The sequence below is a fragment of the Catenulispora sp. GP43 genome, from assembly GCF_041260665.1.
Lineage (GTDB): Bacteria > Actinomycetota > Actinomycetes > Streptomycetales > Catenulisporaceae > Catenulispora.
In genome coordinates, this window is the sequence record NZ_JBGCCT010000041.1 from 1 (window position 1) to 56568 (window position 56568).

At 71.3% G+C, this 56568-nt stretch carries 52 protein-coding genes (1 of these 52 only partly in view); 25 read left to right on the forward strand and 27 right to left on the reverse strand.

Translation table 11 applies throughout. The features are described from left to right. Positions 1 to 653 precede the first annotated feature (653 nt). From ABH926_RS47530 to ABH926_RS47565, 8 genes are all read left to right on the forward strand, one after another. On the forward strand, positions 654 to 1811 hold the full coding sequence (locus tag ABH926_RS47530; RefSeq protein ID WP_370373970.1) for a BMP family protein: 1158 nt from the start codon (positions 654 to 656) through the stop codon (positions 1809 to 1811). A 27-nt stretch (positions 1812 to 1838) separates the two neighbouring features. Then, the gene (locus ABH926_RS47535) at positions 1839 to 3524 is read left to right on the forward strand and encodes an ABC transporter ATP-binding protein (RefSeq protein WP_370373972.1); all 1686 of its coding nucleotides are present in this window, start codon (positions 1839 to 1841) and stop codon (positions 3522 to 3524) included. Beyond that, positions 3517 to 4755: an ABC transporter permease gene (locus ABH926_RS47540; protein WP_370373974.1), complete on the forward strand. Its 1239-nt coding sequence runs from the start codon at positions 3517 to 3519 to the stop codon at positions 4753 to 4755. The genes ABH926_RS47535 and ABH926_RS47540 overlap by 8 nt, the downstream gene beginning before the upstream one ends. A gap of 66 nt (positions 4756 to 4821) precedes the next feature. After that, on the forward strand, positions 4822 to 6126 hold the full coding sequence (locus ABH926_RS47545) for an ABC transporter permease (protein ID WP_370373975.1): 1305 nt from the start codon (positions 4822 to 4824) through the stop codon (positions 6124 to 6126). A gap of 20 nt (positions 6127 to 6146) precedes the next feature. Beyond that, positions 6147 to 6551, forward strand: a complete 405-nt coding sequence (locus ABH926_RS47550) for a cytidine deaminase (RefSeq protein WP_370373977.1) — start codon at positions 6147 to 6149, stop codon at positions 6549 to 6551. A 10-nt stretch (positions 6552 to 6561) separates the two neighbouring features. Next, the gene (locus ABH926_RS47555; protein ID WP_370373979.1) at positions 6562 to 7851 is read left to right on the forward strand and encodes a thymidine phosphorylase; all 1290 of its coding nucleotides are present in this window, start codon (positions 6562 to 6564) and stop codon (positions 7849 to 7851) included. A gap of 9 nt (positions 7852 to 7860) precedes the next feature. Beyond that, positions 7861 to 8964 carry an adenosine deaminase gene (locus ABH926_RS47560; RefSeq protein WP_370373981.1) on the forward strand — a complete coding sequence of 368 codons (1104 nt, stop codon included), beginning with the start codon at positions 7861 to 7863 and terminating at the stop codon, positions 8962 to 8964. 171 nt (positions 8965 to 9135) lie between these two features. Next, complete coding sequence (locus ABH926_RS47565) at positions 9136 to 9777, forward strand: hypothetical protein (RefSeq protein ID WP_370373983.1); 642 nt, start codon at positions 9136 to 9138, stop codon at positions 9775 to 9777. 299 nt (positions 9778 to 10076) lie between these two features. On the opposite strand, the gene ABH926_RS47570 is transcribed toward ABH926_RS47565, so the two are convergent. Genes ABH926_RS47570 through ABH926_RS47585 form a run of 4 tightly spaced genes read right to left on the reverse strand, consistent with a single transcriptional unit; the run spans position 10077 to position 13054 of the window. Continuing rightward, entirely contained in the window at positions 10077 to 10685 is a 609-nt protein-coding gene (locus tag ABH926_RS47570) for a hypothetical protein (protein ID WP_370373984.1), read from the reverse strand. After that, on the reverse strand, positions 10682 to 12220 hold the full coding sequence (locus tag ABH926_RS47575; protein WP_370373986.1) for an ATP-binding protein: 1539 nt from the start codon (positions 12218 to 12220) through the stop codon (positions 10682 to 10684). Before ABH926_RS47575 ends, ABH926_RS47570 begins: the two co-directional genes overlap by 4 nt. Continuing rightward, complete coding sequence (locus ABH926_RS47580; protein ID WP_370373988.1) at positions 12213 to 12380, reverse strand: hypothetical protein; 168 nt, start codon at positions 12378 to 12380, stop codon at positions 12213 to 12215. Before ABH926_RS47580 ends, ABH926_RS47575 begins: the two co-directional genes overlap by 8 nt. After that, complete coding sequence (locus ABH926_RS47585) at positions 12377 to 13054, reverse strand: response regulator (protein WP_370373989.1); 678 nt, start codon at positions 13052 to 13054, stop codon at positions 12377 to 12379. The genes ABH926_RS47580 and ABH926_RS47585 overlap by 4 nt, the downstream gene beginning before the upstream one ends. A 116-nt stretch (positions 13055 to 13170) precedes the next feature. Here ABH926_RS47585 and ABH926_RS47590 point away from each other — a divergent pair, with 116 nt between their 5' ends. Then, on the forward strand, positions 13171 to 13710 hold the full coding sequence (locus ABH926_RS47590) for a SigE family RNA polymerase sigma factor (protein WP_370373991.1): 540 nt from the start codon (positions 13171 to 13173) through the stop codon (positions 13708 to 13710). A gap of 183 nt (positions 13711 to 13893) precedes the next feature. Continuing rightward, on the forward strand, positions 13894 to 14676 hold the full coding sequence (locus ABH926_RS47595) for a hypothetical protein (RefSeq protein WP_370373993.1): 783 nt from the start codon (positions 13894 to 13896) through the stop codon (positions 14674 to 14676). A 295-nt stretch (positions 14677 to 14971) separates the two neighbouring features. On the opposite strand, the gene ABH926_RS47600 is transcribed toward ABH926_RS47595, so the two are convergent. The 4 genes from ABH926_RS47600 to deoC form a co-directional block, all read right to left on the reverse strand. Continuing rightward, positions 14972 to 15301 (reverse strand): hypothetical protein, encoded by a 330-nt coding sequence (locus ABH926_RS47600; RefSeq protein WP_370373995.1) that lies wholly within the window; start codon positions 15299 to 15301, stop codon positions 14972 to 14974. 71 nt (positions 15302 to 15372) lie between these two features. After that, positions 15373 to 16434 carry an aldehyde dehydrogenase family protein gene (locus ABH926_RS47605; protein WP_370373997.1) on the reverse strand — a complete coding sequence of 354 codons (1062 nt, stop codon included), beginning with the start codon at positions 16432 to 16434 and terminating at the stop codon, positions 15373 to 15375. Continuing rightward, on the reverse strand, positions 16427 to 17854 hold the full coding sequence (locus ABH926_RS47610; protein ID WP_370374086.1) for an aldehyde dehydrogenase family protein: 1428 nt from the start codon (positions 17852 to 17854) through the stop codon (positions 16427 to 16429). The genes ABH926_RS47605 and ABH926_RS47610 overlap by 8 nt, the downstream gene beginning before the upstream one ends. A gap of 19 nt (positions 17855 to 17873) precedes the next feature. Then, a complete protein-coding gene (gene deoC, locus ABH926_RS47615) occupies positions 17874 to 18815 on the reverse strand; it encodes a deoxyribose-phosphate aldolase (RefSeq protein WP_370373999.1) in 942 nt (313 codons plus the stop codon). Positions 18816 to 18933: 118 nt separating this feature from the next. Between deoC and ABH926_RS47620 the strand changes: the two genes are divergently transcribed. Then, positions 18934 to 19656: a hypothetical protein gene (locus tag ABH926_RS47620; protein ID WP_370374001.1), complete on the forward strand. Its 723-nt coding sequence runs from the start codon at positions 18934 to 18936 to the stop codon at positions 19654 to 19656. Between the two features lie 13 nt (positions 19657 to 19669). Here ABH926_RS47620 and ABH926_RS47625 read toward each other — a convergent pair whose 3' ends face one another. After that, positions 19670 to 20353 (reverse strand): TetR/AcrR family transcriptional regulator, encoded by a 684-nt coding sequence (locus ABH926_RS47625; RefSeq protein WP_370374087.1) that lies wholly within the window; start codon positions 20351 to 20353, stop codon positions 19670 to 19672. Between the two features lie 80 nt (positions 20354 to 20433). Here ABH926_RS47625 and ABH926_RS47630 point away from each other — a divergent pair, with 80 nt between their 5' ends. Next, on the forward strand, positions 20434 to 21543 hold the full coding sequence (locus tag ABH926_RS47630; RefSeq protein WP_370374003.1) for an FAD-dependent oxidoreductase: 1110 nt from the start codon (positions 20434 to 20436) through the stop codon (positions 21541 to 21543). A 45-nt stretch (positions 21544 to 21588) separates the two neighbouring features. On the opposite strand, the gene ABH926_RS47635 is transcribed toward ABH926_RS47630, so the two are convergent. The 5 genes from ABH926_RS47635 to ABH926_RS47655 form a co-directional block, all read right to left on the reverse strand. Then, entirely contained in the window at positions 21589 to 22617 is a 1029-nt protein-coding gene (locus ABH926_RS47635; RefSeq protein WP_370374005.1) for a saccharopine dehydrogenase NADP-binding domain-containing protein, read from the reverse strand. A gap of 90 nt (positions 22618 to 22707) precedes the next feature. After that, positions 22708 to 23718 (reverse strand): AraC family transcriptional regulator ligand-binding domain-containing protein, encoded by a 1011-nt coding sequence (locus tag ABH926_RS47640; RefSeq protein ID WP_370374006.1) that lies wholly within the window; start codon positions 23716 to 23718, stop codon positions 22708 to 22710. A gap of 251 nt (positions 23719 to 23969) precedes the next feature. Further along, on the reverse strand, positions 23970 to 25685 hold the full coding sequence (locus ABH926_RS47645; protein ID WP_370374007.1) for a phospho-sugar mutase: 1716 nt from the start codon (positions 25683 to 25685) through the stop codon (positions 23970 to 23972). Between the two features lie 20 nt (positions 25686 to 25705). Further along, entirely contained in the window at positions 25706 to 26515 is an 810-nt protein-coding gene (locus ABH926_RS47650) for a purine-nucleoside phosphorylase (protein ID WP_370374009.1), read from the reverse strand. A gap of 154 nt (positions 26516 to 26669) precedes the next feature. After that, positions 26670 to 28049: an MFS transporter gene (locus tag ABH926_RS47655; protein ID WP_370374011.1), complete on the reverse strand. Its 1380-nt coding sequence runs from the start codon at positions 28047 to 28049 to the stop codon at positions 26670 to 26672. 79 nt (positions 28050 to 28128) lie between these two features. On the opposite strand from ABH926_RS47655, the gene ABH926_RS47660 reads away from it, so the two are divergent. Next, the gene (locus tag ABH926_RS47660; protein WP_370374012.1) at positions 28129 to 29544 is read left to right on the forward strand and encodes an NAD(P)H-quinone dehydrogenase; all 1416 of its coding nucleotides are present in this window, start codon (positions 28129 to 28131) and stop codon (positions 29542 to 29544) included. A 98-nt stretch (positions 29545 to 29642) separates the two neighbouring features. Next, complete coding sequence (locus ABH926_RS47665; RefSeq protein WP_370374014.1) at positions 29643 to 30212, forward strand: DUF6215 domain-containing protein; 570 nt, start codon at positions 29643 to 29645, stop codon at positions 30210 to 30212. 140 nt (positions 30213 to 30352) lie between these two features. Here the strand turns inward: ABH926_RS47665 and ABH926_RS47670 are convergent, their stop codons facing one another. Further along, positions 30353 to 31816, reverse strand: coding sequence for a hypothetical protein (locus ABH926_RS47670; RefSeq protein WP_370374015.1), 1464 nt, complete (start codon positions 31814 to 31816; stop codon positions 30353 to 30355). Positions 31817 to 31897: 81 nt separating this feature from the next. Next, positions 31898 to 33661, reverse strand: coding sequence for a biotin carboxylase N-terminal domain-containing protein (locus ABH926_RS47675; RefSeq protein ID WP_370374017.1), 1764 nt, complete (start codon positions 33659 to 33661; stop codon positions 31898 to 31900). Between the two features lie 239 nt (positions 33662 to 33900). Here ABH926_RS47675 and ABH926_RS47680 point away from each other — a divergent pair, with 239 nt between their 5' ends. Together ABH926_RS47680 and ABH926_RS47685 are read left to right on the forward strand one after the other, a co-directional pair. Continuing rightward, positions 33901 to 34671, forward strand: a complete 771-nt coding sequence (locus ABH926_RS47680) for a rhomboid family intramembrane serine protease (RefSeq protein ID WP_370374019.1) — start codon at positions 33901 to 33903, stop codon at positions 34669 to 34671. A 90-nt stretch (positions 34672 to 34761) separates the two neighbouring features. Continuing rightward, the gene (locus tag ABH926_RS47685; RefSeq protein ID WP_370374020.1) at positions 34762 to 36006 is read left to right on the forward strand and encodes a hypothetical protein; all 1245 of its coding nucleotides are present in this window, start codon (positions 34762 to 34764) and stop codon (positions 36004 to 36006) included. Between the two features lie 14 nt (positions 36007 to 36020). Here ABH926_RS47685 and ABH926_RS47690 read toward each other — a convergent pair whose 3' ends face one another. The 3 genes from ABH926_RS47690 to ABH926_RS47700 form a co-directional block, all read right to left on the reverse strand. Next, positions 36021 to 36578 carry an isochorismatase family protein gene (locus ABH926_RS47690; RefSeq protein ID WP_370374022.1) on the reverse strand — a complete coding sequence of 186 codons (558 nt, stop codon included), beginning with the start codon at positions 36576 to 36578 and terminating at the stop codon, positions 36021 to 36023. Positions 36579 to 36639: 61 nt separating this feature from the next. Further along, the gene (locus ABH926_RS47695) at positions 36640 to 37935 is read right to left on the reverse strand and encodes a cytochrome P450 (RefSeq protein WP_370374023.1); all 1296 of its coding nucleotides are present in this window, start codon (positions 37933 to 37935) and stop codon (positions 36640 to 36642) included. A gap of 95 nt (positions 37936 to 38030) precedes the next feature. Then, positions 38031 to 39134, reverse strand: coding sequence for a diguanylate cyclase domain-containing protein (locus ABH926_RS47700; RefSeq protein ID WP_370374025.1), 1104 nt, complete (start codon positions 39132 to 39134; stop codon positions 38031 to 38033). Between the two features lie 124 nt (positions 39135 to 39258). Here ABH926_RS47700 and ABH926_RS47705 point away from each other — a divergent pair, with 124 nt between their 5' ends. Continuing rightward, on the forward strand, positions 39259 to 39516 hold the full coding sequence (locus ABH926_RS47705; protein ID WP_370374027.1) for a hypothetical protein: 258 nt from the start codon (positions 39259 to 39261) through the stop codon (positions 39514 to 39516). A gap of 31 nt (positions 39517 to 39547) precedes the next feature. On the opposite strand, the gene ABH926_RS47710 is transcribed toward ABH926_RS47705, so the two are convergent. The 4 genes from ABH926_RS47710 to ABH926_RS47725 form a co-directional block, all read right to left on the reverse strand. Beyond that, a complete protein-coding gene (locus tag ABH926_RS47710; protein ID WP_370337084.1) occupies positions 39548 to 40462 on the reverse strand; it encodes a hydroxymethylglutaryl-CoA lyase in 915 nt (304 codons plus the stop codon). A gap of 52 nt (positions 40463 to 40514) precedes the next feature. Further along, the gene (locus ABH926_RS47715; RefSeq protein ID WP_370374029.1) at positions 40515 to 41789 is read right to left on the reverse strand and encodes an adenylate/guanylate cyclase domain-containing protein; all 1275 of its coding nucleotides are present in this window, start codon (positions 41787 to 41789) and stop codon (positions 40515 to 40517) included. A 49-nt stretch (positions 41790 to 41838) separates the two neighbouring features. Then, positions 41839 to 42378 (reverse strand): PH domain-containing protein, encoded by a 540-nt coding sequence (locus ABH926_RS47720; RefSeq protein ID WP_370374088.1) that lies wholly within the window; start codon positions 42376 to 42378, stop codon positions 41839 to 41841. 122 nt (positions 42379 to 42500) lie between these two features. Further along, positions 42501 to 43391 (reverse strand): biotin--[acetyl-CoA-carboxylase] ligase, encoded by an 891-nt coding sequence (locus ABH926_RS47725; RefSeq protein WP_370374031.1) that lies wholly within the window; start codon positions 43389 to 43391, stop codon positions 42501 to 42503. A gap of 41 nt (positions 43392 to 43432) precedes the next feature. Between ABH926_RS47725 and ABH926_RS47730 the strand changes: the two genes are divergently transcribed. The 3 genes from ABH926_RS47730 to ABH926_RS47740 all read left to right on the forward strand — a co-directional run bounded on the left by ABH926_RS47730 (position 43433) and on the right by ABH926_RS47740 (position 46604). Further along, positions 43433 to 45025 (forward strand): acyl-CoA carboxylase subunit beta, encoded by a 1593-nt coding sequence (locus ABH926_RS47730; protein ID WP_370374033.1) that lies wholly within the window; start codon positions 43433 to 43435, stop codon positions 45023 to 45025. Next, positions 45022 to 45315 (forward strand): acyl-CoA carboxylase subunit epsilon, encoded by a 294-nt coding sequence (locus ABH926_RS47735; protein ID WP_370374035.1) that lies wholly within the window; start codon positions 45022 to 45024, stop codon positions 45313 to 45315. Before ABH926_RS47730 ends, ABH926_RS47735 begins: the two co-directional genes overlap by 4 nt. Before the next feature lie 215 nt (positions 45316 to 45530). Next, positions 45531 to 46604, forward strand: coding sequence for a hypothetical protein (locus ABH926_RS47740; RefSeq protein ID WP_370374036.1), 1074 nt, complete (start codon positions 45531 to 45533; stop codon positions 46602 to 46604). A 134-nt stretch (positions 46605 to 46738) separates the two neighbouring features. On the opposite strand, the gene ABH926_RS47745 is transcribed toward ABH926_RS47740, so the two are convergent. Then, entirely contained in the window at positions 46739 to 47371 is a 633-nt protein-coding gene (locus ABH926_RS47745) for a nucleoside triphosphate pyrophosphatase (protein ID WP_370374038.1), read from the reverse strand. Positions 47372 to 47468: 97 nt separating this feature from the next. After that, positions 47469 to 47969: a hypothetical protein gene (locus ABH926_RS47750; RefSeq protein ID WP_370374039.1), complete on the reverse strand. Its 501-nt coding sequence runs from the start codon at positions 47967 to 47969 to the stop codon at positions 47469 to 47471. Between the two features lie 176 nt (positions 47970 to 48145). On the opposite strand from ABH926_RS47750, the gene ABH926_RS47755 reads away from it, so the two are divergent. Together ABH926_RS47755 and ABH926_RS47760 are read left to right on the forward strand one after the other, a co-directional pair. After that, a complete protein-coding gene (locus tag ABH926_RS47755; protein ID WP_370374040.1) occupies positions 48146 to 49006 on the forward strand; it encodes a polysaccharide deacetylase family protein in 861 nt (286 codons plus the stop codon). A 212-nt stretch (positions 49007 to 49218) separates the two neighbouring features. Continuing rightward, on the forward strand, positions 49219 to 50385 hold the full coding sequence (locus ABH926_RS47760; protein ID WP_370374089.1) for a YncE family protein: 1167 nt from the start codon (positions 49219 to 49221) through the stop codon (positions 50383 to 50385). 215 nt (positions 50386 to 50600) lie between these two features. Here ABH926_RS47760 and fdhD read toward each other — a convergent pair whose 3' ends face one another. Further along, positions 50601 to 51491, reverse strand: a complete 891-nt coding sequence (gene fdhD, locus ABH926_RS47765; protein WP_370374042.1) for a formate dehydrogenase accessory sulfurtransferase FdhD — start codon at positions 51489 to 51491, stop codon at positions 50601 to 50603. 121 nt (positions 51492 to 51612) lie between these two features. Here fdhD and ABH926_RS47770 point away from each other — a divergent pair, with 121 nt between their 5' ends. Both ABH926_RS47770 and ABH926_RS47775 read left to right on the forward strand, forming a co-directional pair. After that, complete coding sequence (locus ABH926_RS47770) at positions 51613 to 53478, forward strand: ABC transporter ATP-binding protein (RefSeq protein WP_370374044.1); 1866 nt, start codon at positions 51613 to 51615, stop codon at positions 53476 to 53478. Further along, entirely contained in the window at positions 53475 to 55394 is a 1920-nt protein-coding gene (locus ABH926_RS47775) for an ABC transporter ATP-binding protein (RefSeq protein WP_370374045.1), read from the forward strand. Before ABH926_RS47770 ends, ABH926_RS47775 begins: the two co-directional genes overlap by 4 nt. Before the next feature lie 632 nt (positions 55395 to 56026). On the opposite strand, the gene ABH926_RS47780 is transcribed toward ABH926_RS47775, so the two are convergent. Beyond that, on the reverse strand, positions 56027 to 56401 hold the full coding sequence (locus tag ABH926_RS47780) for a hypothetical protein (RefSeq protein WP_370374047.1): 375 nt from the start codon (positions 56399 to 56401) through the stop codon (positions 56027 to 56029). On the opposite strand from ABH926_RS47780, the gene ABH926_RS47785 reads away from it, so the two are divergent. Further along, positions 56400 to 56568: the 5' portion of a hypothetical protein gene (locus ABH926_RS47785; RefSeq protein WP_370337112.1), read on the forward strand. The gene runs 137 nt beyond the window's last position; the window shows 169 of its 306 coding nt (coding positions 1–169); the start codon lies at positions 56400 to 56402; its stop codon lies off the right edge, out of view. The two genes, ABH926_RS47780 and ABH926_RS47785, sit on opposite strands and share 2 nt — an antisense overlap.

Sequence of the window (56568 nt, forward strand, 5' to 3'; positions counted from 1 at the left end):
CCGGCACCCGCCACCACACCCCACCCACCATCCGGCACCACCCAGCCACAGCAACAAGATCAAACTAAGCTACGTGGCATTGCCGCCGGAGGCGCTCTTGACTGTCGCTCTTGCTTTTGACTGTCGCCGTAAACCCGACCGCCTGCCCACACCCCCGCCGCCCTGACACGACACGAGGGACCCCTGACCTGCGCCACCAACGGATCCCGTAAACCATGCGCGAAGCCGTAAAAAGCTCCTAAAACCCACCACCCAGCCGCAGACGCCACGCCACCCGCCGCCCACAGACAAGTCACGACCGCCCCGCCCGGAAGGACGCGGCGGCGAACACCAGACGGCGCCGGCTTAAAGGAACCTCAACGCGCGGGTGACGCGGCGCGAGCCCCTGAACAGCACATCGGCCAAGCATTGACGATGAATTGGTGCCTGATGTCCCTTTCACCCCTTTCGCCGCCGCTTGGTGCGTGCGCCCCGTAATCCCCCGGCGGCGTCGTGCGATCATGCCGAAAACGATCGCACGTTCCGGGATCACAGGTGTATTGCGATGTGGCTCCGCAAGCGCTGAACTGACTGACCAATAGGTACGGCCTGCTTACGCTGTCTACCGTCGTCCACATTGTGGCTGTCTTATCGAAAGATCTGGAGGGGGAGCCGTGCGCACCACCAACATGACCAGGATCGCCGCCACCGCGGCCGTGGTGGCCCTGGCCGCCGCGGGCTGCGGCTCGAAGTCGACCGCGAGTTCGAGCTCGTCGGGCTCGACCGGTTCGTCGACCTCCTCGTCGTCCTCGTCCTCGTCCACCTCGGGCGGCTCCGCCTCGAACGCCAACTTCCAGGCGTGCATGGTGACCGACACCGGCGGGATCGACGACCGCTCGTTCAACGCCTCGGCCTGGAAGGGCATGCAGGACGCGCAGAGCGACGGCAAGGCCAAGGTGAAGTACGTCCAGTCGGCGACCGAGAACGACTACGTCACCAACATCACCAGCCTGGAATCCCAGAACTGCAACCTGATCGTCACGGTCGGCGGCCTGATGGCCGACGCCACCGACAGCCAGGCGGCGGCCAAGCCCGGGCAGAACTTCGCGATCGTCGACAACAGCTCGGCGGACAGCAAGACCAACAAGCCGGTGCCGAACGTGCACGGCATGGAGTTCAACACCGCGCAGGGCGGCTTCCTGGCCGGCTACCTGGCGGCCGCGACCTCCAAGTCCGGCGTCGTGGCCACCTGGGGCGGCATGAACATCCCGCCGGTGACCATCTACATGGACGGCTTCTGGGAAGGCGTCCAGTACTACAACACCGCGAAGAGCAAGAGCGTCAAGGTCCTGGGCTGGGACGAGACCAACCCGAGCAGCGGCACCTTCTCGAACTCCTTCACGGACACCAACAAGGGCAAGTCCATCACCGACGGCTTCATCAACCAGGGCGCCGACGTCGTCTTCCCGGTCGCCGGCGGCGCCGGGCGCGGTGCGACCGCCTCGGCCAAGGCGAGCAGCGGCAAGGTCAAGGTGATCTGGGTCGACAGCGACGGCTGCGTCTCGGACAACGAGGACTGCTCGGTGTTCCTGGCCTCGGTGACCAAGGGCATCGAGACCGCGGTGAAGAAGACCGTCGAGGACGCCGCGGCCGGCAACTTCAAGGGCGGCACCCAGGACGTCCTGGACCTGTCCAACGGCGGCACCGACCTGGTGTACGGCCAGCAGCTGGGCTCCTCGATCCCCTCTGACCTGCAGACCGAGATCACGAATCTGAAGTCGCAGATCAGCAGCGGGGCCATCAAGATCAAGTCGTCGTCCCAGCCGAAGTAACACCCTTTCGAGAAGCGATCACGACCGATGCGACTGGAACTCCGTGGCATCACCAAGACGTTCGGGTCGGTGGCGGCGAACTCCGCCATCGACCTGACCGTCGAACCCGGTGAGATCCACTGCCTGTTGGGCGAGAACGGGGCCGGCAAGTCGACCCTGATGAACATCCTCTACGGTCTGCTGACTCCGGATTCCGGACAGATCGTGGTCGATGGACAGACGCGCGAGTTCAAGTCGCCGCGTGACGCGATCGCGGCCGGGATCGGCATGGTGCACCAGCACTTCATGCTGGTCCCGGTGTTCACCGTGGCCGAGAACCTGGTGCTGGGCAACGAGGAGGCGCGCGGCGGCCCGCTGGGCTGGCTGGACCGCCGCAAGGCCAAGGCCGACGTCAAGGAGGTCTCGGCCCGCTACGGCCTGCCGGTCGACCCCGACGCGCTGGTCGAGGACCTGCCGGTGGGCGTGCAGCAGCGCGTCGAGATCGTCAAGGCCCTGATGCGCGACGCCGAGGTGCTGATCCTCGACGAGCCCACCGCGGTGCTCACCCCGCAGGAGACCGAGGAGCTGTTCACGGTCATGCGGGGGCTGAAGGCGGCCGGCAAGTCGGTCGTGTTCATCACCCACAAGCTCAACGAGGTCCGGGCGATCGCCGACCGGATCACGGTCATCCGCCGCGGCGCCGTGGTCGGCAGCGCCGAGCCCACCGCCTCCGCGCGCGAGCTCGCCTCGCTCATGGTCGGCCGCGACGTGCGGCTGGTCGTGGAGAAGGAGCCGCGCGAGCCCGGCGAGGTCGCGCTGAGCGTGAAGAACCTGAAGGTGACCGACGACCGCGGCTTCCTGGCCGTCGACGAGGTCAGCTTCGAGCTGCACGCCGGCGAGGTCCTGGGTGTCGCGGGCGTGCAGGGCAACGGCCAGACCGAACTGGTCGAGGCGCTCACCGGGCTGCGCGCCGCGACCGGCTCCGCGGAGCTGTTCGGCAAGCAGCTGGTCGGCGCCACGCCGCGCGCGGTGCTGCGCCAGGGCCTCGGGCACGTCCCGGAGGACCGGCAGCACGACGGCCTGGTCCCGGACTTCTCCATCGCCGAGAACCTGGTGCTGGACCAGTACGACAACAAGCCCTTCGGCGGCCTGCTGACGCTGGACCTCGACGCGATCGCCAAGAACGGCGCCGACCGGCTGGCCGAGTTCGACATCCGCGCCGAGTCCGAGCGCACCCCGGCCGGCGCGCTGTCCGGCGGCAACCAGCAGAAGGTGGTCGTGGCGCGCGCGCTGCAGCGCGACCCCAGCCTGCTGATCGCCTCGCAGCCGACCCGCGGCGTCGACGTCGGCGCGATGGAGTTCATCCACAAGCGGATCATCGAGCAGCGCGACGCCGGCAAGCCGGTGCTGATCGTGTCCACCGAGCTGGACGAGATCACCGCGCTGTCGGACCGGATCGCGGTGATGTACCGGGGCAAGATCGTCGCGATCGTGCCGCCGGACACCACCAACGAGGAGCTGGGCCTGCTGATGGCCGGCAGCTCGGCGGAGGAGGCCGAGGCGGGCATCGGGAGCATTCCCGCTGCGCGCGAACCGGTCGACGCCGTGCCGGACGCGGTGCCGGACGCCGTGCCGGACGCCGTGCCGGACGCGGTGTCGGATGCCGTGCCCGACGAGGAACCGGCGGTCGAAGCGCCCGCCGCCGAGGAGAGCAGTGAGACCGCCGATGAGTAACCGGCTCAAGCGCATACTCGTCGGGATCAGCTCCGCCAACACCGTCACCGTCACGATCTTGGCGTTCGTGCTGTCGGTGGTGATCGGCGGCATCCTGATGATCCTGTCCGACCAGCACCTGCTGACCGAGTGGGGCTACGTCTTCAGCAAGAACTGGAGCGACGCGCCGACCGACTCCTGGGACAAGGTCTCCAACGGCTACATCGCGATGTTCCACGGCGCGATCTACGACCCGCACGCCAAGCAGGCGCTGCGCCCGATCGAGAACACCATCGTCGAGGCCACGCCGCTGGTCTTCGCCGGACTCGCGGTCGCGCTGCCGTTCCGCGCCGGGCTGTTCAACATCGGCGGCCAGAGCCAGCTGATCATCGGCGCGGTCTTCGCCACCTGGGTCGGCTTCTCGATCTCGGCGCCGATGCCGCTGCACGTGCTGCTGGTCATCATCGCCGGCATCATCGGCGGCGCGCTGGTGGGCGGTCTGACCGGGCTGCTCAAGGCCCGGTTCGGCGCGCACGAGGTGATCAGCTCGATCATGCTGAACAACATCGCGCTCGGCGTGCTGGCCTGGCTGATCAAGACCAAGGCCTTCCACGACCCGAACCGCCAGGACGCGATCAGCAAGCCGGTCAAGAGCACCGCGCTGCTGCCGGCGGTCTCCGGCAGCAGCCCCGAGGTGAACCTCTCGACGGTGCTGGCGATCCTGGCCGTGCTGCTCATCTGGTGGCTGATGACCCGCTCGACGCTCGGCTTCCGGCTGCGCGCCCTGGGCTCCAACCCGGACGCCGCGCGCACCGCCGGCATCTCGGTCTCGCGCAACCAGGTCTACGCGATGCTGCTGGCCGGCGGCCTGATGGGGCTGGTGGCCGTGACCCAGATCAGCGGCACGCTGTCGGCCTCGCACGCCATGACCGCCACCCTGGACAACGGCTTCGGCTTCACCGGCATCACGGTGGCGCTGCTGGGCCGCGGTAAGCCGGTCGGAGTGGCGCTGGCCGCCCTGCTGTTCGGCGCGCTGGACGCCGGCGGCGTGGTCATGGAGGCCGCGACCACGCCGACCGTGCCGCACGACGTGGTCACCGTGGTGCAGGCGGTCATCGTGGTCTTCGTCGCCGCGCCGAAGCTGGTGCAGGAGATCTTCCGGCTGCGGGACGTGCGGCGCGACGGCGCCGCGACCGCGCCGCCGTCGGTCGCCCCGGCCTCGGCCGTGGACTCCGCGGCGGAGGCGGTGTGATGCGCGCCCTGCCGACGTACGTTCCCGAACCGGCCCAGGCGGCCTCGAAGGCGGAGGACAACTGACATGGCCGTAGCGACGATCGCCCCGGCGCCGGCCGTGATAGCCGGCGGCACCGAGGCGGACACCCGGCGGTACACCGCCGGTGCCACGCAGATCATCATGGGCCTGGTGGCCCTGTTCGGCTTCGGCCTGGGCACCCGCACCGCGCACGGCGCCAGCACCACCTTCGGGATGACGCTGGTCTCCAAGCAGGGCACGCACGTCCCGGACTGGATCTTCCCCGCGCGTCCGGCGATCGTCGGGCTGGCGGTGGTCGTCATCGCGCTCGGCGCCGCCCGCATGGCGGTGCAGCTGCCCCGGCGCTGGCGGCTGATCGCGACCTCGGTGGTCCTGTTCTGCTTCACCTTCGCCTTCATGGCCTGGAGCGCCGCGGACCCCAAGGGCGGCGAGCGGCTGGTGCTGCCCTCGGTCCTGGACTCGATGGTGATCGCGGCGGTGCCGCTGGTGCTCGGCGCCCTCGGCGGGGTCGTCGGCGAGCGCTCCGGCGTGGTCAACGTGGCGATCGAGGGGCAGCTGCTGTTCGGCGGGTTCATGACCGCGCTGGTCGGCACGGCCACCGGCAGCCTGTGGATCGGCGTGATCGCCGGCGTCCTGGCCGGCGCGCTGATGGGCCTGCTGCTCGCGGTGCTGGCCATCCGCTACCTGATCGAGCAGGTCGTGCTCGGCGTGGTGCTGAACCTGCTGGCTCTGGGCGTCACCGGCTTCCTGTTCAAGTCGCTGATGCAGACCAACCAGAACTCGTACAACAACCTGACGCCGTTCAGCACGGTCCGGATCCCGGGTCTGGCCTCGCTGTGGGTGATCGGCCCGGTGGTGTTCGACCAGCCGCTCATCGTCTACATCACGGTGTTCCTGGTCGTGGCGGTGCACGTGGGCCTGTTCCACACGCGCTGGGGCCTGCGGACCCGGGCGGTCGGCGAGCACCCGGCCGCCGCCGACACGGTGGGCGTCAAGGTGCTGCGGCTGCGGTACCGCAACGTGATGATCGGCGGCGCCTTCGCGGGTCTGGGCGGCGCGTGGCTGGTCGGCAACGTCGGCAACTTCACGGAGAACATGACCAACGGCAAGGGCTTCATCGCCCTGGCCGCGGTGATCTTCGGCCGCTGGTCGCCGTTCGGCGCGCTGGCCGCGGCGGCGCTGTTCGGCTTCACCGACGCGCTGGCCAGCCAGACCTCGGCGCTGCAGCTGCCGATCCCCTCGGACCTGCTGAGCACGCTGCCCTACGTGGCGACGCTGTTCGCGGTGGCCGGCCTGATCGGCCGGGTGCGGGCGCCCGCCGCCGACGGCAAGCCGTATGTCAAGGGCTAGACGAGAGCTAACCTGATCCGATGAAGACCGAGATCGACTGGGCCGCCCTGCGCACCGCCGCGCGAGAGGCGATGGCGCACGCGTACGTGCCGTACTCGCAGTTCCCGGTGGGCGCGGCGGCCCTGGTCGACGACGGCCGGATCGTCAGCGGCTGCAACGTGGAGAACGCCTCGTACGGCCTGACGCTGTGCGCGGAGTGCGGGCTGGTGTCCGCGCTGCATGCCTCCGGCGGCGGCCGGCTGGTCGCCTTCGCGTGCGTCGACGGCGCCGGCGCGGTCCTGATGCCCTGCGGGCGCTGCCGCCAGCTGCTCTTCGAGTTCGGCGGGAACGAGCTGCTGGTGGATCTGGGCCCTGACACCTCTCCGACGACGATGTCGGAACTCCTGCCGCGGGCCTTCGGCCCCGACAACCTCAGCAACAGCTAGGGAACAGCACATGGACGCCATCACCGTCATCCGCGCCAAGCGCGACCGCGCGGAGCTCACCGACGAGCAGATCGACTGGATCATCGCCGCCTACACCGACGGCCGCGTGGCCGACGAGCAGATGTCCGCGCTGGCGATGGCGATCCTGCTGAACGGCATGAACCGGCGCGAGATCGCCCGCTGGACGCAGGCGATGATCTCCTCCGGCGAGCGCATGGACTTCTCCGCGCTCACCCGCCCGACCGTGGACAAGCACTCCACCGGCGGCGTCGGCGACAAGATCACGCTGCCGCTGGCCCCGCTGGTGGCGGCCTGCGGCGCGGCCGTCCCGCAGCTGTCCGGCCGGGGCCTGGGCCACACCGGCGGCACCCTGGACAAGCTGGAGTCGATCCCCGGCTGGCGCGCCCGGTTGTCGAACGAGGAGATGCTGGCGGTGCTGGCCGAGGCCGGCGCCGTGGTCTGCGCGGCCGGCGACGGCCTGGCCCCGGCCGACCGCAAGCTGTACGCGCTGCGCGACGTCACCGGCACCGTCGAGGCGATCCCGCTGATCGCCTCCTCGATCATGTCCAAGAAGATCGCCGAGGGCACCAGCGCCCTGGTGCTGGACGTGAAGTGCGGAAGCGGCGCGTTCATGAAGGACTTCGCCAACGCCCGCGAACTGGCCGAGACCATGGTCGCCCTGGGCACCGACCACGGCGTGGCCACCACCGCCCTGATCACCGCGATGGACAACCCCCTGGGCCGCACCGCGGGCAACGCGCTGGAAGTGCGCGAGTCGGTGGAGGTCCTTTCCGGCGGCGGCCCCGATGACATCAAGGAGCTAACCCTCGCCCTGGCCCGCGAAATGCTGGCCGCGGCGGGCCTGGACGCCGTAGACCCAGCGGACAAGCTGAAGGACGGCTCGGCCCTGGACGCCTGGAAGCGCATGATCACCGCCCAGGGCGGCGACCCCGACGCGACCCTCCCGACGGCGAAGGAGACCCACGTGGTCACCGCCGACCGGGACGGACTGCTGGTCGGCATGGACTCCTTCAAGGTCGGCGTGGCCGCCTGGCGCCTCGGCGCGGGCCGCGCCCGCAAGGAGGACGCGGTCCAGGCCGGCGCCGGCGTGGAGTGGCATGTGGTCCCCGGCGACGCCGTGACGGCCGGCCAGCCGCTGTTCACGCTGCACACCGACACCCCCGAGGCATTCGACTCGGCGCTGGAAAGCCTGGCGGGCGCTTGCGAATTCGCGGCCGCCGGGACCGAGTTCACTCGGTCGCCGCTTGTTTTGGACCGAGTCGCCGCTTCGAACCGGTAATGTCTGTCCATGGATGAAGAGCTGATTCGCAGGGCTCCGAAGGCCCTGCTGCACGACCACCTCGACGGTGGTCTGCGCCCCCAGACGGTCATCGAACTGGCCGACCAGTACGGCTACACCAACCTCCCCGAGTACGACGGCACCGCCGACGGCCTCGGCCGGTGGTTCGCCGAGGCCGCGGACTCCGGGTCGCTGCCGCGCTATCTGGAGACCTTCGAGCACACGGTCGGCGTGATGCAGCACGCCGACGCGCTGTTCCGGGTGGCCGCCGAGTGCGCCGAGGACCTGGCCGCCGACGGGGTGGTCTACGCCGAGTCGCGGTACGCGCCCGAGCAGCATCTGGAAGCCGGGCTGAGCCTGGACGAGGTCGTGGAGGCGGTGGACGCGGGCTTCCGCGAGGGGGAGCGGCGGGCCGCCGCCGCGGGGCACCGGATCCGGGTCGGGACGCTGCTGACCGCGATGCGGCACGCCGCGCGCTCCTCGGAGATCGCCGAACTCGCGGTGCGGCACCGGGACCGGGGCGTGTCAGGGTTCGACATCGCCGGGGCCGAGGCCGGCTATCCGCCCACCCGGCACCTGGACGCCTTCGAGTACCTGCGCCGGGAGAACTTCCACTTCACGATCCACGCCGGGGAGGCCTTCGGGCTGCCCTCGATCTGGGAGGCGCTGCAGTGGTGCGGCGCGGACCGGCTGGGCCACGGCAACGCCATCATGGACGACATCCTGGTGGACGCCGACGGCAAGGCGACGCTGGGCCGGCTGGCCGCGTACGTGCGGGACAAGCGCATCCCGATGGAGATGTGCCCCACCTCGAACCTGCAGACCGGGGCGGCGCGCTCCTACGAGTCCCACCCGATCGGGTTGTTGCGGGAACTGCACTTTCGGGTGACGGTGAACACCGACAACCGGCTGATGAGTTCGACCTCGATGACGCGTGAGTTCACCGAACTGCACAAGGCCCACGGGTACACGCTCGAGGACATGCAGTGGTTTACGATAAACGCTTTGAAGTCCGCGTTCCTGCCCTTTGACCAGCGGCTGGAGCTGATCAACGAGCACGTGAAGCCAGCCTATGAGCAGCTTCGCGCCGAGGCGTCGCCGCCCTCTGCTTAAGGGATTCGGCAGGGAGTGGAAGGGTTCCACGGCGTTCTGTTAGGAAGCCGGGGAACTCACCTCTTCGGCGGAGGACGTGTTGGGGTCCGCCCTCGGAAGTCGGTACCTTGCGTATTCGCCGCATCGCACACCGCGATCGCGGTCCCCTATGCAATCCGCGAGGTATCACCGATGTCGAAGGTCACTCCCAGCGCGCTCCGCGGTCTGAGCGTCGCCGCCGGCACCGTCGGTCTGGCCGCCGTCGGGGCGGCGGCCATGGCCGGCCAGGCCGACGCGGCCGTCGCAGGCCCGGCGGGCCTGGCCGGCGGCGGTCTACCGGTGTCGTCCAACGCCGTCCCCGCGGTCTTCGGCGCGGTCGCCCACAACAATGGGACGATCGCCGGCATCCCCCTGTCGCACTTCCCGGTGGTCAGCCAGCTGCCGGGGATGATGAGCGACGCCTCGCCGACCTCCGACTCGCTGCCGGGGCTGGGCTACGCGGACCTCGGCGAGGTGCCGCTGACCCGCAGCCGTCCGGTGCCGGGCGAGCAGGTCGCGCAGGGTGAGCGCACCACGCACATCGCGCGGCACGCCGCCCCCGCGCCGTCCTTCCCGCCGGCCGCGGCCCCGGTGCCGCAGGCGCCCGCCCCGATGGCGGCCCCGGCGGCCCCGGCGGCGCAGGCCCCGGCCGCCGCGGCCCCGAAGGCGCAGACCGGCCCGCTCGACAACGTGACCAACGCCTTGCACGGCCTGCCGGTCCTCGGCGGCCTCACCGGCGGCCTGCCGCTGGGCGGTCTGCCGGGCCTGGGCGGTCTGACGAACCTGGGCGGCTGAGACCGGCGCCACGGCTCCGTGGCGCTCGGAATCCCCTGCCCCACCAGGGCTTCTCAAGCCCGCACCACCGGAAGCGGCACAAGCCGCCCGGCACCAAGCTCTCCCACCACGAACCCTGGCCGGCGACAGTGAAGACCGTCGGCCCGGATGCCACCCGTGCGATCAGGGCACGGACCCAACCCGGCGCGAAGCCGGTTCACATAGCTGATCTTTCCGGCGGCCGCGCCGATCCCCGCACCGGGGGTCGCGCGGCCGTCGCGCTGTGTCAGGTGCGGGGAGGTATCAGTTACCGGGCTGTATCAATTTCCCGTCAGCGCCTTGGTCGTCTCCGGAGCGGAGGGCTTGACGGCCGCGACGCCGGCCTCCCCGCCGGCGTCGAGGACGACCCCCTCCGGGCAGTCCTGCCAGCCCGTGTCCTCCCCGGTGTCCGTGAAGATGAGCCGGGTGCTCGGGTTGCGGTTGTCGCGATGCTGGATCCACCACTGGTCGAAGGTGCAGTACAGCTGCTGTTGGGCGAGCGTGCCGAGCCTGGTCGGGCTGGACACGTAGAACTCGTGCGCCTGGCCGCCCGGCTTGATGGTGACACCCGGCGGCACATAGGTCGTGTACTGCTGTACCTGCTCGTCGGCGGACAGCTGGGCGAGCTGGTTCGGCAGGTCGGTCAGGCTCGGAGCGGTGGCGACCGGCCGGTTGATCATCGTGCCCGGTCCCTTGTTGATGCTCGAGATCAGGAACACCGAGACGGTGTACGGGTACTGCGACGGGGACACCGACTGCGGGCTGCTCGACGGGGACTCGCCGAAGGGCTCGTTCTGCGCGAAGTTCACCCCTGTGGGCTGCACGCCGCACCCGGTGGCGACCAGCGCGACGACGGCGGCGATCCCCGCGACGGCCTTGCCCCGGCTCATTCCGGCATCCCCTGCGCCGGGACAGTCGCCCGCAGCGGCAGCCGAAGGGTGAAGACGGCACCGCCCTCGGGGTGGTTGCCGCCGGTCAGCTCGCCGCCGTGGATGTGCGCGTTCTCGTAGGCGATCGACAGCCCCAGGCCGCTGCCCTCGGAGCGGACGCGGGCCTTGTCGGCCTTGTAGAAGCGCTCGAAGATGTGCTCCAGGGCGTCCGGGGGGATGCCCGGTCCGTGGTCGCGGACCTGCAGGACCAGGTTCGGTCCGAACGTGCCGATGGACAACTCCACTGGTCCTTCCCCGCCGTGCTTTATCGCGTTGCCGACCATGTTGGCCACGATCACGTCGATCCTGCGCTGGTCCACGGTGACGATCAGGCTCGGCGGGACGTTCATGGCGACGCGGCCGGTCCAGCCGCGGGTGTCCAGGCAGCCCGCCACCAGCGCCACCAGGTCGACGTCCTCGCGCCGGAGCTGCGCGGTGCCGGCGTCGAAGCGCGAGACCTCCATCAGGTCCTCGACCAGCCGGGCCAGCCGCCGGGTCTCGGCCACGATGAGCTGGGCCGCCGGCGCGCTCTCGTCGCCCACGTCGGTCGCCTCCTCGAGGAGGTCGGTGACGGCGGTCATCGCGGTCAGCGGGGTGCGCAGCTCGTGCGAGACGTCGGCGACGAAGCGCCGGGACGCCGCCTCCAGCGAGCGCAGTTCGGCGATGGAGCGTTCCAGGGCCTCGGCGGTCTCGTTGAAGGTGCGCGAGACGTCGGCGACCTCGTCGTTGCCCTTCACCTCGACGCGGGTGTCCAGCTTGCCGGCGCCGAGCCTGCGCGCCGCGATCCCCAGGCGCCGCAAGGGGAGCAGGACGCCGCGGGAGGCGAACAGGCCCAGCAGCAGCGATATGGCTATCGCCACGGCCGAGGCGATCGCGGAGTTCTGCGCGAGCCGCGTCAGGTCCTCCTGCTGCGGCTCCAGGCTGACGAAGTCGTAGACCTCGATCCCGTTGGGCTGCACCGAACTGCCGATGATCAGGTACGGCTGGTTGTTGATCGTCGCCCGCTGCCAGGCGATGTTGTTCTGGGCCGCGGTGCGCAGCGCGGCCGGAATCGAGTCGTAGCTCAGTGAGTTGTCGGTCGAGAAGTCCGGTATCCCCGTGCGGTGCAGGTACCAGGTCGTGCCGCTGGCCTGCTGGAGTTTGTAGGCGATGGTGGTCAGGCTGGTGGTCAGGCTGGCCGCCTGCGGCTGCGTCGAGGGGCGCGCGTTCTCGAGCGATTCCTGGTTGTTGCTGACGGCGGCCTTGAACTGGAGCACCGAGGTCTGGTTCATGCGGGTCATCAGCGACTGGCGGGTCAGGACGTAGGAGACCCCGGTCACCGCCACCGACGTCATCAGCGCCACCGCCGCGAACGCCGCCAGCAGCCGCATCCGCAGCCCGGTCAGCCGCAGCGGCCGCTTGTGCCGGCGGCGCTCCCGGTCCGCACGACGGGGCAGCTCCTGCACCTTCGCCGCCTTCGGCGCGGACTTGGCGCCCTTCGGCTTTTCCTTAAGCACGTTGCACACTCAAGCATTCGTCGCTGACAGCGAGCAAGCCAGTGCTCTGTGTGACTTCACTCGGAGCGTCGGTGCGGATACGGATGCCGATGCCGATGCCGATTTCGATGCCGATGCCGATGCCCATGTCGGCCGAGGCGGGACCGGTCACCGCGCTCATCGCGGCGGATCCAGGCGGTAGCCGACGCCGCGGACGGTCTTGATCAGCGTCGGTTCGGCCGGGACGTCCTCCACCTTCGCGCGCAGGCGCTGCACGCAGGCGTCGACCAGGCGGGAGTCGCCGAGGTAGTCGTGCTCCCAGACCAGACGCAGCAGCTGTTGCCGGGACAGGGCCTGGCCGGCGTGCCGGGAGAGTTCCATCACCAGCTTCAGCTCTGTCGGGGTCAGCGGGATCGGCACGCCGCGTTTGCTCACCGTCATCGCCGAGCGGTCCACGGTCAGGTCGCCGTAGACCGCGATGTCGCTGGTCTCGCGCTCGCCGCGGCGCAGGACCGCGCGGATGCGGGCGTCCAGGACGCGCGGCTGGACCGGCTTCACGACGTAGTCGTCGGCGCCGGATTCCAGGCCCACCACCACGTCGATGTCGTCGCTGCGGGCGGTGAGCAGGATGATCGGGAGCTGCTCGGTGCGGCGGATCTGGCGGCAGACCTCGAAGCCGTCCACGCCCGGCAGCATCACGTCCAGGACGATCAGGTCGGGGCGCACGGTCTTGTAGGAGGCCAGCGCCTCCTCGCCGCTGGCGGCCACGGCGACCTGGTGGCCCTGGCGGGTCAGCGCGAGCTGGAGCGCCGTGCGGATGGCGGCGTCGTCTTCGACCAGGAGCAGGGACGGCATGGCTCACATTCTGCCTTGAGCTGGGCGGCTCTCAGGAAGTCTTCAGGGAGGGGCTGTTGCACGCCTGTGACACGTCGGCGACGAAGCGCGGAAGGGCGGCAGCGAGCCTTCTAGACATGACGGACCATGCCCCCGACGTACGCGGCCCGCGAGACGACTTCACGGAGTACGTCGCCACGCGCCGCTCGACGCTGCTGCGCGCGGCCTGCCAGCTCACCGCCAACCCCGCCGACGCCGAGGACCTGCTGCAGGAAGGCCTGGTCAAGGTGTACGGGGCGTGGCACCGCATCGCCGACAAGCGAGTCGCGCACGCCTACGTGCGGCGCACCATGTCGAACCACCAGATATCGCAATGGCGGCGGCACCGCGTCGAGGAGTACCCGGCCTCCGACGAGCTGCCGGACTCGGCGGTGTGGGACCTGGACACGGAGCGTGTCGAGTTGCGCACGGTCCTGCATCACGCACTGGCCGCGCTCCCGCACCGCGACCGGCAGGTTCTGGCACTGCGCTACTACGGCTCGTACACGGACTCCGAGATCGCCGAGCGGCTGGGTATGTCGATCGGTACGGTGAAGTCCACGTTGTGGCGCGCGTTGAGGAAACTGCGCGAGAACGGCGCGGTGCGCACATTGCACGCCGACTTGGTCGCCGCCTGAGTGCGCCCGACCACACGTTTGGGACCCGTAGTACCGCAGGCCCTTGTATTTCTTTGGTAAAGCCAAACCGGCGTCAATCCATAGATAACGCGATGACCTGAACGTTTTGTGTTCACGCGCCCCTGGTTGTGTGGAAGGCTGTTCGGCGAAGACTGACCGACTCACAGTTAGGGGCTAGAGGTCATGCCTCCGATAGCTCAGCGCCTTCGCGAACCGGCGGCCTTTGTGCTGCTCGCTTTCGGCGCGCTAAGCACGCTGTTCAACACGATCACGTTCCTGTTCGGGCCGGGGGAGAGCAACAACGGGCTCGGTGGCGGACCGTCCTTCTCCGACCGCGCGGCGATGCAGGTGTCGAACCTGCTGAGCGTCGTGGTCGTGGCCGCCCTGGTCGGCGCGGTGTACCTGGCGCACTCGCCGGCGCACCTGAAGAACGCCAAGGTCCTGACACTGCTGTCGCTGGCGACCCTGGGCGTCGCGGACCTGTTCGGGGTGGTCGCGCTGTTCTCGGCCTTCGGCGCCAACGGCGCGACCGGCTGGGACAAGACCTCGACCTTCTTCATCTCCCTGGGCCAGCTCGGCGTCGCCGGCATCGGCAGCTGGCTGGTGCTGGGCTACTTCCAGCAGCACCAGCCCGCCGCCCCGGCCCCCGGCTTCCAGCCGCAGCAACAGCAGCAGTGGGGCCCCGCGCCGCAGCAGCAGCAGTGGCAGCAGCCGCCGGCGCCGCAGCAGCAGCCGCAGCCGCAGGGCCAGCAGCAGCCCTGGGGCCCGCCGCCCCAGCAGCAGGCCCCGCAGCAGCCGGGCCCGCAGCAGCCGCCGGCGCCGCAGTGGGGCCAGCCGCAGCCGCAGGGCGACGCCGACTCGATGATGACGCAGGCGATCCCGACGGTGCCGCCGGCGCCGCAGGGGCAGCAGCAGCCGCCGCAGCAGGACGGCGGACTGGGGATCGGGAACTGGACCGCGGAGTGACGCTGCGGTTTTAGCAGGAGACACGGGGAGGGCCGGCCAATGGCCGGCCCTCCTGCATGTTCGGGGGCGGGGCAGTACGCGCGGATCCGGTTTCGCGACAGGGTTCGCGGGGCGAGGGCGCGGGCGCGGCTCGGCTGCGGGGGGATGAGCGAGTTCGCAGCCGGATTGATGCGCTGGGCGATATCGCTGGACCCGGGAAGGGATTAGCCCGGCGGCCGAGCAGCCGCGCCCTGGTGGCCGATCGAGTCGCAGCCAGCCCCGAAATGCGGCTGCGATCGGCGGGCCCGGCAACCGATCAGCGCAGCAGCCGCCCCACCAACGGCACCTCCCGCAGCGGCAGCCCGTCGTGCAGCGGCGCGGTGACCGGCAGCGTCGACAGGTCCATGCCGGCCACCGGCACGTGCAGGTTGTTCGACAGCAGGTCCAGCGGGGTGTGCGCGAGCGGGTACAGCTGGGTGGCGGCGAGGGCGCCGGCGGCGTGGTGGAAGGTCGCCATGGCCGCGGCGGACCCGGCGTCGGCGGCGGGGTCGTCGCTCTGGGCGGCGTGGGCTGCCGGGGCGGCGGTGAGGGCCAGGCCGGAGAGGGCGGCGAGGCCGAGGGCTCGGCGGGTGGGGTATTTGGACATGTCCGCTCCAACGACCGCGGGTGCCCCGCCGTTACGACGGGGCACCCGGTGGTGGGTTGTGCGGGGTGTGCTCAGATGCCGATCGGGTGCCAGACCGTCTTCGTCTCCAGGAACGGCTTCATGCGGGACAGTCCCGGGTCCGTCGTCCAGTCTTGGCCGGCGGTGGGGCGCACGACGCGCTTCAGGTTCTCCGCGGCCGCGATCTCCAGGTCGCGGGCCAGGTCCGAGCCGGCCGGGACGCCTGCCAGGTCCAGGGCGTTCACGTCCAGGTGCGAGGCCAGCCACGGGGCCAGCTCCGCGGTGCCGCCGGTCAGGATGTTGACGACGCCGCCGGGCAGGTCGGAGGTCGCCATCACCTCGCCGAGGGTGACCGCCGGGAGCGCCGAGGCGTCCGGGGCCACGGCCACGACCGCGTTGCCGCCGACGATCGCCGGGGCGATCACCGACGTCAGTCCGAGCAGCGTCGGCGTGGCCGGGGCCAGGAGTGCCACCACGCCGGTGGGCTCCGGCGAGGAGATGTTCCAGTACGGCCCGGCGACCGGGTTGGCCGCGCTGAGCACCTGCGCCAGTTTGTCCGACCAGCCCGCGTACCAGACCCAGCGGTCGACGGTGGCGTCGACCTGCGCGTAGGCCGCGTCCGTCGTGATCCCCTCGACGCCGGCGATCTGCTGCGCGAACTGGTCGCGGCGCTCCTCCAGCATCTCCGCGATCCGGTACAGGATCTGGCCGCGGTTGTACGCCGTCGCCTTGGCCCAGCCCGGCTGGGCCGCGCGGGCGGCGCGCACCGCGTCGCGCGCGTCCTTGCGCGACGCCTGCGCCGCGTTGGCGATGAACTCACCAGTGCTCGCCGTCACGGCGTAGCTCCGTCCACTCTCCGAACGCGGGAAGGCGCCGCCGATGTAGAGCTTGTAGGTCTTGCGCACGGAGGAACGGGAGGAGGTGGAGGCGATCGGCGCGGCCGGGGCGGTCGCGGCGGCCTCGACCGCGGGAGCGGCCTCGGCGGCAACCGTCGCCGACACCGCCTTGGCGGCCTTGGCGCTCTCGGCGGTCTTGGCCGTCTTGGCGGCAGCCGTCGCCGGCGCGGCCTTGGCGGGCTTGACCGCCTTGGCGGCCTTCTTCTTCGTCTCAGACATCGAGGTAAGCCTCCAGACCGTGGCGCCCGCCCTCGCGGCCGTACCCGGACTCCTTGTACCCGCCGAACGGCGAGGTGGGGTCGAAGCGGTTGAACGTGTTCGCCCACACCACGCCGGCCCGCATCCGCTGGGCCAGCCACAGGATCCGCGAACCCTTGTCGGTCCACACGCCGGCGGACAGGCCGTAGGCGGTGTTGTTGGCCTTCTCCACGGCCTCGGCCGGGGTCCGGAACGTCAGGACCGACAGCACCGGCCCGAAGATCTCCTCGCGCGCGATCCGGTGCGCCTGCGACACCCCGGTGAAGATGGTCGGGGCGAAGAAGAACCCGCGCTCGGGCAGCTCGCACGGCGGCGACCAGCGCTTCGCGCCCTCGGCCTCGCCGGCCTCGGTCAGGGTCCGGATCCGGGCCAGCTGCTCGGCGGAGTTGATGGCGCCGATGTCGGTGTTCTTGTCCAGCGGGTCGCCCACGCGCAGCGTCTTCATCCGCTCGCGCAGCCGGTCCACGACCTCCTCGGCCACCGACTCCTGCACCAGCAGCCGGGACCCGGCGCAGCAGACGTGCCCCTGGTTGAAGAAGATCCCGTCGACGATGCCCTCGATCGCCTGCTCCAGCGGGGCGTCGTCGAAGACCAGGTTCGCCGCCTTGCCGCCGAGCTCCAGGGTCACCTTCTTGGAGGTGCCGGCGACCTGCTTGGCGATCATCCGGCCGACCTCGGTCGAGCCGGTGAAGGCGACCTTGTCCACGCCCGGGTGCGAGACCACGGCCGCGCCGGTGGCCCCGGCGCCGGTGACGATGTTCACCACGCCCGGCGGCAGATCGGCCTGCTGGCAGATCTCCGCGAACAGCAGCGCGGTCAGCGGGGTCGTCTCGGCGGGCTTGAGGACCACCGTGTTGCCGCACGCCAGCGCCGGCGCGACCTTCCACGCCAGCATCAGCAGCGGGAAGTTCCACGGGATCACCTGGCCGGCGACGCCCAGCGGCTGTGGGTTCGGCCCCAGGTTCGCGTAGCCGAGCTTGTCGGCCCAGCCGGCGTAATAGAAGAAGTGCGCGGCGGCCAGCGGGATGTCGACGTCGCGCGACTCCCGGATCGGCTTGCCGTTGTCCAGCGACTCCAGAACGGCCAGCTCCCGGGCCCGCTCCTGGATGATGCGCGCGATCCGGAAGATGTACTTGGCGCGCTCGGCACCGGGCATCTTCGACCAGACCTGGTCGTAGGCGCGGCGCGCGGCGGCCACGGCGCGGTCCACGTCGGCGGCGTCGGCCATCGCGACCTCGGCCAGCACCTCCTCGGTGGCCGGGTTGACCGACTTGAAGGCGCCGCCGGAGCCCTCGGTGAACTCGCCGTCGATGAACAGACCGTAGGACGGCTTCAGGTCGACGACCGAGCGGGACTCGGGCGCCGGGGCGTATTCGAACAAGCCTGTGTTCGCCATGAGATCAGTCCACCGTCACGTAATCGGGGCCGGAGTACACGCCGGTGGCGAGCTTGCGGCGCTGCAGCAGCAGGTCGTTGAGCAGGCTGGAGGCGCCGAAGCGGAACCAGTCCGGGTCCAGCCAGTCCGGGCCGGCGGTCTCGTTGACCGTCACCAGGTACTTGATCGCGTCCTTGGCGGTCCGGATGCCGCCGGCCGGCTTCACGCCGACCTGCCGGCCGGTCTGCGCGCGGAAGTCGCGGACCGCCTCCAGCATCAGCAGGGTCACCGGCAACGTGGCGGCCGGGCTGACCTTGCCGGTGGAGGTCTTGATGAAGTCGGCGCCGGACAGCATCGCCAGCCAGGAGGCGCGCATGACGTTGTCGTAGGTGGCCAGCTCGCCGGTCTCCAGGATCACCTTCAGGTGGGCGTCGTGCCCTCCCGTCTGGCAGGCCGCTTTCACGGCGGCGATCTCATCGGCGACGGCGGCGTACCGGCCGGCCAGGAAGGCGCCGCGGTCGATCACCATGTCGATCTCGTCGGCCCCGGCCTCGACCGCCGCGGCGGTGTCGGCCAGCTTCACGGCCAGCGGCGCCCGGCCGCTGGGGAACGCGGTGGCTACGGCGGCCACCTTGACCCCGGTGCCGGCCAGCGCCTCCTTGGCGGTGCCGACCATGTCGCCGTAGACGCAGATGGCCGCCACGCTCGGGCAGTCCGGCTGGTCCGGTTCGGGGTGGGCGCCCTTGGCGCACAGCGCCCGGACCTTGCCCGGGGTGTCGGCGCCCTCCAGCGTGGTCAGGTCGACCATGCGCACGGCCAGGTCCAGGGCCCGGGCCTTCGCGGTGGTCTTGATCGATCGGGTCCCCAGCTTGGCGGCACGGGCGTCGGCGCCCACCTGGTCCACCGGCGGCAAACCGTGGAGGAGGCGGCGCAGGCCCGCGTCGTCGAGGGCGAGTTGTGCGGTCACGGGACCACGGTAGACGGTGCCCTCCACGTGGAGAAATGGCAGGTCTTGACGATCACCGATCGGTCACAATCGGTTCTCGGTCTCGGAGGGTGGGACGGGGGGTGGCAGAATCGGGTGTATGCGACTGAAATCCCCGGCCTCGACAGACGGCGCGACGGCGTCGTCCGCCGAGAAGCCCACCGCTTACCGCACCATCGGCTCCCTTGGGACCGGTGCCCTGCTGGTGGTCTTCGGCGCGATCTTCCTGTTCGCGTTCGGCCTGAGTTCGGACAAGCACCCGGTCGGCTCCACGGTCGGGCTGCTGATGGTGGTCAGCGGCATAGTCGGCGGCCTCTACCCGGCCGCCTACAGCCACACCGACCGCCTGTCGATCCGCAACCCCTTCCGGCGCATCGACATCAGCTGGCCGCGCGTGGAGAACATCTCGGCGCGGCTGTCGATGGTGATCGAGACCGTCCCGGAGGAGGGCAAGGCGCGCAAGTTCACGGTCTGGGCCATCCCGGTCTCCATGCACGAGCGCCGCAAGAACGACCGCGTGGTCGCCAAGAAGGTCCGCACGGCCCGCGCCGAGTCGGCCAAGCAGGCCGCCAGCGGCGGCGACCTGGCCGGCAGCGCGCTCGGTGCCGCCGGCTACGGCCGGCCCAAGACCCTGCGCGAGGACCCGGTCGAGACCATGGCCTTCGCCGACCAGGCGGTCGTGGAGATGCGCGACCGCAGGCGGATGTGCACGACGGCGATGGAGAAGGCGGCGCCGACCACGGTGACGTGGACCTGGTACACGGTGGTGCCGTTCGGTGTGAGCGTCGCGCTGCTGGTCGCGGCCGTCGTGGGGGCCTTCTGATCCGAGGTGGGCCTCAGCCGGTGATCCGCGCCCCGATGCCGTCGAGCAGGAAGTCCAGCCCGATCCGGAAGGTCTCGTCGGCATCCAGGTGCGCGGCGTTCCGCACGACCGTGGCCAGCGCGGGGAACCGGCCCTCGGCGAAGGTGCGCGTCAGGTAGGGCCCGGTGGCGGCCTGCCACTGCTCCTGGTCCATCCCGGTGGCCCGTTCGGCGCGGCGCTCGGCGATCTCGCGGCGCACGGCGCCGATCACGTACGCCCGGACGGCGCTGATCACCGGCATGACGGCGTCCACCTCGACGGCGCCGCCGAGCCCGGAGACCACGGCCTCGCCGGTGGCCAGGGCGAGCGGGCCGAGCTGTGGCCGCCCGCCGATCAGGTCGGCCAGCCACTCGTGCCGGTGCACGGTGAGCCGTGTGCCCTCGGCGTACGAGCGCAGCACCTCCCGCCAGCCGTCGCCGTCCGGCCGGACCTCGGCGTGGACCGCGTCGACCATCAGGTCGAGCAGCTCGTCCTTGGTGTCGATGTAGCCGTAGAGCCGCATCGGCCCGACGTCCAGCACGCCGGCGACCTTGCGCAGCGACACCGCGGCCAGGCCGTCCGCGTCGGCCAGGCCGATCGCGGCCCGGACGATCCGCTCCCGGCTCAGCGGGGCCGGCGCCGGCCGGCTCGGCGGCTCCGGCCTCTCCCACACCACCATGGCGCCGACCTTACAGCGGGTGAGCACGCCCGCCGTCACGATACAGTGTATCGGCCAATACAGTGTATCGAGGAGGCGTCATGGGAATCGCCGTGGTCGGAGCCGGCTTGGGCGGACTGGTCCTGGCCCGAGTACTGCACCTGCACGGGATCGAGGCCGTCGTGTACGAACGCGAAGCGTCGCGCGACGCACGCGGCCAGGGCGGCATGCTCGACATCCACTCCGGGCAGCGCGCCCTGCGCGAGGCCGGCCTGATCGACGCGTTCTTCGCGATCGCCCGCGGCGAGGGCCAGGACATGCGCCTCCTCGAACCGGACGGCACCCTGCTGCTCCAGGAGGACACCCCCGACGACGCCCCGCTCCTGCGCCCCGAGGTCGATCGCGCCGATCTGCGCGCACTGCTGCTGGACTCCCTCCCCGAGGGCACGGTGCGCTGGGGCCGCGCGTTCCGCTCCGCCGACAATGGCCTGCTGCACTTCGCCGACGGCAGCGACGCGCCCTACGGCCTCCTGGTCGGCGCCGACGGCGCGCAGTCCCGGGTCCGAGCCCTGCTCACCGACGCCCGCCCGGCGCACATCGGCAAGAACGTCGTCGAGATCGGCATCCCCGACATCGACCGCAGGTATCCCGACCTCGCGGCGATGGTCGGACGGGGCACCTACTGGGCCCTCGGCGACGGGATATCCCTGGCGGCACAACGCAATGGGGACGGCCGCGTCCGCATCGGAGTGAGCTTCTACAACACCCCCGAGGACTGGTTCGCCACCAGCGGAATCCCCTTCGAGGATCCGGCGGCGGCGAAGGCCCGGCTGATCGAACTCCTCCCCGGCTGGGACTCCCGGTTCGCAGCCCTGATCCAGGCCTGCGACGACACGGTCATGCCGCGGTCGATCAGCACCCTGCCAGTGGGCCTGACCTGGTCGTCGAGGCCGGACGTCACGCTGGTCGGCGACGCCGCGCACCTGATGCCGCCGACCGGGCAGGGCGCCAACCTGGCGATGCTCGACGGCGCCGTGCTCGGCCAGGCGCTGGCCGCGCACCCGGACGACTTCGCTGCCGCTGTCGCGGAGTACGAACGCGAGATGTTCGAGCGCACCGGCGCCGCCGCGCGGAGGTCCGCGGAGATGCACGAGATGCTGTCGTCGCCCGACGCCGCCCGGAAGCTGCTGGCGTTCTTCCAGCCGGGGTGAGAGTTCTGCGCCCTCAGTCGCTCAGCTGCTCAGCTGCCCAGTTGCTCAGCTGCCCAGCTCCCACTCGACGTGCGGCGACAGCGCCCGGAGGAAGTCGGCGGCGTCGAACATCGCGCCGGCGGAGGCGATGCCGGTCGTCCTGGTCCGGCCGGTGAGGATCCGCTCGACCGCCTCCACCGCGAGCGGCGCGCTGACGGCGTAGATGTCCTGGCCGGCGGCCGTGGCGCGGCGTTCGACACCGTCGCGGCGCAGGACCACGTCGACCAGGAAGGTCTGCGCCGAGCGGCCGCGGTCGTCGACCGGCGCCGGTGCGGGCGTCTCCGGCGCCGCGAGTTCGGCGGCTGCCTTGGCGGTCAAGTAGGTGCGGACTTCCGGGATCGGCAGGTGGCTCGGGATGGTGACGGCGTCGGCGAGGGTGAACTCGGTGACCGGGCTGGAACCCAGCGGCTCCGGGAACGGCCAGGGCACAACCTGAGGCTGCTCGTCGTGGTAGGCGAGCTGTCCGCCGGTGAAGCGGACGCGGCGGCCTCCGCGCCGCTCGCGCGAGACCACGCCCGATCCCCGCGTTCCGGGAGTGGGGTGCCAGCTGCTCAGTCCGTAGGCGACGTGGGCTTCGTCGGCCTCCGTCCAGTCGCCCATCGCGACGGTCGCCAGCATGTCCGCCAGGCCGCCGTAGAACGCCATCGCCGGCACCACGGCGACGCCGGCCTCGCGCGCCTGCTCGGCGGACTCGGCGAAGGTGTCGGCGTTCGCTTCGATCTCGGCCGCCACGTCGACGTACGGGATGCCGGCCCGCAGTGCCGCGGCGAGCACCGGGGCGGCGGTCGCGGCGAACGGCCCGGCACAGTTGATCACCGCGTCCGCGTCCTTGAGCATGCGGTCCAGGGCGTCCGGGTCGTCGACGGAGGCCGGCCGGGTCTCGAGCCGGGGGTCATCGGCTGCGAGTTCGTGAAGCTTCGCCTCGTCGCGGCCTGCCGGGATCGGACGGTATCCGCGGTCGCGCAACTCCGAGAGCATGAACCGTCCGGTATGCCCGTAGGCCCCGTACACCACTACACCCTGCGTCGATCCCATGATCTCCCCTTCGATTCGGTTGATCCACGCTATAGCGGGCCGCAGGGCCGGCCAGAGGACCGAACACGCCAAAAAAGGGGACCGAAGACGTCAGCCTTCCCGCAGCAGCGACGGCACACTCCCGTGCCGCCGTTGCACGGCACGCCGATAGGCGCGCGCGTCGCTGTAGCCGAGGCGCACCGCGACCGAACTGACCGGCAGCGCGGTGTCCCGCAGCAGCGCCATTTCCCGCTGGCTTCGCAGCCGGTCGAGCTCGCGGCGCCAGCTGGTCGCGTTGTCTTCCAACCGCCGTTGCAGGGTGCGCGGACTGAGCGCCAGGCGGTGCGCCACTCCCGACAGCGACGCAGCGTCCTGCTCCGCTGCCGCTGCGAGTGCGATCCGGAAGGCGTCGATCCACTGCGCGACCGGCCTGGCGGCGGCGAGTGTGAGATCGGCGTGCCGGGTCAGGAGTGCCCCGAGTCCCGGCTGGGATTCCGGCAGCGGTGCGCGAAGGTCGTTGTCCCGAAAGGTGATCGCGGTGTCCGGCGCCCCGAAATCGATGTCCCTGGTGCCCAGTGCGGTGTAGAGGGCTCGCGGATCCTTCGGCGCCTGCTGCCGGAACGTCATGCGCAGCGGGAGGACCGGCCGGCGTGCGGCCTCGCGCATCCGGCGCAGATACAGCGCGACGGCGAAGACCTCGACGGCCTCGACCACCTCCGGCACCGCCGCACCGCTGGAGTGTCGCAGGATCCTGCGATCGCCGTCGGGCAGGAGCGCGGCCCGCTCCGCCGCCGGGTCGCCGACCGCGGGCAGGTAGGCGATCACGCGCTCGGTGGTCTCCAGGAGGTTCGCGCCTGCGGCGAACATGTAGTCCCACGCACCGAGGCTGCCCAACGCGCTGGACTCGACCACCAGCGCGCCGACCGCGCTGCCCCGGCCGGCCGAGATCAGCTGCTCCCACAAGGCGTTCATGGTCCCGGTGGAGACCCGGGCCAGGTCGTCGGCGAGCACCTCGGGGGCGAGATCGGGCCGGTCGGCGAACCGCGCCGGATCGGCTCCGCTGTCGTGGACCGCGGCCAGTACGAGCCGCGCGAGGTGGGCGGACACCGAGCCTTCGGACACGGCTGAACAGTAGCGGACCGCTGGGCCGCTGGTCAGGGGTGCGCGGCTGCGGGGATCAGGCCCGGCTCACGATGACGCGGCCGCTGGCCGTCGGCGGCCGTGACGGCCGGCCGGACGGACGGGCGGGCGGGCGGACGGGCGGGCGGGCGGACGGACGGACGGACGGCATCGGTGTGCTGATAAGCGCCGATGCCGCCCGACAGGTGTGACTGATTCAGGCGGGCTGCCCGAACCTAAGCGAACTACTGAACCTAAGCGAACTGCGCGAACCACTCGTCGAGGCCGGCCCGCACCGCCGCGATCCGCTCCACCACCGGCGAGCGGTCCGCGGCCGCGCGGTCGCCGAGCTCGATGTAGCACTTGAGCTTGGGCTCGGTGCCGCTCGGGCGGACCGCGATCCAGCCGTTCTCCAAGGCCAGCCGCAGGCCCTGCTCCGGCGGGAGCGCCGTGCCGTTCGCGGACAGGTCGCCGACCTCGGTCACCGCGACCCCGCCGAGTGCGGCCGGCGGGTTCCGGCGCATCGCGCGCATCATCGTCTGGATCTGCTCGGGGTCGTCGCTGCGGATCGACAGCTGCGTGGTGACCAGGTTGCCGGTGACGGTGTCGACCTCGGCGAGGTAGTCCAGCAGCGTCCGGCCGCCGGCCTTCAGGCTCGCGGCCATGAGCGCGGCGGTCAGCGCGGCGGTGATCCCGTCCTTGTCCTTCACGTGCGAGGGATCGACGCAGTAGCCGATCGCCTCCTCGTAGCCGTAGGCCAGGTCCGGCACCTTCGAGAGCCACTTGAAGCCGGTCAGGGTGCGCGCGTAGTCGACCTTCGCCTCGTCGGCGATGGCCGCCAGGCCTTCGGAGGAGACGATCGAGGTGGCGAACGTCCCGGAGGCGCCGGGCTTGTTCGCCAGGCTCATGCCCAACATCAGCCCGACGTCGTCCCCCGACAGCCGGCGCCATCCGCCCGGCGCGGCCTTGTCGGGCACGGCCAGGGCCATCCGGTCGGCGTCCGGGTCGTTGGCGATGATGAGGTCGGCGTCGTGCTCCGCGGCGAGGGCGAAGGCCAGGTCCAGCGCGCCGGGCTCCTCCGGGTTGGGGAACGAGACCGTCGGGAAGTCCGGGTCGGGCTTCTGCTGCTCCGGAACGCTGATCGGCTCGGCGAACCCGGCGTTCGTCAGGACCCTGCGGGCCAGTTCGTAGCCGACTCCGTGCATCGCCGTGTAGACGTACTTCAGCTCGAGGTCGGGGGCCGGCGGCAGCAGTTCCTTCGAGCGTGCCACGTAGGCGTCGACCACCGATTCCTCGATGACCTGCGCGTCGGCGACCGTCCCGCGCGGCACGTCCGCCAGCGCGCCGACCGCGTCGATCTTCGCGGCGATCAGCGTGTCGTTCGGCGTCGTGATCTGCGAGCCGTCGCCGAGGTAGACCTTGTAGCCGTTGTCCCGCGCCGGGTTGTGGCTCGCGGTGACCATCACGCCGGCCTTCGCGCCGAGCGCCAGCACGCTGTACGCCAGCATCGGCGTCGGCAGCTCGCGCGGCATCAGGTACGGCCGGTGCCCGGCGCCGAGCATCACCTCGGCGGTGTCCTCGGCGAAGCGCCGCGAGTTGTGCCGGGCGTCGTAGCCGATCGCCACGACCTGGCCGGTGCCGTGCTGCTCGGTCACGAACGCGGCCAGGCCCGCGGCGGCGCGCAGCACCGTCACGCGGTTCATCCGGTTCGGGCCCGCGCCGAGTTCGCCGCGCAGGCCGGCGGTGCCGAACTGCAGGCGGCCGTCGAAGCGGTCCTCCAGGTAGCCGTAGGCCACCGAGTCGCCGGACTCGGCCGCCTCCAGCAGGCCGGTCAGCTCGGTGCGGGTCGCCGGGTCCGGGTCCTCGGCCAGCCAGGCGCGGGCGGCGGCGAACAGCGCCTCGCTGATCGCGGTGCCGGTGCTGGTGCCGGTACCAGTGCTCGTGCTGGTGTGGTCGGTGCTCTGCGTCATCGCGTCCCCTTCCGGGCCGGTCAGATCTTTTCGACGATGCCCTGCAGCAACGTCCCCAGGGACGCCGCCGACGCCGCGCCGGTCTCCGTGACCTCGGCGTGCGACAGCGGCTGGCCGGTCATGCCGGCGGCGAGGTTGGTCACCAGGGAGATACCCATGACCTCGGCCCCCGCCTCGCGGGCCGCGATCGCCTCCAGTGCCGTGGACATGCCGACCAGGTCGGCGCCCCAGCCGCGGAACATGCGGATCTCGGCGGGCGTCTCGTAGTGCGGGCCGCGCAGCGCCAGGTAGACGCCCTCGGCCAGGGACGGGTCGACGGTGCGGGCCAGCGTGCGCAGCCGCTCGGAGTACAGGTCGGTGAGGTCCACGAACCGCGCCCCGACGATCGGCGACTCGCTCTGCAGGTTCAGGTGGTCGCTGATCAGGACCGGCTGCCCGGCGCGCATGTCCGAGCGCAGGCCGCCGCAGCCGTTGGTGAGCACGACGGTCTTCACGCCGTTGGCCACCGCGGTGCGCACGCCGTGCGCCACCGAGGCCACGCCGCGGCCCTCGTACAAGTGGGTGCGGCCCAGGAACACCAGCACCTTGTTGCCACCGACGGTCACCGAGCGCACCTTGCCCGCGTGCCCGACGACCCCGGACGCGGCGAAGCCGGGCAGGTCGCCGACCGGCGCCTCCCAGTCGGGGGTGCCGAGCCCGTCGGCGGCCTCGGCCCACCCGGAGCCCATGACCACGGCGACGTCGTGCCGCCCGGCCAGCTCGGTGAGGCGGGCGGCGGCCGTCTCGGCCAGCCGGTAGGGGTCCTGGGGGGCGTCAGCGCTGTTCGTCACCTGGTGAGCGTACAGCGCCGGATCATCGGAGGGCGGGCGGCGGTGCCCCGGTGCCGGCAGATCGCCGCCCTCGGAGCGCCGCCGTCAGACAACTACCGTCAGACAACTACCGTCAGACGACTACCGTCAGACAGCTGCCGCCGGACCGCCGCCGTCAGACCGCCACGAATCCCGGCGCCGGCTCCTCGCTGAGCGGGACCGGCAGGGCCGAGACCACCGGCGCGTCCGCGCGCAGGTGGCGCACCTGCGAGGACATGAACGTCAGCCCGGTCGCCCCGACGATCACCCCGGCCGCGCCGAGCTGCACCGCCTTGGTCCCGAAGGCGTTCGCCGCGGGGCCGGCGACCAGGTCGCCGAGCGGCGAGGCGCTCAGCGAGCCCAGCGCGTCGTAGGAGTAGACCCGGGCGAGCTTGTCCTGCGGGATGTGCCGGGTCAGCGCCACGGTCCACAGGATCATGAAGTACTCGCCGGCGAACCCGGCCAGCACCGAGACCGCCGAGATCGCCCACAGCGGCCCGCCCAGGCCCATCACCAGCGGCGGCAGCGCGAAGGCGAAGGTGAGGATGGTGCCGATGAACATCGGCCGCCGCACCTGGTACACCAGCCCGGCGATGCCGCCGAGCAGGACGCCCAGGCCGTCGCAGCTGACGATGGTCGCCCAGGCCGCGGCGCCGCCGAGGCGGGCCTTGGCCACCTCCGGGCCCAGCACCAGGAACCCGCCGAACCAGCCGGCCAGGACCGCCGCGTAGCAGGCGATGACCGCCCACAGCCAGGTGCGCGAGCGCACCTCGGCCCAGCCCTCGCGCAGCTCGTGCACCATGCCGGGGGCCTTCTGCCCGACCCGCTCCAGCGCGGTGACGGTGATCCGGATCAGCGGCGCCGAGCCGAGCAGCAGCAGCACGCCGTCCAGGCCCATGGCCCAACCCGGGCCGAGCACCGAGACCAGCACGCCGCCGACCGCCGAGCCGATCATCAGCATCGACGACTGCGCCAGCCGGGACAGTGAGGACGCGGCCTGCATCCGCTCCTCGGGAACCAGCCGCGGGATCAGCGACTGCGACGAGGGATAGAACAGTGCGCCGCCGGTACCCATGAGCAGCGCGGCGACCAGCAGGTTCCAGGTGTTCGCGGCGTGTGTGAACATCATCACCGCGGCCAGGCCCTCGCCGGCGGCCGCGGACAGGTTGGCGGCCAGCATCACCCGCTGCGGCCGGAACCGGTCCGCGAGCACGCCGCCGACCAGCGTGAACACCAGCATCGGGGCCAGCTGCGCGGCCAGCACCACGGACACCGCGGCGGCGTCGCCGTCCGGGTGCGCGTCCGACCTGGTCACCGCGAGCACGGCGAAGGACAGCGCCACGGACGAGATGCCGGTCGCTGACGTGGACAACAGGCGTTCCAGCAGTACCAGCCGGAACTGCCTGATCCGCAAAACGGTGAGGGACTCGCGGAAGGTCTCCTTCAGAGACGTCGATTCCGCTACCTGGCTGAATGAGGGCGCGTCCGCCGCGAAGTCCTGGGCGGGGTTGCTCACGGTTATCTACCTGGTTTCTGAACTGGTCGCTAGCCGATCCAGGCTATCTGGTGCCATCAACCTTTTTTCGTGAGGGAGAATGGACCACGTGACTCGGATCGTGATCATCGGCGGCGGACCCGGCGGCTACGAGGCAGCTCTGGTGGCCTCCCGACTCGACGCGGAGGTCGTGCTGGTCGAGCGCGACGGCGTGGGCGGAGCTTCGGTGCTCACCGACTGCGTGCCGTCCAAGACGCTGATCGCCACCGCCGACGTGATGTCGTCGTTCGAGTCGGCCGAGGAGCTCGGGATCCGCATCGGCGGGATGTCCGTCGGCGGCAGCTGCGTGAGCGGCGTGAACCTGGACAAGGTCAACCGCCGCGTGAAGAACCTGGCCTCGGCGCAGTCCGTGGACATCGCCGAGTCGCTGAGCAAGGCCGGCGTGCAGATCGTCAAGGGCCGCGGCCGCCTGACCCCGGACCGCCAGGTCGAGGTGGACCTGGCTGACGGCACCGTCGCGATCTACCACGCCGACGTGATCCTGCTGGCCACCGGCGTGCGCCCGCGCGAGGTGCCCGAGGCGATGCCCGACGGCGAGCGCATCCTGAACTGGAAGCAGGTCTACAACCTCAAGGAGCTCCCGCCGGAGCTGATCGTGGTCGGCTCGGGCGTCACCGGCGCCGAGTTCGCCGGGGCCTACCAGGCCCTGGGCTCGGCCGTGACCCTGGTCTCCTCCCGCGACCGGGTCCTGCCCGGCGAGGACGCCGACGCCGCCGAGGTGCTGGAGAGCGTCTTCCGCCGCCGCGGCATGCGCGTGCTGTCCCGCTCCCGCATGGCCTCCGCGGTCCGGGACGGCGACCGCGTGATCGTGACGCTGGAGGACGGCCGCACGGTCGAGGGCTCGCACGTCCTGGTGGCCGTCGGCTCCCTGCCCAACACCGAGGATCTGGGCCTGCAGGAGGCCGGCGTCGAGCTGACCAAGAGCGGCCACATCGAGGTGGACCGGGTCTCGCGCACCTCGGCGCCCGGCGTCTACGCGGCCGGCGACGTCACCGGCGTCCTGCTGCTGGCCTCGGTGGCCGCGATGCAGGGCCGCATCGCGATGTACCACGCCCTGGGCGAGGCGGTGTGGCCGATAAACCTCAAGCGGGTCTCCTCCAACATCTTCACCAGCCCCGAGGTCGCCACGGTCGGCCAGACCAACGTCAACGCGCACCACGACTCGCCCGGCTTCAACGAGTACAAGCTGCCGCTGGACTCCAACCCGCGCGCGAAGATGCTGGGCTTCAAGGACGGCTTCGTGAAGCTGTTCTCCCGCAAGGGCTCGGACACGATAGTCGGCGGCGTGATCGTCGCCCCGCGTGCCAGCGAGCTGATCCACCCCATCACCATGGCGGTGGACCTGCACCTGACCGTGGACCAGGTGGCGTCGGTGTTCACGGTGTACCCGTCGCTGTCCGGCTCGGTCGCCGAGGCCGCCCGCCGCCTGCACGCCGACGTGAAGGACGAGGACTGAGGCCGGCCCCCCGCGCAGGGCTTGTCCGAGCTCTGATACAGCTGCCAGGATGGTCGGTCCATAGGGTTACCGACCGGTAGCGGCAGTTGGGGGCACGCGTGAAGGTCTCGCACCAGGGCACCCGGTTCCAGCTGATCGCCGCGCTGGTGGTCGGCGGCCTGGTGGTGGCCGCGGCGGTGGTCTGGAACGCCGGCGGGGCCGGCGGCGACACCGACCCCTGCCAGCCGGCGTCGCAGAGTGCTGCGGACAAGACCGGATCGCAGCTGTGCACCGCGCTGAAGAAGGCGGGACTGCCGGCGCTGCTGGGCGTCCCGGGCGCGAAACCGGTGTACGCCGGCCAGATGACGGTGCCCGGCAGCCAGCCGGAGGTCCACGTGGAGTGGAACGTGGGGCAGTACTCGGTGATCCTGTCGACCGGCCAGGCCGCCATCGCCACGCCGACGGAGCAGGTCGCCGGCCACCCCGCGACGCTGCTGTCCGGGACGTCGGGCGGGAAGCAGGTCAACCGGCTGGAGGTGGCCTGGAGTGCCGTCGGCGGCACCGGGGTCTACGCGGTGGACGTGATGATGGTGGACGGTTCGGCGATGGCGCAGAGCGATGCCGGGCGTTTGGAGCGTGTGGTGGCGGCGAAGGCTTTGCCGGGGCTGCCGGAATGGCGCGCCGGCTGAAACGAGTATTCGAGCGGCCGCTGTGGAAATGGCGCAGGCGGCCGCGAAGAATGCCGGCCGCCTAACGGCCGCCTACGCCACAATGTTCGATTCGTTTGATGCGGCTGATTCGGTTCGAGATGGCGAATCAGAGTTCGCTATTACCAATCAGAGCCGCCGCCCCAATCCGAACCGCCGCCTCCGCCTCCGCTATCGCTTCCGCCGCCGCCCCAGTCGCTGCCGCCCCAGTCGGTCGAGCCGCCGAAGTCGCCCCAACCGCCGCCGGCGTCACCGCCGCCCCCGCCCCCGCCCCCTCCGTCGCTTCCGCCGCCGAAGCCGCCGTCGCCCCAGCCGCCGCCGTTGTCGTAGTAGTTGTTCTCGACGTAGCCGTCCCCGCCGAACATCGAGCCCATCGCCGTCCCGATCAGCAGCGCCGGCAGGATCGACCCGCCGTAGTACCCGCCGGCCCACGGCGCGTACACCGGCCCGGCGTTGTAGTACGGCTGCGGTCCGTACGCCGTCTCGACCTCGCGCACCTGCGGGTACTGGCCCGTGTCCACCCGCGTCATGTCGGCGGCACATGCCGGCACCGGACGCGGCGCGCCGCCCGGCGGAGCCCATGTCACCTCGCCCACGGACGGTCCGTGGCGCGGGTCGAAGAAGCACGGTGGCCGCCGCTCCGGCAGCGGGGTCCCCTTCCGGCGCGCGTCCAGCGTCGCGAGCGCGAAGCGCCCTTCGTCCAGCGCCTCGGTGACCTTCTTCATGTCCTCTGGACGCGCTGCCGCCGCTGCCGCCGCCTTGGCCGCCTCGTACTGGTCCAGCGCGGTGCTGTAGTCGGCGCGCATCTCGTCGGTCGCGGCCGGGTCGCCGGGGGAGAAGTCCAGCCGGTCCAGGACCTCGCCGTAGGCGGTGATGTCCTCGTCCACGGCCTGCTTCAGCCCCGCCAACTCCGCGGCCCGCCGCTGGTTCGTCCGCCGCTTCTTCCGGCTGTTCACGGCCAGCCAGGCACCCCCGCCGGCCACCGCCAGCACCGCCAGCAGTACCAGCGCGCCCGAGCCGGACTTCGAGGACGAGGATGACGACGGGGACGGGGACGCGTTCGGGTTCCCGCGGCCGTCGGCGGTCACCGCGGCGTCGGTGGAGGAGACGAACGAGGTCAGGACCGTCTCCAGATTCCCGCCGCTGCCCTGCGCGGCGGCGCGGGCCAGCCCGTCGGCCTGCCCGGTCCGCAGCATGCCGGAGAAGTCCAGGGCCTGGAAGTTGCGGCCGACGCTCGCGGCGTAGACGCCCGGCTGCCCGACCTTGTTCCGGAACTGCTGCAGCAGCGTGGACTGGTGGAACGTCGGATTGTCCGGCAGCACCGCGATGAACACCTGCGTGCCCGAGCGCATCCCGTGGATCTGCGCCACCACCGTGTCGATCTGCGCCGACGTCAGCTGCACCGGCGCGGCGGGGTCGATGTAGACGGGCTTGTCCTTGAGCGCCGCCGCGACCGAGTCGACCGACGAGGGCGAGTCCGCGCGAGCGGCGCCACCGCCTATGAAGAACAGAGAAAGCAGAAGAGCGAAGCCCGCAAGGAGGACGGCGAACGTCCTCCTTCCCCGGCGGGCGAGAACGTGGTCCATTCCCCGAGGCTAGCCGACCGCGTACACGAAGGCCCGCCGTACGCGATCGCGTACGGCGGGCCCGACCGGCCGCGCCGGGGTTCAGTCCTTGATCTCGCAGAGCACGGTGCCCGCCGTGACCGTGGTCCCGACCTCGGCCGCGATCGACGTCACCGTCCCGGCCTTGTGCGCGTTGATGGGCTGCTCCATCTTCATCGCCTCGAGCACCACGATGAGGTCCCCGGCGGCGACCTCCTGGCCCTCCTCGACGCCGACCTTGACGATCGTGCCCTGCATCGGCGCGGTCAGCGAGTCGCCGGAGACCGCGGCGCCGCCGGCGGCCTTGCCGGACCGCTTCGGCGCGGCCTTGCCGCCCGCGCGGCCCGCGCCGCCGGAGGCCGACACCCCGAGCTCGGCCGGCAGCGTCACCTCCAGGCGCTTGCCGCCGACCTCGACCACGACCTTGGTGCGCTCGCCGGCGTCCGCGGCCTCGCCGGGGGTGCCGGCGTACGGCGGGATGGTGTTGTCGAACTCGGTCTCGATCCAGCGCGTGTGCACGTGGAACGGGCCCTCTTCGGGCGTGAAGGCCGGGTCGTCCATCACCGCGACGTGGAACGTCAGCGCGGTGGGCATGCCGTCGATCTCGAACTCGGCCAGCGCGCGGCGGGCCCGCTCCACGGCCTGCTTGCGGTCCCGGCCGGAGACGATCAGCTTGGCCAGCAGCGAGTCGAAGTTCTGGCCGATCTCGGCGCCCTGCTCGATGCCGGAGTCCAGGCGCACGCCCGGGCCCGACGGCGGGCGCCAGGTGGTGACCACGCCGGGGGCCGGCAGGAAGCCGCGGCCCGGGTCCTCGCCGTTGATCCGGAACTCGAACGAGTGGCCGCGGACCTCCGGGTCGCCGTAGCCCAGTTCCTCGCCGTCGGCGATCCGGAACATCTCGCGGACCAGGTCCAGGCCGGTGACCTCCTCGGTGACCGGGTGCTCGACCTGCAGGCGGGTGTTCACCTCCAGGAAGGAGATGGTGCCGTCCTGGCCGACCAGGAACTCGCACGTCCCGGCGCCGTAGTAGCCGGCCTCCTTCAGGATCGCCTTCGAGGCCCGGTACAGCTCGGCGGTCTGCGCCTCGGTCAGGTACGGCGCCGGGGCCTCCTCGACCAGCTTCTGGTGCCGGCGCTGCAGCGAGCAGTCGCGGGTGGAGACCACGACCACGTTGCCGTGCTTGTCGGCCAGGCACTGCGTCTCCACGTGCCGCGGCCGGTCCAGGTAGCGCTCGACGAAGCACTCGCCGCGGCCGAAGGCGGCGACCGCCTCGCGCACCGCCGAGTCGTACAGCTCGGGGATCTCATCCAGCGTCCGCGCCACCTTCAGGCCGCGTCCGCCGCCGCCGAACGCGGCCTTGATGGCCACCGGCAGGCCGTGCTCGCGGGCGAAGGCCACGACCTCCTCGGCGCCGGACACCGGGTCCGGGGTGCCGGCCACCAGCGGGGCGCCGGCGCGCTGCGCGATGTGCCGGGCCGACACCTTGTCGCCGAGCGAGCTGATCGCCGCCGGCGGCGGGCCGATCCAGGTCAGGCCGGCGTCCATGACCGCCTGCGCGAACTCGGCGTTCTCGGACAGGAAGCCGTAGCCGGGGTGCACCGCGTCGGCGCCGGAGTCCGCGGCCGCCTTCAGCAGCTTGTCGATGACCAGGTAGGAGTCGCCGGGGGTGGACCCGCCGAGGGCGTAGGCCTCGTCGGCGACCCGGACATGCAGCGCGTCCCGGTCCGGGTCGGCGTAGACCGCGACGGAGCCGAGTCCGGCGTCCCGGCACGCCCGGGCGACTCGGACCGCGATCTCGCCACGATTGGCGATCAGAACCTTGCGCACGGCGGCAATCCCTTCCCAGTGGGTGGTCGATTCGCAGTTTAGGGCCGTATGCGTGAACCGGCTCCACGATACGGACGTGGTTCGCGCCACTTCGGGGGACCCGCCACGGCCCCCGGGGCACCCGTATGCGCCTTTCGACGTCTCTTTTCTCCCTCTCAAGGTGGATGCGTCCTCGAACAGCGACCGCTACGCTCTTCCTGGAGTAACGCGATACAACGCGAACACACTTGGGGGACCGGATGAACGGGCCAGGCTCCTGGGACGGCCGTAGCGCCGAGGAGGTCTTGTACGAGGCGCGTAAAGCGCTGTACGTCATGGTCGGCTTCATCGCCGTCATCTGGGCGCTGCAGGTGGTGAACTGGGCGACCGACTACCGGCTGTCGACCCACTTCGGCATCGTGCCGCGCAACGTCGGCCACCTCGGTGACATCGTCTCCTCTCCCTTCCTGCACTACAGCTGGCAGCACATCGAGAGCAACAGCGGCCCGCTGTTCGTCTTCGGGTTCCTGGCCGCCTACCGGGGCGTCCGCAAGTTCCTGATGGTGACCCTGATCATCACCTTCAGCAGCGGTCTGATGGTCTGGTTCGCGCAGGGCAACTCCAACACCGTCGGCGCCTCCGGGCTGGTCTACGGCTACTTCGCCTACGTCATCGTGAAGGGCCTGTTCGACCGGCACATGGTGGACGTGCTGATCGGCCTCGTCATGGCGCTGTCCTACGCCTACCTGCTCACCGCCGCGCTGCCCGGCGTGCCGCACGTGTCCTGGCTGGGCCACCTCGGCGGGGCGATCGGCGGCGTGCTGGCCGGCTGGCTGCTGCGCGAGCGCGGCGCCGCCGCGGCGGTGGAGGGCGGCGGGGGCCGCGAGCCGCTCGGCGACGGCGGCCTGTCGGACACCAAGATCCTGTCCGCGCCCGCCAAGGACGGTGGCCGGAAGTCGGCCAAGGGCGGTAGTCTCCCGGGCAGCCCGCGGTCCGACCTTCTGAAGGAGCTCGACGATCTCGGGTTGTGATTCCCGAGAGGCGTGGGTGGGGTGCGAAGACTTCGCAGAGCACGGTCTGTCGTCGGCGGTATAGCCGGGGCCTGCCTGATCACGGCGGCGATGGGGGTCCTCGCCGCGACCCCGGCGCAGGCCCGCGGATCGGCGTCGCTGACCCTGGGACCGAACAGCGGCGCCCCGAACACGCCCTTCACGGCCAGCTTCCACGTGAACGCCTCCGGGGGACCGGGGGCGTGCCTGGGAGGCTCGGTCACCTTCACCTTCGACGCCACCCCGGTGGGCTCGGCCGGTCTGGACCAGACCTGCACCGCGACCGCCACGCTGGCGGTGCCGGCGGCGGCCGGCCCCGGCGCGCACAAGATCCACGCGACCGCGAGCGGCGCGCCGCAGAACGCCTCGGCCAGCGCGACCTTCACGGTCACCGCCGGCGCGCCCACCAGCACGGCGACCACGCCCGGCGTCCCGACGACGCCGACGGACAACGGCTCGCCGTCGTGGTCGAACTCGACGACGCCGTACCCGGGCTGGACGGCGCCGCCGTTCGCCAGCCAGGTGATCCCGACCTCGACCGGGCCCTGTGACACCTCCGGCGCCCACGCGGCCGCGCCGGACAAGGCCTTCCTGCAGATACCGGCCTACTCGGTCGGGGCGCACGCGCCGAACAACGGCTCCAAGGCCGTCACCGAGCCGGCCACCGGCGCCCTGCCGATCCTGTCGGTGGGACCGGCGGGGATGATCCCGCCGCAGCTCGGGGACGGCCGGCATCCGTACCAGTACCTGGAGCTGATGGAGGGGATCGACCCGAACGTGTCGCCGAAGCTGCGGCTGGCCGCCGCCGCCGGGGAGCCGTTCGGGTGCCTGCACGTGGAGTCGTTCGGCGGGCCGGGGAGCGGCTACGGCTACCTGTCCTACGCGCTGAAGGACGCGACCGTGATCAGCGTCCAGGACGCGAACCCCGACGGCTCGCCGTTCCAGACCGCCGAGCCCACGGTTGCCGCGCCGAGCACCCCGGCGCCGGCGAGCACCGCCAAGGGCAAGGCACCGGCCCCCGGTTCCGCCGTCCCCACGACGCCGGCGCCCACGGCGAAGTTCGAGAAGGTCGTGCTCGGCTATTCGTCGCTGACCTGGGAGTACCAGGAGGCGGCCGGCGGGGCTCAGGCGCCGATCCACCGCGGGGCCGGGACCATCGTCCCCCCGCCACCGCCCGCGCCGCTGTCGTACTCGAACCTGGTGTTCGCCTTCGGCGGCCTGGTCGCGGCGGCGGTCGCGTTGATGTTCGCCTACCACTCGCGGCGCCGGGACCTGGCGCGCCGCCAGCGGCGGCGGCGCGCCACGCACGCCTCGTAGCGGTCCGGCAGGCCTCAGCCCTGGTCGAAGCTCAGCTCGGCGGCGGTCACCGTCCCGGCGGTGCGGCCCGGCGCCTCGTGGTACTGCCAGTACAGGTTGGTGTGCGTGATGACCGCGCCCGGCGCCGGGGCGCCGTAGGAGCTCATGTCCTCGGTGGTGTGCGCGTCGCTGACCAGGAGGGCGTCGTAGCCGCGGGCGACGGCGCCGTGCAGGGTCGAGCGGATGCAGGCGTCGGTCTGCGCGCCGGTCACCACCAGGCTGCCCACCTTCAGGCCGGCCAGAAGCGATTCCAGGTCGGTCTCCTCGAACGAGTCGCCCCACTGCTTCTGCACGTTCGGCTCGTCCTCGCGCGGGTCCAGTTCCGGCACGATCTTCCACGGCTCCGAGCCGGCCGTCCGGTTCTCCCCGGCGTCCTGGATCCACACCACCGGAACGCCCGCCGCCCGCGCCTTGCCGACGACCGTGTTGATGTTGGCCACGACCGCGTCCCGCTCGTGGTTGCCGGCGACCACGCCGTTCTGGACGTCGATGACCAGGACGGCCTTGTTCGGGCGATTATCGAGAGTGCTCATCTCCTCAAGCTAACCGGGGCCGGTGACAACCGCCCACTGGTTTAGATCTTGCCGATCGGGCTCACACCGCATAGCCCAGACGCTTGATCCCGTTGATGAAACTGGACGTCAGCCGGTCGGGCTCGCCGACGCTGCGGATGCCCGGCGCCCGCACGAACAGCTCCCGCAGCAGCGCGGTCATCTCGGTCCGGGCCAGGTGCGCGCCGAGACAGAAGTGCGGACCGGGGCCGCCGAAGCTCAGATGCGGGTTGGGGGAGCGGGTGATGTCGAACCGGTCGGGATCGGCGAAGACCTCGGGGTCGCGGTTGGCGGCGTTGTAGAAGAGCAGGACCTTGTCGCCCTTCTTCAACGGTGTGCCGTTCAGGTCGTAGTCCTGGGTCAGGGTGCGGCGGAACTGCGTCACCGGGGTCGCGTAGCGCAGGATCTCGTCGAGGGCGCCGACGATGTGCTTGTCGAAGTCGCCCTGCAGCAGCTCCATCTGGTCCGGGTGGTCGGTGAGGAGCTTGAGGCCGTGGGACAGCGCGGTGCGCGTGGTCTCGTTCCCGGCGACCACCAGCAGGATGAAGAAGGAGCCGAACTCCTGGTCGGTGAGGGCTTCGCCGTCGACGTCGGCGTTGACCAGCTTCGAGGTCAGGTCGCCGGTGGGCCGGCGGCGGCGCTCCCGGCCCAGCGCGGCGGCGAGGTGGTGCAGCTGGCGTCCGGCGCGGACCAGGCGGTACAGCGCGACCGGCCCGACCAGCTTGGTGCGCAGCGGGCCCGCGTCGTCGGGGACGCCGGTGTACTCCGGGTCGCTGCCGGCCACGATGCGGTTGGTGTGCGCGTGGACCATGGCGTGCCGGTCCTCGGGGATGCCCATCATGGTGCAGATGACCTGGATCGGCAGGCGGGCCGCGGCCTCGGCGACGAAGTCGCCGGTCCGGTGCGCGAGCAGGTCGCCGACGATCTGCGCGCAGGCCGCGTCGATGTCCGCGGTCAGAGTGCTGACCAGCTTCGGGGTGAAGGCGCGCGAGACGATGCGGCGCAGCCGGGCGTGCCGGGGGTCGTCCATGTTGATCATCGAGCCGAAGTAGGCGGCCAGGTAGCGCGGCATGTCCGGGATGCTGTTGGAGGTCGGTTCGCTGCTGAAGACCTCCGGGTGCCGGCTGGCCTGCACGACGTCGGCGTGGCGCGTGAGCGCGTAATAGCCGGCGCCCGGCTTGATGAGGGGGAAGCGGGGCTCGGCGAACAGCGGGGCCACGGGGCGCGCGCGGAGCTCGGCGAAGGCGGCCATGCGCTGGTCGTAGGGGAGGGACCAGAAGCGGTTGTCGGACAGGTCGATGCCCGAGGGGTCGGTGTCGGTACCGGTGTCGGTGGCCATGGGATTCAGCTTGACACCGAGGGCTGATACGTCAAGCTTTTCCGGTTATGGCATGGTCGGTATGGGAAAGCGGCCGGTTCGCAGGGTCCTGAGGGCTACCGGCCGCGGCGTATTCGGCGGCGGTCGCGGGAGGCCGCGGGGCCGTCGGCCGCCTGCTCCCGGACTTGCACGAGATGGCGCGCGGCGGCGGCGACGGGACGCTGGAAGCCTTCGCGCTTGGCCTCGTACTGCGCCGCGTCGGCGAGGCGGAAGAGGGTGTCGCGGTTGGCGACCGGGCCGGCCGGGCCGTCGGTCGCGGCGTACCCGACCGAGGCGCCGGCGATGCCCTCCAGCTTCGCCGCCCGGGCCGCCAGGTCCTCGGCGAGCTGGGTGACGGTGGACCAGGGCTGGCCGACGACCAGGACGGAGAACTCGTCGCCGCCTATCCGGGCCGCCAGGGCGCCGTTGACGGTGCCCGCGACCGCCGACAGGTGCCCGGCCAGCTGCTCCAGGACGGCGTCGCCGGAGTCGTGGCCGGAGGTGTCGTTGACCTGCTTGAGGCCGTTCACGTCGCAGATGATCAGCGCCACCGGCAGGCTGGTGAGCCGGTGCAGCTCCATGGCCTCGTCCAGCCCCACCTCGATGGCGCGGCGGTTGGCCAGGCCCGTCAGCTCGTCGGTGTAGGCCAGCCGCTCCAGGTACTCCTGCCGGTCGGCCTGCGCCAATCCGGCGCTGACCAGGGCCGCGAGCGTGGCGGCGAAGTCCACGTCGGCGTCGGTGTACGGCTCCTGGTCGGCGGTGCGGGCGGCGTACAGCTCGCCCCAGACCTGCCCGGCGAAGAAGATCGGCGCGATCAGCGCGCTGTGCCGCCGCCGCAGCCGCAGCGAGGCGACGCGCCGCGGGTCGGCGTCGGTGTCGTCGCTGCGCAGCGTCCAGGGCCGCGGGTACTCCTCGCTGACCACGCGCGGGAAGTCCGACAGCGCGTACCACTCCTCTTCCGGGCACCGCTCCTCGAACGGCATCAGGTCCCCGTGGTTGAGCAGCACGCGCAGTTGCCCGGTGGCGCGCACGTACTCCGACAGCGAGACCATCCGCGCGTCCAGCGCCTTGCGAGCCTCTTCGGCGGCGACCGTGATGACCTCGCTGAACCCGTGGACGCGCGCCAGAGCCCGGGCCAGGTCGGTGAGCGCACGCAGACGGACCGAGGCTTGGTCAGCCATCGTCGCGGGGCCCGCCGTTCGGAGTCACGGGACCACGCTAGGTGATCTCCCCGGGCTGTGCCACTTCACCCGTCCGGGCGACGGACCGCGAGATCCACGCCCGGTGTCGGTACCGTGGCCCGACGTGACCGGAGTCAAGCCCTCCACGCCCGCGCCCGAAGACGGCCTGACCGCCGCCCGCGCCCGGGCCGCCGAGCTGGGGGTGTCGGTGTCCGAATACGTGCGCGACCAGCTGTGGCGGACGCGCGGCGAGGAGGCTTGGGAGCGGGCTTTGGCGGAGGCCGCGGCGGGGGAGGCTGCGGCGGGGGAGGTGCTGCCGCCGGCCCAGCCTGGGCCTGCTCAGCCCCGGTCCGCGCCAGACCAGCCCGGCTTTCCGGGCTAGCCCGGCTTCCTCAGCTCCTCAGCTCCTCAGTTCAGCTCTGCGCCAGCCGCGTCCGCGGTCCCGCCCGCAGCACCTGCGAAGGCAGCGTCCGCCCGACCGCACGCTCGGCGTAGGCCGCCGTGTCCAGCAGCGCCTCCAGGTCCACGCCGGTGTCGATCCCCATGTCCTCGACCATGTGCACCAGCTCCTCGGTGGCGATGTTGCCGGAGGCGCCGGGCGCGTAGGGGCAGCCGCCGAGGCCGCCGACCGAGGCGTCGAAGTCCGTCACCCCCAGCTGCAGCGCCGCCAGGACGTTCGCCAGGCCGGTGCCGCGCGTGTTGTGGAAGTGCAGGTTCAGCGGCTTGTCCGCGTGCGCCGAGCGGGTCTCGCCGATCAGCCGGGTCACCCGGGTCGGGGTGGCCATGCCGGTGGTGTCGCCGAAGGACAGAGAGTCGGCGCCGTGCGCGGCGGCCGTGTTCACCACCCACATCACGCGCTCGGTGGGGACCTCGCCCTCGTACGGGCAGCCCCACGCCGTGGACACGATCACCTGGACCGTGGCACCGCGGCCGTGGGCCAGGTCGATGATGGCGGCGATGTCGTCCAGGGACTCGGCGGTGCTGCGGTTGAGGTTCTTCTTGTTGTGCGTGTCCGAGGCGGAGACGACCACCTCGATCTCGTTGAACCCGGCGTCCAGGGCCCGCTCGGCGCCCTTCAGGTTCGGCACCAGCGCCGAGTAGCGCACGCCGGAGGCCCGGGTCATCTGCGCGGCGACCTCGGCGGCGTCGGCCATCTGCGGGATCGCGCGAGGGTGGACGAACGACACCGCCTCGATGCGCGACACGCCGGTCCCGGACAGCCGGTCGATCAGTTCGATCTTGGTCTGGGTGGAGACCGGGTCCTCGTTCTGCAGGCCGTCGCGCGGCCCCACTTCCCGGAGCGACAACGCTGTCGGCATATCGGTCATGCCTACGACGCTAGCAGCGGTGTCTCACACTGCGGAATGTGAACGCGCTCACTCAGCCCGCGGTCAGGGCCGACGGCTCGATCTCCCCGAGCCCGCGCACCATCCGCGTCCCGATCGGCTCCAGCGCGAACGTGGAGTCCGAGGCCAGGGCCTCCGCCAGCTCCGGGTCCACCACGATCTGGTCCGGCTCGGCCAGCGACGTCAGCCGCGCCGCCAGGTTGACCGTGGTGCCGTAGATGTCGCCGTTGCGCTGCACCACGTGCCCGTACGCCACACCGATCCGCAGCTCGGGCACCGCCTCCGTGCGCCGCATCGCGCCCAGCAGGTCCAGCGCGATCCGCGCGGCCCGGGCCGGGGAGTCGGCGGCGAACATGATCTCGTCGCCCAGGGTCTTGATCAGCCGGCCGCCGCCGTAGGCGACGGTGTCGGCGGCGTTGGCCTCGAACACCGACACCAGCCGGGCCAGCTCCTCCTCGGAGAGCTGGCGCGAGAGCCGGGTGAAGGACACCAGGTCGGCGAACCCGACGGCCTGCAGGCCCTCGGCGTGCTCCTGCATCTGCTGCCGGACCCGCCCGGCGGCCGCGGCGAGCTGCCGGCGCCAGACGTAGACCAGCAGCTCCTCCAGCTCCGGCAGCACCCGGCGGCCGATCCGGTAGCCGAACTCGGCCATCTGCTCCGAGCCCACGCCGGCCGTGTCGAAGGCGTCGAACAGCACGTCGACCTGCCATTCGGCGAGCCGGGCCGTGGTCTGGCCCATGGAGCGGGCGACCTGGACCGCGAAGTCCTCGGTGAACAGCCCGCTGCGCGGCATGCCGCCGAGCCGGAGCAGGGCGTCCACGTCGGCGTCGGTGAAGGCCCGGGCCTGGCCGACGTCGGCGAAGCCCATGGCCCGCCAGTAGCGGCGGGCCTCGTCGTACGGGATGCCCGCGGCCTTGCAGACCTCGTAGGCGGTGTGCCGGGGGACGCCGCCGAGCAGCAGCGCCTCCAGCTCGTCGCCGTTGTCCTTGCGCTTGGCACGGGCCCGGGACGGGGGCCGGGGCTGCTGGGCCGGGGACTGGGGCTGGGACCGCAGGTCGGGCAGGTTGGCCGCGCCGGACGTGCCGGGTCCGGCGGGCCCGCCGGAGGCGCCGTCGGACGAGGTGCCGTTGGCTCCGGTGCCGTTCGCCCCGGCGCCGTTCGTTCCGGCGGCCCCGGCACCGGCGGCGGAAGCCCCAGCCCGCGCCGCCCGGCCGGCCGGACCGCCGTTCCGGGCCGTGTCGCCCGTCCCGGAGGCCGCGCCGTCCCGGGCCGCATCGCGGCCGCCGTCCCCCGGCACCCTGCGCGCCATCGTCTTCCGCAGCTCCTGCCCTGGTCGCCGTCGTATCGCCTGCGTACTGCTACTTCTTGCCGTGGTGCTCCTCGGGCTCGGCCAGCTCGGCCGTGCCGTTGGCGCCGACGTTGCTGATCAGGTTGGTCAGCTCACGCTGGGTGGACTCCACGTGCGGGATGTCCTCCAGCTGCTCCTGACCGTGCTCGCCGGCCGACTCCACCACCAGCGTGCCACAGCCCAGGATCCGGTCGAGCAGGCCGTTGTGCCTGAACGACACGTCGTTGATCTTCACCAGGGGCATGTCGCGGCCCTCGCGGTGGATGAAGCCCTCGCGGATGATGAGCCGCTTGTTCGTGACGATGTAGTTCTTGTTCAGCCAGATGACCCAGGGCCGCACCGTGAAGACGATGATGTCGATCAGGGCCAGCGCGCCGACGCCGATCGCGGCGACCTTCTGCGTGCTGCCGCTGGTGAGCCCGGCCGCGGCGCCGAACACGGCGACCGCGACGATCAGGTTCAGCACCGGGAGGATCAGCGCCTTCCAGTGTGGACGCATCGCGAGGTCGATCTGTTCGCCCGGCGCCAGAAGGTGCTTGGGGTAACCCATTGCCGTCACCACTCCCTCAACTCCGCGCCTCCCCCCTGTGAGGAAGCGAAGGTGTCTTGTCGCCACGCATACTGGCAGACAATAGGACCGCTTGGCAGGTACTTGCAGGTGACAGGGTCTTGTCATCTGAGATGAACGACATCACCCGCTCCGAACGCCCGCTCCCCGTCCGCGTTCCGCACCAGCAGACGGCCGTCCCCGTCCAGCCCGACGGCCTCGCCCTCCACCGGCGCCCCGCCCGGCAGCTCCACCCGCACCCGCCGCCCGAACGTGGCGCACGAAGCGGCATACGCCGAGCTCAGCCCCGAGGCCATAGGGTCCCCGCCGGTGACGCTCCAGTCCGTGTACCAGCGTTCGAGCTCGCGCAGCACGGCCCGCAGCACGGTGTCCCGGTCCGCGGCCTTCGCGTCCTCGAGCACGAGCGAGGTCGCGTGCGCGGCAGGCAGCTCATCGCGCCGCAACGAGACGTTGAGCCCCAGCCCCACGACGGCGGCCGGCCCGCTCGGCGTCTCGACCCGCTCGACGAGGATCCCCCCGAGCTTGCGCGCGGCGCCGTAGGCAGTGTCCTTATTACTACTGTCGGTTTCATCGGCGGGCCCGGACTCGTCCACCACGATCAGATCGTTCGGCCACTTCAACCGCACCGGCACCCCGCTCACGGCATCCACCGCCGTCCGCACCGCGGTCCCCGCCAACAGCGGCAGCCACCCCCACCGCGCCGGCGGCACATCGCCGGGCCGCAGCAGCACCGACAGGAACAACCCCGAACGCGGCGGCGCCGTCCACGTCCGCCCCAACCGCCCCCGCCCCGCACTCTGCGCCTCGGCGACCAGGACGTACCCCTCGTCCTTCCCGGCCCGCGCCGCCTCGGCGACGTCCGCGTTCGTGGACCCGGTCTCGGGCACCACGTCGATGCGGCGCCAGAGCCCGCCGGGGCGGACTACGGCCTTGTTGATCGCCAGCTCGCGCAGGGGCGGGCGGTCCAGGTCACTGTAAGGCGAGTCACTGCTCATCCCACGAGGCTATTGCCTGGATAAGCACTACAGTGACCACCGTGACCGACGCCGAAGCCCCCTCAACCCACGCACCCCACACCACGGCGGGCAAGCTCACGGAGCTCCGCTCCCGCCTCGACACCGCGATCCACGCCGGCAACGAGCGAGCGGTGGAGAAGCAGCACGCCAAGGGGAAGATGACGGCCCGCGAGCGGATCGAGTATCTGCTCGACGACGGCTCCTTCATGGAGCTGGACGAGCTGGCCGTGCACCGTTCCGCGCGCTTCGGCATGGAGCGGAACCGGCCCTATACCGACGGTGTGGTCACCGGCTTCGGGACCGTGGACGGCCGCCAGGTGTGCGTGTTCTCGCAGGACGTCACCATCTTCGGCGGGGCGCTCGGCGAGGTGTACGGCGAGAAGATCGTCAAGGTGCTGGACCTGGCGCTGAAGCTGGGGTGCCCGATCGTGGGCATCAACGAGGGCGGCGGGGCGCGGATCCAGGAGGGCGTCGTCTCCCTGGGCCTGTACGGCGAGATCTTCCGGCGCAACGTGCTGGCCTCCGGGGTCGTCCCGCAGATCTCGCTGATCATGGGCGCGGCGGCCGGCGGGCACGTCTACTCCCCGGCGCTGACCGACTTCGTGGTGATGGTCGACCAGACCTCGCAGATGTTCATCACCGGTCCCGACGTCATCAAGACCGTCACCGGCGAGGACGTCTCGATGGAGGACCTGGGCGGCGCCCGGGCCCACAACACCAAGTCCGGCAACGCCCACTACATGGGCGCCGACGAGAAGGACGCCATCGACTACGTCAAGGGCCTGCTGTCCTTCCTGCCGAGCAACAACCTCGAGGACGCCCCCGAGTACGACGTGCTCGGCGACCTGGAGGTCACCGACCAGGACCGGGAGCTGGACACCCTGGTGCCGGACTCGGCGAACCAGCCCTACGACATCCACAAGGTCATCGAGCACGTCCTGGACGACGGCGACTTCCTGGAAGTGCAGGCGCTGTTCGCCCCGAACATCGTGGTCGGCTTCGGCCGGGTCGAGGGCCGCACCGTCGGCATCGTCGCCAACCAGCCGATGCAGCTGGCCGGCTGCCTGGACATCGACGCCTCGGAGAAGGCCGCGCGCTTCGTGCGCACCTGCGACGCGTTCAACGTCCCGGTGATCACCTTCGTCGACGTCCCCGGCTTCCTGCCCGGCACCGACCAGGAGTGGAACGGCATCATCCGGCGCGGCGCGAAGCTCATCTACGCCTACGCCGAGGCCACGGTGCCGCTGCTGACCATCATCACCCGCAAGGCCTTCGGCGGCGCGTACGACGTCATGGGCAGCAAGCACCTCGGCGCCGACCTGAACGTCGCCTGGCCCACCGCGCAGATCGCGGTGATGGGCGCGCAGGGCGCCGTCAACATCCTCTACCGCAAGGAGCTGGCGGCCGCGCAGGACCCAGCGGCCGAGCGCGCGCGGCTCATCCAGGAGTACGAGGACGAGCTGCTGAACCCCTACGACGCGGCCGAGCGCGGATACGTCGACTCGGTGATCGAGCCGTCGCAGACCCGGGCCTACGTCGTCAAGGCGCTGCGGGCGCTGCGCTCCAAGCGCGAGACGCTGCCGCCGAAGAAGCACGGGAACATCCCGCTGTGAGCGGCCAGGAGAACGGCGCGCACGCCGCCGCCCCGACCGCGGCGGCGGCCCCCGAGATTGAGAAGGCAGCACAGATCAGGGTGCTGCACGGCAACCCGACCGCCGAGGAGGTCGCCGTGGTGGTCGCGGTGGTCGCCGCCGCGGTTGCCGGTTCGGCTTCACGATTGGGTAACGATGCTGGTCCCAAGCGCCGGCCCAGCGGCTGGACCGCGCGCGAGCGGAACGTGCGCGCCCCGCTGCACCCCGGTCCTGGTGGATGGCGGGCCTCGGCCTTCCCCGCAGCACGCTGACCCGATGCGGCCCGGAACTACTCCGAAAGGAGTAGACGGGCAAGATCACGTCATCTGTAGGGGGATTCACAGGTTCCACCCGAAGTCGCATCCGGTCGGTCGGGCGTGGCGAGTACAGTTGACAGCGTTAGAGAAACGTTAAGGCTCCGCTAAGTGGGGGGTTCCCAGCAATGCCGACGTCCATTTCCACAAGGCGCCCGATACGTGCGCTGACTATGACGATCGCCGTCGGCGCCGTCGCCGGGCTCTCGCTGACCGCGTGCTCCTCCTCGGGCAGCACGAACGGCGGCAGCGGCAGCGGCAGCGGCGGCAAGACGCCGACCGAGGCGCTGGCGGCCGCGGTACACAACATCTCCAACGGCAACGCCGAGTCCTTCCAGCTCTCGCTGAAGCCGGACGACGCGATGATCGCGGCGATGAACAAGGACAGCTCCGACCCGCAGTCCGCACAGATCGTCAAGAGCCTGTTCAGCAACGGCGGGATCGTCGTGAAGTTCACGGCGAGCTCGGACAAGCCGCTGAAGGACCTCAAGGCCGGCGAGAACCCGAACGTCGAGTTCGACGTCACCGGCGGCGGCACCGAGCTGTTCGACATCCGCAGCGTCGGGGGCGCGCTGTACGCGAAGGTCAACGTGCCGCAGTTCCTGCAGCTGTCCGGCAAGTCCGCCTCCTCGGTGACCTCCCAGCTCGGCCAGGTCCCGGCGGACTTCCAGGCGCCGCTGCAGGCCCTGATGGCCGACAAGTGGATCGGGGTCAGCGCCGCGGACGTCAAGGGCCTGGAGCAGACGCTGCAGAGCCTGCAGGGCGGCGGCGACCTCGGCTCCTCGCCGACCACGCCCACCAGCCCGGGCACCCAGATGCTGTCCAACGTCGAGTCCGAGCTGATGAAGGCGCTGACCCAGGACGCCACCGTCACGGACAAGGGCAGCGGCCAGTACGAGGTCAGCGGCAAGGTCAAGACCATCGGCCAGGACGTGCTGCAGGCCCTGGGCCCGGTCCTGAACTCGGTCCCCGGCAAGTCCAAGACCGACCTCGACCAGATGCGCACGAGCCTGAACTCGGTGCCGGACAGCGAGAACGTCACGTTCGACATCTGGGTCAAGAGCGGCCAGATCAGCGAGCTGCAGGTGGACCTGGCGCAGTTCATGCCGTCGAACAAGAGCGGCGGCGGCCACCTGCCGGTGGACGCGAAGTTCAGCCAGAGCGCCGGCAGCGTGAGCGCGCCCGGCGACGTGACCAACGTCGACGTGCAGAAGCTGCTCTCGGCGTTCGGCGGGGCCGGCCTGTAAAGGTCCTGCTCCGCACCGGCGCGAGCCGGAGTGATGTGAGCGTACGGCGGCGGGGAGTCCTCTTCCGGGGGCTCCCCGCCGCCGTTTGCCGTTTGCCGTTTGCCGTTTGCGTTCGCTGTTCGCCGTTCAGGCCGCTATTCCGCGGGCACGGTCCAGTACGCCGTGTAGTTCAGCCCCAGGTCGGCCATCAGCTTGCGCAGCAGCGGCTTGGACAGCCCGACCACGTTCGAGTGGTCGCCCTCCAGCCGGTCCACGAAGGCGCCGCCGAGGCCGTCGATGGTGAACGCGCCGGCCACCCGCAGCGGTTCGCCGGTCGCGACGTAGGCCAGGATCTCCTCGTCGCTGGGCTCGCCGAAGTGCACGACGGTCGCCGCGACCTCGCCGGCCTCCTTGCCGGTGGCGCGGTCGACCAGCCAGTGGCCGGTGAGCAGGACGCCGGAGCGGCCGCGCATCGCGTACCAGCGCGCCACCGCCTCCTCGGGGGTGTCGGGCTTGCCGAGCGAACGGCCCTCGAACTCCAGGACCGAGTCGCACCCGATGACCAGGGTGCCGTCGGTCTCCGGGAGGGCGGCGACGGCCCGGCACTTGGCCTGGGCCAGGGCCAGGGCGACTTCGGAGGGGGTGGCCTGCGGGCCGAGCGCTTCCTCGACGGCGTCCTCGTCGACACCGCTGACCAGCACGCGGGGGTCGAAGCCGGCCCCGCGGAGCAGGGACAGGCGGGCGGGGGAGGCGGAGGCCAGGACGAGCGGGGGCACAGGAGTGGGCATTCCCCGACTCTAGCCGGGCTCCGGGAGGGGCCTCCGGCGCGGCGGAGTCGGGTGGAGTCTGGCGGCGTCGGGCGGCTTCGGTAGGTGCCAGGCGGCGTCAGGCCGCGGTCGGGGCGCCGTTCCCGAGTGGACCGCCAGCGCCACCGCCGCCGCCGCCGGCCGGCGGGGCCGCGTCCACCGGGCCGGGCTCCGGCTTGGGGGCGTTCGGCGTCACCATCGCCACCGCCAGCGCTCCGGCCAGCAAGACGAACACGCCGCCGAGCACGAACAGCTGGGTCCAGCCGGTCAGGCCCGTGACCACTATCGTCACGAACAGTTGCAGCGCGGCGATGGCCATCATCAGGCCCTGCATGAAGTTGTTCAGCACCATGCCGAACGCCGCCAGCACCAGGATGATCGCGCCCAGCAGCAGCGCCCCGCCCAGGCCCAGGTTCAGGGCGATGGCGATGATCTTCAACAGCCCCGGTCCGGCCGGGCCGAACTTGACCCCGTTGCCGAAGGCCACGAAGCCGTAGAAGCCGGCGGCCACGATCAGCGTGCCCAGCGCCTCGGCGGCCAGCGCCACGGCGCCGGCGAGGATCAGTATCTTGCGTCCCACGGCTGCTCCCGATCCCGATGACGGCGTATTGGACGGTTCGTTGAAAACTACTCGCCGGTAGCGGGCCGTACAAGAGGGTTGATGACTCCCGATCGGGTGAAACGCTGGTCGCACTTACGGCGGCACGCGGATCAAACGCCGGAAAACGGACGGTGGCCGACCTAGGATCGTGGCCCGTGAACCCACCGGACCGGCGTACGGCACTGCGGGCGGGGTTGGCCGTGTTGGGGACGGCCGCCGCGTCGGCGGGCCTGGCGGCGTGCTCGGACGGGAACGGCACGCGCGCGGCCGGGCCGGCCGCGCGCGGCGCGACCGGTGCGACCGGCGCGGCGCAGCGCGGCTCGGCCGCCGCGCCCTCGGCGAACCCGTCGAACCCCGCCAACGCTTCGAATCCCTCGAGCCCTTCGAACCCGGCGTCGCCCTCGAGCCGGGCCCAGGCCCCCGACGAGGTCGACCACGCCGCCACCGGCCGCGCGCAGGTGGCCCTGACCTTCCACGGCGACGGCGACCCGCGGCTGGCCCAGGCCCTGCTCAAGGAGGCCGAGGCCGGTCAGGCCCGGCTCACGGTGCTGGCCGTGGGCCGCTGGCTCGGCGAGCACCCGGAGATGGCCCGGCGGGTCCTGGACGGCGGCCACGAACTCGGCAACCACACCGAGAACCACGTCGACATCTCCCGCCTGGCGCCGGCGGCGGCCCTCGCCGAGATCCAGGCGTGCGCCGCGCGCCTGCAGAAGCTGACCGGCTCCCCGGGCGTCTGGTTCCGGCCCTCGCAGACCCAGCACGCCGACGCGATGCTGGTCGAGCAGGCCCGCCGCGCCGGGTACCGCACGGTCCTGTCCTACGACGTCGACCCGCTGGACTACGAGGACCCCTCGGCCGAGCAGATCACCGAGCGCCTCCTGGCCGCGGTGCACCCCGGGGCCGTCGTGTCGATGCACCTGGGGCACCAGCACACGGTGGCGGCGCTGCCCGCGGTGCTCGCCGGTCTGAAGTCCCGCGGCCTGGCCGCTGTCACCGCATCGGAGCTGTTCTCGTGACGCGCACCCCGCAGGACCGGAGCAGCACCCGTGGTTCGCGGCGGTCGGGGGCGGCGCGTCCGTCGCGGCCGTCGCGTCCTTCCGTGCGGAGACGGCGCGCCGTGGCGGCGCTGCTCGCCACCGGCCTGATCGGCGCCGGGGTGTGGCTGCTGACCGATCGCGGCGTCTGGCCCGGCGGCGGCAGCCCGTCGGCGGATTCCGGGACCAGCGGCATGGCCGGGATGGACACCGGGGCCGGCGGCTCCGCCGGTTCCGCAGCACAGGGTGCCCAGGCAGGTCAGGCCGGTCAGGCCGGAGTGCCGGGCTTCAAGAGCCTCGGATCGCCGCGCAGCGCCGGAGCGCTCCTGCCCGCCGCGCTTCCCGGGATGCCGGGCTACGACCCCACCGACCTGTACGCGTTCGACCGCCCGGGCATGGTGTCGCCGGTGATCGCGGCGGCGCTGCCGCGGATCTACGTGCCGAACACCGAGAGCGACACGGTCACGGTGATCGACCCGTCGGACTACCACATCATCGAGACGATGAAGGTCGGCCACGAACCGCAGCACGTGGTCCCGTCCTGGGACCTGAAGACCCTGTGGGTGAACAACGACCTGGGCAACAGCCTGACGCCGATCGACCCCTTCACCGGCAAGGCCGGCGCGCCGATCCCGGTCCACGACCCGTACAACCTGTACTTCACGCCGGACGGCGCCTCGGCCGTCGTGATGGCCAGCAAGGACATGCAGCTGGTCTTCCGCGACCCGCACACCATGGCGATTCAGAAAGTGCTGCCGGTCCCGTGCGAGGGCGTGAACCACGCGGACTTCTCGCCGGACGGCTCGTACTTCATCGTGTCCTGCGAGTTCTCCGGCCAGCTGCTGAAGGTGGACACGAAGAACCGCACGCTGCTCGGCGTCATCACCCTGCCGCAGCCGGGCTCGATGCCGCAGGACGTGAAGATCTCGCCGGACGGCAAGGTCTTCTACGTCGCGGACATAGTGGCCAACGGCCTGTGGACCGTGGACGGCAACGCCTTCAAACTGACCGGCCTGATCCCCACCGGCAGGGGCGCCCACGGTCTGTACGTCTCCCGCGACTCCACGACGATGTACGTCTCCAACCGCGGCGAGGGCACCATCACCCTGCTCGACTTCGCCACCGGCAAGCCGCGCGGCAAGTGGCAGATCCCCGGCGGCGGCTCGCCCGACATGGGCGGCGTCTCGGCGGACGGCAAGGTCCTGTGGCTGTCCGGCCGCTACAACGCCGAGGTCTACGCGATCTCGACGGCGGACGGCCGGCTGCTGGCGCGCATCAACGTCGGGCGCGGCCCGCACGGGCTGGCGGTGTATCCGCAGCCGGGGCGGTATTCGCTGGGGCACACTGGGGTGTTCCGCTAGCCCTCCCCGGTACCCGGCAGCAGCGATTCCCAGAACCGAGCATGCGCCTCCTCATGCAGAACGCCGTAACGCAGCATCACCGACCGCGAAGCGCTTGAGGCGTCCTCGGGATCCATCTCGGCCTGGAGCCGCTGGTAGTGCCCCAGTAGTGCCCCAGCAGCTGCCGGTGCTTCAGCGCCTGGCGCCGGGCCAGCTCCTCGCGCGCCGAGGGGTCGTCAGTCGATGACCCGCTCCGACCCGCAGTACACGTTCGCCGTCCGGCCGCGCAGGAACCCGACCAGCGTCAGTCCCGACTCCGCCGCCAGGCTCACCGCCAGCGACGAGGGCGCGGACACCGCGGCCAGCACCGGGATCCCGCCGGCCACGGCCTTCTGCACCAGCTCGAACGAGGCCCGGCCGCTCACCGCCAGGATGTGCTCGCGCAGCGGCAGCCGGCCCGAGCGCAGGGCCCAGCCCAGGACCTTGTCGACGGCGTTGTGCCGGCCGACGTCCTCGCGCAGGCAGACCAGCTCGCCGTCGGCGGTGAACAGCGCCGCGGCGTGCAGGCCGCCGGTCTTGGCGAAGATCTTCTGGGCCTGGCGCATCCGGTCCGGCAGGGTGAACAGGACCTCGGCCGAGACCTTGACGTCGTCGTCGGCCACCGGCCAGCGCACCGCGGCGTGCACGGCGTCGATCGACGTCTTCCCGCACACCCCGCAGGCGCTGCTCACGTATGAGGACCGCCGCAGCCGCTCCTCGGGCAGCTCCACGCCGGGGGCCAGGGTGACGTCCACGATGTTCAGCGGATCGCCGTCGGTGAAGTCCAGCGACGCCTCGCCGTCCAGGTACGCGGTGGAGGAGCAGCCGTTGTCGGCCGAACAGAACTTCATCCGGACCAGGTCGCCGGGCCCGGCCAGCACGCCCTCGGCGGTCAGGTGGCCGGCCACCAGGTCGAAGTCGTCGCCGGGGGTCCGCATGGTCACGGTGAACGGCCGGCCGCCGATGCGCATCTCCAGCGGCTCCTCGGCGGCCATGTACTCCTCGCCGCCGCGCCGCAGGGCCGGATCGCCGGGGCCGGCCGACCCGTCAAGGCGTACTATGCGCCGCCGCGCGGTAACTCTGCTCACAACCGTCCCCAACTCTAGGATCCCAGCTTCCCCCGGTAATGGGCAAGTGATTTTCCACCACTGACATTCCCGCCTTAAAACCAGGTGAAAGGCGCCTTAGGCATTCTCTACCATCCGCCTTATGGAGTCGACGCCAGCGGAACCGCTCACCAGTAAACCGAAGCCCCCCGACGATCCCAAGAGCGGCGCATTCGCCTCCTTGCGCCGTTTGACGCCCTTCATCCGCCCCTACCGGGGCCAGATGATCCTGATGACCCTGTCCGCCCTCGGGGCCACCCTGGTCGGCGTCGCCGTCCCGCTGCTGACCAAGGAACTGATCGACGGGCCGATCGCGCACCACGACAAGGCGGCCCTGTGGCCCCTGGGCGGCCTGGTCCTGCTGTTCGGCATCGCCGAGGCCACGCTGTTCTGGCTCCGGCGCTGGTTCCTGCAGCGCGCCGCCCTCGGCATCGAGGCCGACATCCGGAACGCCTTCTTCCGCCACCTGCAGAAGCTGCCGGTGGCCTTCCACGACTCCTGGCAGTCCGGTCAGCTCGTCTCGCGCATGTCGGGCGACATCAACAGCCTGCGCCGGTTCTTCGGCTTCGCGCTGATCTTCCTGGTGGTCAACGGCGCCACGTTCCTGCTGGTCGGCGGAGCCCTGGTGCTGATCCACACGCTGATGGGTCTGATCATCTACGCCGCCTCGGTCCCGCTGATCCTGTACGGCCGGCTCGCCGACCGCCGCTACCACCGGCAGTCCCGCGCCGCCCAGGACCAGGCCGGCGACGTGGCCACGCTGGTCGAGGAGTCCGCGCTGGGCATCCGCGCGATCAAGGCCTTCGGCCGCCAGGGCCTGGTGTTCGACCGCTTCGACGAGCGGGCCCAGACGCTGCGCAGGCTGGAGCTCACGAAGATCAGGACACTGTCGGAGCTGTGGGCGGTGTTCGCGATGCAGCCGCAGCTGGTGCTCTCGCTGTGCGTCCTGCTCGGCGCCTACGCGGTGTCCTCCGGTGCGCTGTCCCTGGGCACGCTGGTCGCCTTCATCTCGCTGTACCTGACGCTGCTGTGGCCGATCGAGTCCATGGCCTGGCTGATGGCGCAGAGCCAGGAGGCGAACTCCGCGGCCGAGCGCGTGCTGGAAGTCCTGGACACGGTGCCGGCCATCGCCGACGCCGAGACGACGGTCCGCCCGCGACCCGCCAGCGCCGGCGAGCTCGTCTTCGAGGACGTCAGCTTCACCTACCCGAACTCCGACCGTCCGGTCGTCTCCGGGTTCGACCTGCGGATCGCGCCCGGCGAGACGGTCGCGCTGGTCGGCCCGACCGGCTGCGGCAAGACGACGCTGACCGCGCTGGTGCCCCGGCTGTACGACGCCACCGCCGGCCGGGTGCTGGTCGACGGCGTCGACGTGCGCGAACTGCCGCTGACCGAGCTGCGCCGCACGGTGGCCTGCGCCTTCGAGGACCCGACGTTGTTCTCGGCCTCGGTGCGCGAAAACCTGACGATGGGCGTCCCGGACGCCACCGAGGAGCAGCTCGAGGAGGCGATCGAGGTCGCGCAGGCCGGGTTCGTCAACGACCTGCCGTGGGCGCTCGACAGCCGGGTGGGGGAGCAGGGGCTGACCCTGTCCGGCGGGCAGCGGCAGCGCGTCGCGCTGGCCCGCGCGGTGCTGGGGCGGCCCTCGATCCTGGTGCTGGACGACCCGCTGTCCGCGCTGGACATCCATACCGAGGGCAAGGTCGAGGAGGCGCTGCACAGCGTGCTGCGGGGGACCACCGGGCTGGTGGTCGCGCACCGGCCGTCCACGGTGCTGCTGGCCGACCGGGTGGTGCTGCTCTCGCCCCCGGGGCCGCACGGCACGACCATCGCGGCCGTCGGGACGCATCAGGAGCTGCTGCGGACGTGTCCGGCGTACCGCGACATCCTTTCGCAGACCTCTGACCTCGCGGACGCGGCGCAGGAAGCCGAGTCCGCCGACGGCACACTCGTGGAGGTGTCCCGATGACGACGACCACCACCGACTGGCGGGGTGTCGCCACCGAGAAGAAGGACGATCTGCCCGACAAGAGGGGCATCCGGCTGCGGGCGCGCAGCCGCAGGCTGCTCGGCGAGCTCGTCCGGCCGCATCGCAGAGAACTGGTTTTCTGTACGGGCATGGTGCTGGTCCAGACCGTGTTCAACATGGCCGGGCCGTACCTGGTCTCGATCGGCATCGACCGCGGCATCCCGGCGCTGCGGCGCGGGGACTGGGGCCCGATCACCGCGATCTTCGTGGCCATGGTGATCAGCGCGATCCTGGCCTCGGGGCTGCGCGCGATCTTCCTGAACAAGGTCGGGCGCATCGGCCAGACCATGCTGCTGAACCTGCGGCGCATGGTGTTCACCAAGTTCCAGGCGCTCCCGTTGGCGTTCCACGAGAACTACACGTCCGGGCGCGTCATCAGCCGGCTGACCTCCGACCCGGACGCGCTGAACGACCTGATCGACAACGGCCTGGACGGGCTGCTGGACGCGGTGCTGACGGTGTCGGCGATCGGCATCATGATGGCGGTGCTGGACGTGCCGCTGACCCTCGTGGTGGTGCTGGCGTTCCCGGCGATGCTGCTGCTGATGCGCTGGTTCTCGCGGCACTCGGCGGTGGCGTACCGGCGGACGCGGGAGACGATCGCGGCGCTGATCGTGCACTTCGTGGAGACCTGCAACGGCATCCGCGCGGTGAAGGCGTTCCGCCGCGAGCCGCGCAACGAGGAGATCTTCGGCCAGCTGAACAACGAGTTCCGGGCCGCCAACGCCCGCGCCATGAACCTGCTGGCGGTCTTCATCCCCGGGATGAAGACCATCGCGGCCTTCACCACCGCGGCCGTGGTGGTCTACGGCGGCCTGCGGGTGATGGACGGGAACATCCAGATCGGGGTGCTGGTGGGCTTCGTGCTGTACCTGCGGCGGTTCTTCAACCCGCTGGAGGACATCGCGATGTTCTACAACTCGTTCCAGAGCGGGACGGCCGCGCTGGAGAAGCTGTCCGGGGTCCTGGAGGAGGCGAACGAGCTGCCGGAGCCGGCCGAGCCGAAGCCGCTGCCGTCGCCGCTGCAGGGGGCGGTGTCGTTCGACGGCGTGACGTTCGCCTACCCGAAGCGCGAGTCGGACGAGTCGTCGGCGGCGGAGGGAGATGGGGCGTCAGGAGCGCGGGCCGAGGGGACGGCGGAGGCTGAGGACATCGGCACCGGCGGCAAGGTGATCCTGCCGTTGCTGGACCTGGAAGTCCCGGCCGGCCAGACCGTGGCCCTGGTGGGAGCGACCGGAGCGGGCAAGTCCACCCTGGCGCGCCTGCTGTGCCGCTTCTACGACCCGCAGGACGGCGCGGTCCGTGTCGACGGCGTGGACGTCCGCGACCTGGCGGACGCCGACCTGCGCCGCGCGGTGGTGATGGTGACGCAGGAGAACTTCCTGTTCGCCGGCACGGTCGCGGACAACATCGCCTTCGGACGGCCCGATGCCGGCCGCGCTGACATCGAGGCGGCGGCGAGGGCCATCGGCGCGCACGAGTTCATCAGCGCGCTGCCGGACGGCTACGACACGGATGTGAAGAAGCGCGGAGGCCGGCTGTCGGCCGGGCAGCGGCAGCTGGTGGCCTTCGCGCGGGCCTTCATCGCGGACCCGGCGGTGCTGGTGCTGGACGAGGCCACGAGTTCGCTGGACGTGCCCAGCGAGCGCATGGTCCAGCGCGCGCTGCGGACGATCCTCGCCGACCGGACGGCGCTGATCATCGCGCATCGGTTGTCCACGGTCGAGATCGCGGACCGGGTGCTCGTGATGGAGCAGGGACGGATCGTCGAGGACGGGGAGCCCGGTGCGCTGCTCGCCGCCGGGACGGGGCGGTTTGCGGGGCTGCATCAGGCTTGGCGGGAGAGTTTGGTGTAGGTGGGTTGTGTAGGTGAGTTGCTGTAGGCGGGTTGGCGCTGCGAGGTGCCGGCTGGCGGCCGGCGTCGTCTCTTTGGAGGCGGCGCCGGCTTTGCGGTTTCGTGGGTCGTTCGCTGCGGGAGATCCCCGGCGGCGCCGCGCGGCAGATTTTCAGCCCGCTTTACCCGCTCGCTCAGACCTCATTCAGGCTTTGCCGACACTGTTGCATGACGCGGATGCCCGTCCGTCTGCACGTGCGTCCGGCGCGTGCGTTCGGCTCGCGTGCGCCCTGGTGAAAGGCCTCGTCAGCACTCTGCGCTGATCGCCCGACCCCGCTGTGTAGTGCCAAGACTCGGCAAAGTCCCGGTCATCTTCGGGCCGTACCCATTGAGACCGGACTGTGACCTCCGGCAGATTGCTCTCCCGACAGGCCTCGCGCGAGCGTTCGAAAGCGAAGTACCCACGGCTCGCGCACAGGAGGCGAAGTTCGGCGGAAGGCCTCTCTTGTCCGGCATATCCGGCTCCGGCAGACATGTTGCCAGCCACGCCAAGCCCGGTGCGGTGAGCAGCGCCAAGGGCAAGGTCAAGACCGCGGCTGCGGTGACCAGTGTCCTGGCGGTCAGCGGAGGCGTCGCCACTGCGTTCCACCTGCATCAGGATGGTCTGCGCAACAGCGCTGAGGCCGCTTCGCAGGACTCGAACACCTCGGCGGCGGCCGCGGCGGCGAACGCGCTGCTGGCCCAGCGGACCGGGAGCACCACCGCGGCGAACCGCGACATGCAGCGGCCGACGCTGGCTCCGTCCTCTTCGTCGAGTTCGTCGAGTGCCGCTCCGACCTCGGCGAGCAGCTCCACCACCACGCCGCCGGCGCCGACTTCGACGTCGACCAGTACGCCGGCGCCCACGCCGACCAAGACCGAGACGCCGCTGCCGTCCAAGACGTCCACGTCGACCCCGACGCCGACGAAGACCACGACGACGCCGAGCTCGTCGAGCTCCAGCTCGTCGTCCGGTTCGTCGACGAACATGGGCTACAACGCCACGCCCGCGCAGGCGAAGGCGATCGCCGCGGCGGTCGTGCCCTCCGGTGAGCTCGGGTGCTTCTCGGACATCATCGAGCGCGAGTCGAGCTGGAACGTCTTCGCCACCAACCCGTCCTCCGGGGCCTACGGCCTCGGGCAGGCGCTGCCCGGCG

Coding starts and splice junctions, on each gene's coding strand:
- ABH926_RS47645 (WP_370374007.1), bottom strand. CDS start 25,685: ATGACGCAGAGCACCGACCACACCAGCACGAGCACTGGTACCGGCACC.
- ABH926_RS47780 (WP_370374047.1), bottom strand. CDS start 56,401: ATGTTCGTCGACGAACCGGACGACGAGCTGGAGCTCGACGAGCTCGGC.
- ABH926_RS47555 (WP_370373979.1), top strand. CDS start 6,562: ATGGACGCCATCACCGTCATCCGCGCCAAGCGCGACCGCGCGGAGCTC.
- ABH926_RS47700 (WP_370374025.1), bottom strand. CDS start 39,134: ATGGCTGACCAAGCCTCGGTCCGTCTGCGTGCGCTCACCGACCTGGCC.
- ABH926_RS47630 (WP_370374003.1), top strand. CDS start 20,434: ATGGGAATCGCCGTGGTCGGAGCCGGCTTGGGCGGACTGGTCCTGGCC.
- ABH926_RS47540 (WP_370373974.1), top strand. CDS start 3,517: ATGAGTAACCGGCTCAAGCGCATACTCGTCGGGATCAGCTCCGCCAAC.
- ABH926_RS47570 (WP_370373984.1), bottom strand. CDS start 10,685: ATGAGCCGGGGCAAGGCCGTCGCGGGGATCGCCGCCGTCGTCGCGCTG.
- ABH926_RS47720 (WP_370374088.1), bottom strand. CDS start 42,378: ATGGGTTACCCCAAGCACCTTCTGGCGCCGGGCGAACAGATCGACCTC.
- ABH926_RS47760 (WP_370374089.1), top strand. CDS start 49,219: ATGGCCGGGATGGACACCGGGGCCGGCGGCTCCGCCGGTTCCGCAGCA.
- ABH926_RS47550 (WP_370373977.1), top strand. CDS start 6,147: ATGAAGACCGAGATCGACTGGGCCGCCCTGCGCACCGCCGCGCGAGAG.
- ABH926_RS47590 (WP_370373991.1), top strand. CDS start 13,171: ATGACGGACCATGCCCCCGACGTACGCGGCCCGCGAGACGACTTCACG.
- ABH926_RS47585 (WP_370373989.1), bottom strand. CDS start 13,054: ATGCCGTCCCTGCTCCTGGTCGAAGACGACGCCGCCATCCGCACGGCG.
- ABH926_RS47635 (WP_370374005.1), bottom strand. CDS start 22,617: ATGGGATCGACGCAGGGTGTAGTGGTGTACGGGGCCTACGGGCATACC.
- ABH926_RS47605 (WP_370373997.1), bottom strand. CDS start 16,434: ATGTCTGAGACGAAGAAGAAGGCCGCCAAGGCGGTCAAGCCCGCCAAG.
- ABH926_RS47745 (WP_370374038.1), bottom strand. CDS start 47,371: ATGCCCACTCCTGTGCCCCCGCTCGTCCTGGCCTCCGCCTCCCCCGCC.
- ABH926_RS47670 (WP_370374015.1), bottom strand. CDS start 31,816: ATGGACCACGTTCTCGCCCGCCGGGGAAGGAGGACGTTCGCCGTCCTC.
- ABH926_RS47660 (WP_370374012.1), top strand. CDS start 28,129: ATGGACCACGTGACTCGGATCGTGATCATCGGCGGCGGACCCGGCGGC.
- ABH926_RS47690 (WP_370374022.1), bottom strand. CDS start 36,578: ATGAGCACTCTCGATAATCGCCCGAACAAGGCCGTCCTGGTCATCGAC.
- ABH926_RS47695 (WP_370374023.1), bottom strand. CDS start 37,935: ATGGCCACCGACACCGGTACCGACACCGACCCCTCGGGCATCGACCTG.
- ABH926_RS47535 (WP_370373972.1), top strand. CDS start 1,839: ATGCGACTGGAACTCCGTGGCATCACCAAGACGTTCGGGTCGGTGGCG.
- ABH926_RS47620 (WP_370374001.1), top strand. CDS start 18,934: ATGCGACTGAAATCCCCGGCCTCGACAGACGGCGCGACGGCGTCGTCC.
- ABH926_RS47775 (WP_370374045.1), top strand. CDS start 53,475: ATGACGACGACCACCACCGACTGGCGGGGTGTCGCCACCGAGAAGAAG.
- ABH926_RS47680 (WP_370374019.1), top strand. CDS start 33,901: ATGAACGGGCCAGGCTCCTGGGACGGCCGTAGCGCCGAGGAGGTCTTG.
- ABH926_RS47725 (WP_370374031.1), bottom strand. CDS start 43,391: ATGAGCAGTGACTCGCCTTACAGTGACCTGGACCGCCCGCCCCTGCGC.
- ABH926_RS47685 (WP_370374020.1), top strand. CDS start 34,762: ATGGGGGTCCTCGCCGCGACCCCGGCGCAGGCCCGCGGATCGGCGTCG.
- ABH926_RS47560 (WP_370373981.1), top strand. CDS start 7,861: ATGGATGAAGAGCTGATTCGCAGGGCTCCGAAGGCCCTGCTGCACGAC.
- ABH926_RS47710 (WP_370337084.1), bottom strand. CDS start 40,462: ATGACCGATATGCCGACAGCGTTGTCGCTCCGGGAAGTGGGGCCGCGC.
- ABH926_RS47545 (WP_370373975.1), top strand. CDS start 4,822: ATGGCCGTAGCGACGATCGCCCCGGCGCCGGCCGTGATAGCCGGCGGC.
- ABH926_RS47770 (WP_370374044.1), top strand. CDS start 51,613: ATGGAGTCGACGCCAGCGGAACCGCTCACCAGTAAACCGAAGCCCCCC.
- ABH926_RS47600 (WP_370373995.1), bottom strand. CDS start 15,301: ATGTCCAAATACCCCACCCGCCGAGCCCTCGGCCTCGCCGCCCTCTCC.
- ABH926_RS47625 (WP_370374087.1), bottom strand. CDS start 20,353: ATGGTGGTGTGGGAGAGGCCGGAGCCGCCGAGCCGGCCGGCGCCGGCC.
- ABH926_RS47715 (WP_370374029.1), bottom strand. CDS start 41,789: ATGGCGCGCAGGGTGCCGGGGGACGGCGGCCGCGATGCGGCCCGGGAC.
- ABH926_RS47565 (WP_370373983.1), top strand. CDS start 9,136: ATGTCGAAGGTCACTCCCAGCGCGCTCCGCGGTCTGAGCGTCGCCGCC.
- ABH926_RS47595 (WP_370373993.1), top strand. CDS start 13,894: ATGCCTCCGATAGCTCAGCGCCTTCGCGAACCGGCGGCCTTTGTGCTG.
- ABH926_RS47740 (WP_370374036.1), top strand. CDS start 45,531: ATGACGATCGCCGTCGGCGCCGTCGCCGGGCTCTCGCTGACCGCGTGC.
- ABH926_RS47580 (WP_370373988.1), bottom strand. CDS start 12,380: ATGAGCGCGGTGACCGGTCCCGCCTCGGCCGACATGGGCATCGGCATC.